The organism is Alkaliphilus peptidifermentans DSM 18978, from assembly GCF_900101495.1.
Classification (GTDB): Bacteria; Bacillota; Clostridia; order Peptostreptococcales; family Natronincolaceae; genus Alkaliphilus_C; species Alkaliphilus_C peptidifermentans.
In genome coordinates, this window is sequence record NZ_FMUS01000026.1 from 1 (window position 1) to 57,671 (window position 57,671).

The 57,671-nt window shown below is 32.5% G+C and carries 65 protein-coding genes (1 of these 65 running past the window's edge); 62 read left to right on the forward strand and 3 right to left on the reverse strand.

Features of this window, described 5'->3' with window-relative positions:
- Positions 1-323: 323 nt before the first annotated feature.
- From BLP68_RS16255 to BLP68_RS16275, 5 genes are all read left to right on the forward strand, one after another.
- Positions 324-578, forward strand: a complete 255-nt coding sequence (locus tag BLP68_RS16255; RefSeq protein ID WP_091545806.1) for an IreB family regulatory phosphoprotein — start codon at positions 324-326, stop codon at positions 576-578.
- Positions 579-592: 14 nt separating this feature from the next.
- Positions 593-2,782: a hypothetical protein gene (locus tag BLP68_RS16260; RefSeq protein WP_091545808.1), complete on the forward strand. Its 2,190-nt coding sequence runs from the start codon at positions 593-595 to the stop codon at positions 2,780-2,782.
- A 58-nt stretch (positions 2,783-2,840) separates the two neighbouring features.
- Positions 2,841-3,788: an aldo/keto reductase gene (locus BLP68_RS16265; protein ID WP_091545809.1), complete on the forward strand. Its 948-nt coding sequence runs from the start codon at positions 2,841-2,843 to the stop codon at positions 3,786-3,788.
- Positions 3,789-3,799: 11 nt separating this feature from the next.
- Positions 3,800-4,216, forward strand: a complete 417-nt coding sequence (gene ruvX / locus BLP68_RS16270; RefSeq protein ID WP_091545811.1) for a Holliday junction resolvase RuvX — start codon at positions 3,800-3,802, stop codon at positions 4,214-4,216.
- Positions 4,217-4,298: 82 nt separating this feature from the next.
- Positions 4,299-4,571, forward strand: coding sequence for a DUF1292 domain-containing protein (locus BLP68_RS16275; RefSeq protein ID WP_091545813.1), 273 nt, complete (start codon positions 4,299-4,301; stop codon positions 4,569-4,571).
- Positions 4,572-4,625: 54 nt separating this feature from the next.
- Here the strand turns inward: BLP68_RS16275 and BLP68_RS16280 are convergent, their stop codons facing one another.
- Positions 4,626-5,078: a hypothetical protein gene (locus tag BLP68_RS16280; RefSeq protein ID WP_091545815.1), complete on the reverse strand. Its 453-nt coding sequence runs from the start codon at positions 5,076-5,078 to the stop codon at positions 4,626-4,628.
- A 71-nt stretch (positions 5,079-5,149) separates the two neighbouring features.
- Between BLP68_RS16280 and sfsA the strand changes: the two genes are divergently transcribed.
- From sfsA to sigK, 11 genes are all read left to right on the forward strand, one after another.
- Positions 5,150-5,848 carry a DNA/RNA nuclease SfsA gene (gene sfsA / locus BLP68_RS16285; protein WP_091545816.1) on the forward strand — a complete coding sequence of 233 codons (699 nt, stop codon included), beginning with the start codon at positions 5,150-5,152 and terminating at the stop codon, positions 5,846-5,848.
- A 255-nt stretch (positions 5,849-6,103) separates the two neighbouring features.
- Positions 6,104-6,538, forward strand: a complete 435-nt coding sequence (locus BLP68_RS16290; protein WP_091545818.1) for a Fur family transcriptional regulator — start codon at positions 6,104-6,106, stop codon at positions 6,536-6,538.
- 380 nt (positions 6,539-6,918) lie between these two features.
- Positions 6,919-8,583 carry a ribonuclease J gene (locus BLP68_RS16295; RefSeq protein ID WP_091545820.1) on the forward strand — a complete coding sequence of 555 codons (1,665 nt, stop codon included), beginning with the start codon at positions 6,919-6,921 and terminating at the stop codon, positions 8,581-8,583.
- 104 nt (positions 8,584-8,687) lie between these two features.
- Positions 8,688-8,987: a LysO family transporter gene (locus tag BLP68_RS16300; protein ID WP_091545822.1), complete on the forward strand. Its 300-nt coding sequence runs from the start codon at positions 8,688-8,690 to the stop codon at positions 8,985-8,987.
- Complete coding sequence (locus BLP68_RS16305; RefSeq protein ID WP_091545824.1) at positions 8,977-9,582, forward strand: LysO family transporter; 606 nt, start codon at positions 8,977-8,979, stop codon at positions 9,580-9,582. Before BLP68_RS16300 ends, BLP68_RS16305 begins: the two co-directional genes overlap by 11 nt.
- A gap of 230 nt (positions 9,583-9,812) precedes the next feature.
- Positions 9,813-10,160: a YlbF/YmcA family competence regulator gene (locus BLP68_RS16310; RefSeq protein WP_091545825.1), complete on the forward strand. Its 348-nt coding sequence runs from the start codon at positions 9,813-9,815 to the stop codon at positions 10,158-10,160.
- A gap of 387 nt (positions 10,161-10,547) precedes the next feature.
- Positions 10,548-11,204, forward strand: coding sequence for an O-methyltransferase (locus BLP68_RS16315; RefSeq protein WP_242877010.1), 657 nt, complete (start codon positions 10,548-10,550; stop codon positions 11,202-11,204).
- Position 11,205: 1 nt separating this feature from the next.
- Positions 11,206-12,435, forward strand: a complete 1,230-nt coding sequence (locus BLP68_RS16320) for a peptidase U32 family protein (RefSeq protein WP_091545827.1) — start codon at positions 11,206-11,208, stop codon at positions 12,433-12,435.
- 28 nt (positions 12,436-12,463) lie between these two features.
- Positions 12,464-13,096, forward strand: coding sequence for a uridine kinase (udk, locus tag BLP68_RS16325; protein ID WP_091545828.1), 633 nt, complete (start codon positions 12,464-12,466; stop codon positions 13,094-13,096).
- Between the two features lie 64 nt (positions 13,097-13,160).
- A complete protein-coding gene (locus BLP68_RS16330) occupies positions 13,161-14,846 on the forward strand; it encodes a peptidoglycan D,D-transpeptidase FtsI family protein (protein WP_091545830.1) in 1,686 nt (561 codons plus the stop codon).
- A 141-nt stretch (positions 14,847-14,987) separates the two neighbouring features.
- On the forward strand, positions 14,988-15,698 hold the full coding sequence (sigK, locus tag BLP68_RS16335; protein ID WP_091545831.1) for an RNA polymerase sporulation sigma factor SigK: 711 nt from the start codon (positions 14,988-14,990) through the stop codon (positions 15,696-15,698).
- 119 nt (positions 15,699-15,817) lie between these two features.
- Here the strand turns inward: sigK and BLP68_RS16340 are convergent, their stop codons facing one another.
- Complete coding sequence (locus tag BLP68_RS16340; protein WP_091545833.1) at positions 15,818-16,537, reverse strand: DUF881 domain-containing protein; 720 nt, start codon at positions 16,535-16,537, stop codon at positions 15,818-15,820.
- A gap of 430 nt (positions 16,538-16,967) precedes the next feature.
- Between BLP68_RS16340 and BLP68_RS16345 the strand changes: the two genes are divergently transcribed.
- The 34 genes from BLP68_RS16345 (at position 16,968) to spo0A (ending at position 46,306) form a co-directional block, all read left to right on the forward strand.
- Positions 16,968-18,275, forward strand: a complete 1,308-nt coding sequence (locus BLP68_RS16345; protein ID WP_091545834.1) for a helix-turn-helix domain-containing protein — start codon at positions 16,968-16,970, stop codon at positions 18,273-18,275.
- A 189-nt stretch (positions 18,276-18,464) separates the two neighbouring features.
- The gene (dcd, locus tag BLP68_RS16350) at positions 18,465-18,983 is read left to right on the forward strand and encodes a dCTP deaminase (RefSeq protein ID WP_091545835.1); all 519 of its coding nucleotides are present in this window, start codon (positions 18,465-18,467) and stop codon (positions 18,981-18,983) included.
- A 210-nt stretch (positions 18,984-19,193) separates the two neighbouring features.
- Entirely contained in the window at positions 19,194-19,622 is a 429-nt protein-coding gene (locus tag BLP68_RS16355; RefSeq protein ID WP_242877011.1) for a hypothetical protein, read from the forward strand.
- A gap of 124 nt (positions 19,623-19,746) precedes the next feature.
- Positions 19,747-20,253 (forward strand): YqeG family HAD IIIA-type phosphatase, encoded by a 507-nt coding sequence (locus tag BLP68_RS16360; protein WP_091545838.1) that lies wholly within the window; start codon positions 19,747-19,749, stop codon positions 20,251-20,253.
- A gap of 238 nt (positions 20,254-20,491) precedes the next feature.
- The gene (locus BLP68_RS16365) at positions 20,492-21,547 is read left to right on the forward strand and encodes a type IV pilus twitching motility protein PilT (protein ID WP_091545840.1); all 1,056 of its coding nucleotides are present in this window, start codon (positions 20,492-20,494) and stop codon (positions 21,545-21,547) included.
- A gap of 157 nt (positions 21,548-21,704) precedes the next feature.
- The gene (locus tag BLP68_RS16370; RefSeq protein ID WP_091545841.1) at positions 21,705-22,463 is read left to right on the forward strand and encodes a prepilin peptidase; all 759 of its coding nucleotides are present in this window, start codon (positions 21,705-21,707) and stop codon (positions 22,461-22,463) included.
- Positions 22,464-22,695: 232 nt separating this feature from the next.
- Entirely contained in the window at positions 22,696-22,959 is a 264-nt protein-coding gene (locus BLP68_RS16375) for a late competence development ComFB family protein (RefSeq protein ID WP_091545843.1), read from the forward strand.
- A gap of 143 nt (positions 22,960-23,102) precedes the next feature.
- Positions 23,103-23,552: a type II 3-dehydroquinate dehydratase gene (aroQ, locus tag BLP68_RS16380; RefSeq protein WP_091545845.1), complete on the forward strand. Its 450-nt coding sequence runs from the start codon at positions 23,103-23,105 to the stop codon at positions 23,550-23,552.
- 2 nt (positions 23,553-23,554) lie between these two features.
- Positions 23,555-24,613 (forward strand): M24 family metallopeptidase, encoded by a 1,059-nt coding sequence (locus BLP68_RS16385; RefSeq protein WP_091545846.1) that lies wholly within the window; start codon positions 23,555-23,557, stop codon positions 24,611-24,613.
- A 122-nt stretch (positions 24,614-24,735) separates the two neighbouring features.
- On the forward strand, positions 24,736-25,293 hold the full coding sequence (efp, locus tag BLP68_RS16390; protein ID WP_091545848.1) for an elongation factor P: 558 nt from the start codon (positions 24,736-24,738) through the stop codon (positions 25,291-25,293).
- A 58-nt stretch (positions 25,294-25,351) separates the two neighbouring features.
- Positions 25,352-25,804: a CD1247 N-terminal domain-containing protein gene (locus BLP68_RS16395; RefSeq protein ID WP_091545849.1), complete on the forward strand. Its 453-nt coding sequence runs from the start codon at positions 25,352-25,354 to the stop codon at positions 25,802-25,804.
- 115 nt (positions 25,805-25,919) lie between these two features.
- Complete coding sequence (gene spoIIIAA / locus BLP68_RS16400) at positions 25,920-26,954, forward strand: stage III sporulation protein AA (protein WP_091545851.1); 1,035 nt, start codon at positions 25,920-25,922, stop codon at positions 26,952-26,954.
- Positions 26,954-27,475 carry a sporulation protein gene (locus BLP68_RS16405; RefSeq protein WP_091545853.1) on the forward strand — a complete coding sequence of 174 codons (522 nt, stop codon included), beginning with the start codon at positions 26,954-26,956 and terminating at the stop codon, positions 27,473-27,475. Before spoIIIAA ends, BLP68_RS16405 begins: the two co-directional genes overlap by 1 nt.
- A gap of 15 nt (positions 27,476-27,490) precedes the next feature.
- Positions 27,491-27,694 carry a stage III sporulation protein AC gene (gene spoIIIAC, locus BLP68_RS16410; protein ID WP_330389203.1) on the forward strand — a complete coding sequence of 68 codons (204 nt, stop codon included), beginning with the start codon at positions 27,491-27,493 and terminating at the stop codon, positions 27,692-27,694.
- Positions 27,695-27,707: 13 nt separating this feature from the next.
- Entirely contained in the window at positions 27,708-28,094 is a 387-nt protein-coding gene (gene spoIIIAD / locus BLP68_RS16415) for a stage III sporulation protein AD (RefSeq protein WP_091545854.1), read from the forward strand.
- A 12-nt stretch (positions 28,095-28,106) separates the two neighbouring features.
- Positions 28,107-29,276: a stage III sporulation protein AE gene (spoIIIAE, locus tag BLP68_RS16420; protein WP_091545857.1), complete on the forward strand. Its 1,170-nt coding sequence runs from the start codon at positions 28,107-28,109 to the stop codon at positions 29,274-29,276.
- Between the two features lie 4 nt (positions 29,277-29,280).
- Positions 29,281-29,901, forward strand: a complete 621-nt coding sequence (spoIIIAF, locus tag BLP68_RS16425; RefSeq protein ID WP_091545858.1) for a stage III sporulation protein AF — start codon at positions 29,281-29,283, stop codon at positions 29,899-29,901.
- Between the two features lie 20 nt (positions 29,902-29,921).
- On the forward strand, positions 29,922-30,506 hold the full coding sequence (gene spoIIIAG / locus BLP68_RS16430; RefSeq protein ID WP_091545861.1) for a stage III sporulation protein AG: 585 nt from the start codon (positions 29,922-29,924) through the stop codon (positions 30,504-30,506).
- 13 nt (positions 30,507-30,519) lie between these two features.
- The gene (locus BLP68_RS16435; protein WP_091545863.1) at positions 30,520-31,227 is read left to right on the forward strand and encodes a SpoIIIAH-like family protein; all 708 of its coding nucleotides are present in this window, start codon (positions 30,520-30,522) and stop codon (positions 31,225-31,227) included.
- A gap of 70 nt (positions 31,228-31,297) precedes the next feature.
- Positions 31,298-31,687, forward strand: a complete 390-nt coding sequence (locus BLP68_RS16440; RefSeq protein WP_091545866.1) for an Asp23/Gls24 family envelope stress response protein — start codon at positions 31,298-31,300, stop codon at positions 31,685-31,687.
- A gap of 352 nt (positions 31,688-32,039) precedes the next feature.
- Positions 32,040-32,456: a transcription antitermination factor NusB gene (gene nusB / locus BLP68_RS16445; RefSeq protein ID WP_091545868.1), complete on the forward strand. Its 417-nt coding sequence runs from the start codon at positions 32,040-32,042 to the stop codon at positions 32,454-32,456.
- Positions 32,446-33,426, forward strand: coding sequence for a tRNA (adenosine(37)-N6)-threonylcarbamoyltransferase complex transferase subunit TsaD (locus tag BLP68_RS16450; protein WP_091545870.1), 981 nt, complete (start codon positions 32,446-32,448; stop codon positions 33,424-33,426). The genes nusB and BLP68_RS16450 overlap by 11 nt, the downstream gene beginning before the upstream one ends.
- Entirely contained in the window at positions 33,416-34,267 is an 852-nt protein-coding gene (gene folD, locus BLP68_RS16455; RefSeq protein ID WP_091545873.1) for a bifunctional methylenetetrahydrofolate dehydrogenase/methenyltetrahydrofolate cyclohydrolase FolD, read from the forward strand. The genes BLP68_RS16450 and folD overlap by 11 nt, the downstream gene beginning before the upstream one ends.
- Positions 34,258-35,490 (forward strand): exodeoxyribonuclease VII large subunit, encoded by a 1,233-nt coding sequence (gene xseA / locus BLP68_RS16460; RefSeq protein WP_091545875.1) that lies wholly within the window; start codon positions 34,258-34,260, stop codon positions 35,488-35,490. The genes folD and xseA overlap by 10 nt, the downstream gene beginning before the upstream one ends.
- Positions 35,471-35,701 (forward strand): exodeoxyribonuclease VII small subunit, encoded by a 231-nt coding sequence (xseB, locus tag BLP68_RS16465; protein WP_091545880.1) that lies wholly within the window; start codon positions 35,471-35,473, stop codon positions 35,699-35,701. The genes xseA and xseB overlap by 20 nt, the downstream gene beginning before the upstream one ends.
- Entirely contained in the window at positions 35,701-36,585 is an 885-nt protein-coding gene (locus BLP68_RS16470; protein WP_091545883.1) for a polyprenyl synthetase family protein, read from the forward strand. The genes xseB and BLP68_RS16470 overlap by 1 nt, the downstream gene beginning before the upstream one ends.
- A gap of 16 nt (positions 36,586-36,601) precedes the next feature.
- Positions 36,602-37,045, forward strand: a complete 444-nt coding sequence (locus BLP68_RS16475) for a divergent PAP2 family protein (protein ID WP_091545887.1) — start codon at positions 36,602-36,604, stop codon at positions 37,043-37,045.
- 1,028 nt (positions 37,046-38,073) lie between these two features.
- Positions 38,074-38,709 (forward strand): hypothetical protein, encoded by a 636-nt coding sequence (locus BLP68_RS16480; RefSeq protein WP_242877012.1) that lies wholly within the window; start codon positions 38,074-38,076, stop codon positions 38,707-38,709.
- A 17-nt stretch (positions 38,710-38,726) separates the two neighbouring features.
- A complete protein-coding gene (gene dxs / locus BLP68_RS16485; RefSeq protein WP_091545892.1) occupies positions 38,727-40,628 on the forward strand; it encodes a 1-deoxy-D-xylulose-5-phosphate synthase in 1,902 nt (633 codons plus the stop codon).
- A gap of 16 nt (positions 40,629-40,644) precedes the next feature.
- Entirely contained in the window at positions 40,645-41,451 is an 807-nt protein-coding gene (locus tag BLP68_RS16490) for a TlyA family RNA methyltransferase (protein ID WP_091545894.1), read from the forward strand.
- A 275-nt stretch (positions 41,452-41,726) separates the two neighbouring features.
- Positions 41,727-42,176 (forward strand): arginine repressor, encoded by a 450-nt coding sequence (locus BLP68_RS16495; protein ID WP_091545898.1) that lies wholly within the window; start codon positions 41,727-41,729, stop codon positions 42,174-42,176.
- Between the two features lie 12 nt (positions 42,177-42,188).
- Positions 42,189-43,895 (forward strand): DNA repair protein RecN, encoded by a 1,707-nt coding sequence (recN, locus tag BLP68_RS16500; protein ID WP_091545901.1) that lies wholly within the window; start codon positions 42,189-42,191, stop codon positions 43,893-43,895.
- A 142-nt stretch (positions 43,896-44,037) separates the two neighbouring features.
- Positions 44,038-45,345, forward strand: coding sequence for a SpoIVB peptidase (gene spoIVB / locus BLP68_RS16505; RefSeq protein ID WP_091545905.1), 1,308 nt, complete (start codon positions 44,038-44,040; stop codon positions 45,343-45,345).
- 160 nt (positions 45,346-45,505) lie between these two features.
- Entirely contained in the window at positions 45,506-46,306 is an 801-nt protein-coding gene (gene spo0A / locus BLP68_RS16510; RefSeq protein ID WP_091545909.1) for a sporulation transcription factor Spo0A, read from the forward strand.
- A 55-nt stretch (positions 46,307-46,361) separates the two neighbouring features.
- On the opposite strand, the gene BLP68_RS16515 is transcribed toward spo0A, so the two are convergent.
- The gene (locus BLP68_RS16515; protein WP_176759079.1) at positions 46,362-47,183 is read right to left on the reverse strand and encodes a RecX family transcriptional regulator; all 822 of its coding nucleotides are present in this window, start codon (positions 47,181-47,183) and stop codon (positions 46,362-46,364) included.
- Between the two features lie 391 nt (positions 47,184-47,574).
- Here BLP68_RS16515 and steA point away from each other — a divergent pair, with 391 nt between their 5' ends.
- The 12 genes from steA to BLP68_RS16575 all read left to right on the forward strand — a co-directional run.
- Entirely contained in the window at positions 47,575-48,696 is a 1,122-nt protein-coding gene (steA, locus tag BLP68_RS16520; protein ID WP_091545915.1) for a putative cytokinetic ring protein SteA, read from the forward strand.
- A 17-nt stretch (positions 48,697-48,713) separates the two neighbouring features.
- Positions 48,714-49,598, forward strand: a complete 885-nt coding sequence (locus BLP68_RS16525; RefSeq protein ID WP_143003113.1) for a copper transporter — start codon at positions 48,714-48,716, stop codon at positions 49,596-49,598.
- 11 nt (positions 49,599-49,609) lie between these two features.
- Positions 49,610-50,299, forward strand: a complete 690-nt coding sequence (locus tag BLP68_RS16530) for a glycosyltransferase family 2 protein (RefSeq protein ID WP_091545920.1) — start codon at positions 49,610-49,612, stop codon at positions 50,297-50,299.
- Positions 50,300-50,302: 3 nt separating this feature from the next.
- Complete coding sequence (locus BLP68_RS16535) at positions 50,303-51,103, forward strand: MraY family glycosyltransferase (protein WP_091545922.1); 801 nt, start codon at positions 50,303-50,305, stop codon at positions 51,101-51,103.
- A 30-nt stretch (positions 51,104-51,133) separates the two neighbouring features.
- Positions 51,134-52,207, forward strand: coding sequence for a DUF3866 family protein (locus BLP68_RS16540; protein WP_091545925.1), 1,074 nt, complete (start codon positions 51,134-51,136; stop codon positions 52,205-52,207).
- Between the two features lie 34 nt (positions 52,208-52,241).
- A complete protein-coding gene (locus BLP68_RS16545; RefSeq protein WP_091545927.1) occupies positions 52,242-52,784 on the forward strand; it encodes an NUDIX hydrolase in 543 nt (180 codons plus the stop codon).
- Between the two features lie 103 nt (positions 52,785-52,887).
- On the forward strand, positions 52,888-53,523 hold the full coding sequence (gene spoIIM / locus BLP68_RS16550) for a stage II sporulation protein M (RefSeq protein WP_091545930.1): 636 nt from the start codon (positions 52,888-52,890) through the stop codon (positions 53,521-53,523).
- 114 nt (positions 53,524-53,637) lie between these two features.
- Positions 53,638-54,522 carry a site-specific tyrosine recombinase XerD gene (gene xerD, locus BLP68_RS16555; RefSeq protein WP_091545933.1) on the forward strand — a complete coding sequence of 295 codons (885 nt, stop codon included), beginning with the start codon at positions 53,638-53,640 and terminating at the stop codon, positions 54,520-54,522.
- A gap of 261 nt (positions 54,523-54,783) precedes the next feature.
- Positions 54,784-55,956, forward strand: a complete 1,173-nt coding sequence (locus BLP68_RS16560) for a phosphopentomutase (RefSeq protein ID WP_091545935.1) — start codon at positions 54,784-54,786, stop codon at positions 55,954-55,956.
- A 13-nt stretch (positions 55,957-55,969) separates the two neighbouring features.
- Positions 55,970-56,788, forward strand: coding sequence for a purine-nucleoside phosphorylase (locus tag BLP68_RS16565; RefSeq protein WP_091545938.1), 819 nt, complete (start codon positions 55,970-55,972; stop codon positions 56,786-56,788).
- Between the two features lie 13 nt (positions 56,789-56,801).
- Positions 56,802-57,629, forward strand: coding sequence for a purine-nucleoside phosphorylase (locus tag BLP68_RS16570; RefSeq protein ID WP_091545940.1), 828 nt, complete (start codon positions 56,802-56,804; stop codon positions 57,627-57,629).
- Positions 57,629-57,671, forward strand: partial view of a pyrimidine-nucleoside phosphorylase gene (locus BLP68_RS16575; RefSeq protein WP_091545942.1) — the 5' end (the start) only. Its footprint extends 1,283 nt past the window's final position; only the first 43 of its 1,326 coding nucleotides appear in the window; it begins with the start codon at positions 57,629-57,631; the stop codon falls past the right edge of the window. The genes BLP68_RS16570 and BLP68_RS16575 overlap by 1 nt, the downstream gene beginning before the upstream one ends.

The following is a 57,671-nucleotide window of genomic DNA, read 5'->3' on the forward strand; positions in this document are numbered from 1 at the left end:
AAGTATAAAATTTGACATAAAAAATTCCTAGTACACATTAGTATTACCAGGATTGGTGTTTTATCATTTAATTATTAGGTGTAAAACTCGGGAATTGAGAATTGAGAATTGAGAATTAAAGAGTTAAGAATAGAGCAAAAATAAGGAGTATGTGAAAACATACTCCTGAGGTTGTTGAAAAAGTCAACAATATCCAGACTGATGAAAACGCCACAGATTCGAGGCGCAAGAAAACCTACTCCTCTAATATTATATTAAAATTGAGACATAGGGGTATAATATGGTAAAATAATAATATCTAAAAAAGAAGGGAGAATAATATAATGACTGAAAAAATGAACTTGACTATGAAATTTAATTTGGATAAAGAAAAAGAAAAAAAGGCAAGAGAGATCATAACAGTAGTGTATAAAGCTCTTGAAGAGAAGGGGTATAACCCTGTTAACCAGTTTATTGGATATATATTATCTGGGGACCCTACATATATTACAAACCATAATGATGCAAGAAGTATCATTAGGAAAATTGAAAGAGATGAGCTGCTAGAGGAATTGTTAAGATCTTATCTAAACCAATAGGAGAGAGATAGCATTTGAAGTATTACAAAATTTCACTAATTTCCTTAGTATTAACTATGTTTATGTGCACTAGCTATAGCGTAAATAATCCAATTATGGAAGTTGACCAAGTTGATCAAATTAATCAAGTGGTCATGATTGTTGTTAATCGTTGTGATTTAAAACAGCTATATACTATGACACAAATACAGCACATAATGGATAATGGATATGTCGGACTAATGAATACCCGGGTATCTGGTAGAAATAGTGAAGCGAAGGCATATGCAACAATAGGGTGGGGTACTCGAGCAGAGGCTTCCTTAGAAACGGCTATTTTTCATAACGTGGATGAAGAAATTGCCTCCATTTATAAAAGAAGAACTGGTAAAGAAGTACCGGGCGTTGGTATTGTAAATACAAATATTCATAAATTAATTGAACTTAATCGTAGAGGTGAATTTAATTCATCACCAGGAGCGTTAGGAGAACAGCTTCGACTGGCTGGTCTTAATACTGCTGTTATTGGAAATAGTGATACAGATGACCGACAGGATAGAGTGGCTGGCTATCTAGCAATGGATAGCAATGGATATATCGACATGGGAGACATAAGTAGTAGGAGTATTTCAGAAGATATTTCTCGTCCCTTTGGGATCAAAACCGATTATGAAGAATTATTGCTCACCTTTGATGAAGTAAATAATAAAGCCAGCTTTATTGTTATAGAAACTGGAGATATGAACAGATTAGAAGCATATAAAGGAAACTTGACCCCATTTGCATATCAAACTCATAAGGAAATGATACTTAGTGAAATAAATAGTTTTATTAAGGTACTTGTATCTAAAATTGATTTCAATAGAACTATGTTAATGCTGGTTGTACCATATCCGTCTGAAGAAGCTTCAGAATATGGTGCTAGGTTAACACCAGTAGTTTTTTATTTTGGAGGATCCGAAGGAGGACTATTAACCTCTGATACAACAAGAAGAGAAGGTGTAATTGGTAATATAGATATAGCACCAACTGTTTTAAATTACTTAAATGTTGCAAATGCAAGGAATATGACGGGTAGAAATATAGCATTAATAGATCGTGATGAAGCTTATGAGTATATTAGCCTTCTCAACAAACAAATTGTCAACACTTCAAGACAGAGGTATAGAGTCCTTTATAGCTTTGCTGTTTTTGAAATGCTGATATCTATATTAGCATTGCTTGCAATTATTTTTAGAAAAAAATTGAATAGATCATTAAGAGATATTATATCTCTTCTTTTGTTGGGGACAATAATACCTCCTTTAGCCTTTCTAGTCATCCCAATATTTGGATATAAAACAGCAACTATAATCTATTTTCTTTTAATAACTATAACTGCTTTAATAGTTATAACTACTTATTATTTGTTAAATAGAAATCCAATTAAAATTATTGTTGTGTCATCGGGTATAATTTTATTGGCTTTGACGCTGGATATTTTGACTGGCCAACATTTGATTAAGCAATCAATAATGGGGTATGACCCAATTATAGGGGCGAGGTATTATGGAATAGGTAACGAATATGCAGGTATATTAATTGGAAGTAGTCTTGTTTTTTCTACAGCCTTAATTGAGTACAATAAAAGATACATTAAACTTATACCTATATTATATATAGCTTTGGTTATGGCCATTGGACTTCCCATTTGGGGGGCAAATGTTGGTGCCACCATTACTGCAACGGTTTCTTTTCTGTTTGCAAGCTTGAGACTATATAGTAAAAAAGTAAAGCTGAAATCATGGGTGTTAATAGCAGCTATTGTTACTTTTATTGTAACAGTAATGGCATTAATAGATCTATTTTTACTGGAAAAACAGTCCCATTTAGCCTCTGCAATACAGCAAATAATTAATGGTGGGCCTATGGTGGTTATTCAGATACTGACAAGAAAGGTTGCAATGAATATAAGGGTAATGGGAGTTACAATTTGGAGTAGGGTTTTATTAATAGCAATTGTTATACTGGGAATTTTATTTTATAAGCCAACGGGGTTATTTAAAAGAATATCTAATACATACCCTAAGCTGGCTGTTGGATGGAGTTCTATATTAATTGCTGGTGGAGTAGGCTTTTTAGTTAATGATTCGGGTGTAGTTACTGCTGCTATGTCAGCCATTTACTTAACTACCACAATTTTATATCTACTAATAAATGATATATACATTGAGGTTAAAGATTAAATACTAGGATTATTTAACTTAATTCAGACTAATGCTTAGCTTGTATTGGAGTGATAAAATGAAAAAGAGAAGGCTTGGTAATACAGGCTTGCAGGTTTCTAAGCTATGCTTTGGAAGCTTAACGATGGGGCCTCTTCAGGCTAATTTGACCCCCGATGAGGGTGGTAAGCTACTTAGGCATAGCTTTGAGAAGGGTATTAATTTTATAGATACAGCTGAGTTATATGAAACATACCCTCATATTTTAAAGGCATTGAATGGATATAAAAGAGATGAAATAATAATTGCATCAAAATCCTATGCATACTCCAAAGCAACTGCAGAAGCAAGCCTTAAAAAGGCATTAAAGGAAATGAAAATTGACTATATTGATATATTCCTTCTACATGAGCAGGAAAATGAAAACACAATACGTGGCCATAATGAGGCATTAGAATATTTTGTTAAGATGAAGGAAAAAGGTTACATAAGAGCATTTGGCATCTCTACTCATCATATAGCAGCTGTAAAGGCTAGTGGGTCAATAAACGAAATTGAAGTAATTCATCCAATTGTAAATATGTCTGGTTTAGGTATACAGGATGGAAATATTGAAGACATGCTATTGGCCATAGATAAGGCCCATAAAGCTGGGAAGGGCATTTATGGAATGAAGCCATTGGGCGGGGGTAATCTACTTAGGAGCTTTAAAGAATGCTTCGATTTTGTTTTGAATATATCCTCACTGGATTCAATAGCAATCGGAATGCAAACAATAGAAGAGATTAATATAAATATTTCCATAGCTAATGATGGTACATGTAGTGAAGCTTTAAAGAATGTAAAATTAGATAATAAAAAGCTTAGTATTTCCGAATGGTGTGAAAAATGTGGAAAATGTGTCCATGCATGCAGTCATAATGCATTAAAAATAAAGCATGATAAATTATTAATTGACCATGATAAATGTGTTTTATGTGGATATTGCTCTAAATATTGTCCTCAGTTTTGCATAAAGGTGGTTTAGGAGGAGTTCAAATGCCAAGAATAATGGGTTTAGATGTAGGAGATAAAACAATAGGAGTAGCTGCCAGCGATCCTTTAGGGTGGACTGCACAGGGAATTGAAACTATTCAACGAATCGGCATTAAAAAGGATTTGCAGCGTTTAGAAGAAATTATTAAAGGGTATGAAATAGAGATGATTGTGGTGGGCTTGCCTAAAAATATGAATGGAAGCCTTGGACCCCAAAGCGAAAAGGTTTTAGAATTTGTTGAAAGACTTAAGAAACGATTTAACCTTGAGGTAGCCTTATGGGATGAAAGACTGTCTACTGTTGCGGCTGAAAGAGATTTAATTAAAGCTGATGTAAGTAGAAAAAAAAGAAAAGAAGTAATTGATAAAATGGCAGCAGTTTACATTTTACAGGGATATCTTGACGGTAGAAGCAAATAATTACAGTAACATGTATTTTTTTAAACATATTTAGTATATAATACATATGTGGCAAAGACCATAATGAAAGGAGATTAGAAAAATGGAAGAAAGAGAAAATATTATATCTTTGGTTGATGAAGAAGGAAATGAAGAGGATTTTGAGGTAGTAATGACTCTAGAGGTAGAGGATAAGGAATATGCAATATTAATGGCACTTGAATCAAATGAAGAGGAAGAGGCATATATATTTAGAATAGTAAATGAAGAAAACGAAGAATACACTTTAGTTGCTATAGAAGATGATGAAGAATATGATAATGTAATTGCTGCTTATGATGCTATTATGAACGAAGACGAGGAAGAAGAAGAGTAAAACAAAACCCACATAAATAAAGATGTGAGTTTTTCAACAGTCTAAGATGGACTTTTACCAAGTCCATCTTTTCTTTTTATTAATAGTTAGGCTAGAAATAAATGCTATTACAAAAGTAATTGTAAGTATAAAGCTAAAAAAGTATGTTGCTATCTGTGTTTCTAGCATAGGAAGTCCAATTCCTGTTTTAAATATTATTGGTGGTAAAAGTATTAATCGATCTAGCCCAATTAGGTATAATAATAAAGAAGCCAGTACAATAGGAATTATTATTACTGAAGCGGTAGAAAAAACAAAGGACAAAAACCTAGCTCCATCATGATATCCTCTAATAAAACCTAAAACAGCACCTAATACTGAAAGTACAGGAAATATATAGGCAGGGTTAAAGAAGGCTTCGATATCAGGGTATAGTTCATTAGCTAGTATTGAAAATGTCAAACCCAAAATAAAACCTAAGAATAAACCATGAATAGTATGAAATAAAAGCTCTTTACTTGTTTTCATTACAACCCCCCTCATCCTTTGTTATATAAAGGATAACTTTTATTTTAGTATAACATAAGTAGGTGAAAATTATGAAAATTTTTGTTGAAGGAGAATTAATAAATGGTTTTTTTGTTAATCGAATTAATAGATTTATAGCAGAGGTGTGTATCGATGGACGAAAAGAAATAAGTCATGTTCCAAATACAGGTAGAATGAAGGAGCTACTTGTCCCTGGTGCAAGGATAATATTAAGAAGAGTAAATGATCCTAAGAGAAAAACAACCTTAGATCTTCTAATGGTCTATAAAGAGGATTTACTTGTTGCAATTGATTCAAAGCTTCCCAATAGCTTGCTTGATAAGGCCTTTAAGAATCGAGAAATAGAAGGCTTTAACCAGTATAATCAAGTTAAAAGAGAAGTATCCTTTGGTAAAAGTAAATTTGATTTTTCTCTAAATAATACTAGTCAAAATGCCTTGATTGAAGCTAAGTGTGTTACCTTGGTTAAGGATAATTATTTGGCCACATTTCCAGATGCACCAACTGAAAGAGGAACGAGGCATGTTTTGGAGCTAATTGAAGCAAAAAATCAAGGAATAAGAGGTGCAGTTTTTTTTATAGTGCAAAGAGAGGATTGTAATAAATTTACACCCAATGTAGAAATGGATAAGTCATTTTATAATGCAGTGGTAATGGGGATGGAAAGAGGTATTGAATTTTATGCGTATAATTGTAAGGTGGCTCCAAATTATATAGAATTGATGAAACAGCTGGAAATAGAGATGTGAGTAAAAGATTAAATAAAAACATTAATGATAAATGTTGAATGTTAAATGGTGAATGGTGATAAAAATAAAAATAAAAATAAAAATAGCAATTGAAAATTGAAAATGGAAAATTGTGAATTAAGAGTTGAGAGTTAAGAATTGAGAATTAAGAGTTCATTATATAATCAAAAATTATAGGAAATCATTGACAAAATATCGTTAAAAGTGTATACTATTACTTGAAAAGTGTTATTACTTGAGAAGCGAGGTAATTTTATGGATAACCTAATGGATGTACTTAAGGAGAGATTGAAGGAAAAGGGATTCAAGCTTACTCCACAAAGAAGAGCTACTTTAGATGTTATTTTTGGAAATCAAGGTAAGCACTTAAATACTGAAGAAATCTATGGGTTAGTTAAGGAAAAATGTCCTGAAATTGGGTTAGCCACTGTATATAGAACTTTACAGCTTCTTGAGGAAATGGAGTTAGTATCAAAACTAAATTTAGATGACGGTTGCAGCAGATATGAATTTAATAATCATGAAGATGACCATCAGCATCATCATCTTATTTGTCAAAGCTGTGGTAATGTAATAGAAGTCGAGATCGATTTATTGGACCAACTGGAGCAAGAAATAGAGAATGTATATCAATTTAAGATAAAAGATCATAAAGTTAAGTTTTTCGGGATTTGTTCAGAGTGTTCCTAAATTACCAGTCTTGTGGTTTCTTGCAAGACTTTTTTAATGTATTTTAAATTGAATATAAACCCAGTGAATTTTATTAAAGAGCAAAAATTCTTTATATGCTTTTAAAAATTTTACTTTGGGACAAAATATAAATAAGAAAAAAAATATAGATTATGATGAAATTATGTTTAATCGTTGAAAATAGATATTATACAACTTAAGCAATATAATAAAAACTGTAAATATGAAAGCAATAAAAATTAATTTACATTTACAAATTTGTTATTATTATATTATTCATAATTATGGTAGAATATCTAGGTGTAAGTTGTTCGGAAGATCATTAGATAATGATTTTTAGATATATTGGGCGGAATTAAATAAATAAGGAGTGAAGTAATTTGGGGAGAAAACCAACAAAATTAAAGATAATACCTCTTGGAGGCTTAAATGAGGTAGGTAAAAATATGACTGCCTTTGAATATAAGGATGAAATATTAGTGCTTGACTGTGGATTAAGCTTTCCTGAGGATGAGATGCTGGGGATAGATATTGTAATACCTGATATTACTTATTTGATTAAAAATAAGGAAAAGATTAAAGGTATTGTTCTTACCCATGGGCATGAAGATCATATAGGCGCATTACCCTATGTGTTAAAGAAGATCAATGTTCCTGTATACGGAAGTAGATTAACATTAGGATTAGTGGAAAATAAGCTAAAGGAACACAAGATGAATAATTTGCATCTGGAAAGGATTAAACCTGGAGACATTATAAAGCTTGGTGTGTTTAGTATTGAATTCATTCATACAAATCATAGTATACCTGATGCGTGTGCTTTAGCTATTCAGACTCCGGTTGGAACAATCCTTCATACAGGTGATTTCAAAATTGACTATACTCCAATTGATGGTGAAATGATAGATCTTCATAAATTTGCTGAAATTGGACAAAAAGGTGTACTTCTAATGATGGCAGATAGCACAAATGCTGAAAGACGTGGTTCAACAATGTCTGAGAAAAGTGTAGGTGTTACCTTTGAGAACATTTTTAGAAATACTAAAAAGAGAATTATAGTTGCTACATTTGCTTCAAACGTTCATAGAATACAACAGGTTATGGAAGCCGCCCACAAATATAACCGTAAAATTGTTGTATCTGGTAGAAGTATGATTAACGTTGTAAATGTTGCCAATGAACTGGGTGCATTAAATGTACCTGATGATATAATAATAGACATAGACCAAATGGATCAATACGAAGATGAAAGAATCGTGATTATTACTACAGGTAGTCAAGGAGAACCAATGGCTGCACTATCAAGAATGGCAAGCTCTGATCATCGAAAGGTTGAAATTCGTCAAGGAGATTTAGTGGTATTTTCTTCAACTCCTATTCCTGGAAATGAAAAGCTTGTTAGCAGAGTAATTAATCAATTATTTGAAAAAGGTGCTGAAGTAATCTATGAAAGCTTAGCTGATGTTCACGTATCAGGACATGCTTGCCAGGAAGAGCTTAAGCTTATGCATCGCCTTGTAAAACCTAAATATTTTATACCGGTTCATGGAGAATTTAAGCACCTAAAAAGACACGCACAATTGGCTGAAGAACTGGGTATGCCAAAAGAAAATATATTTACTATACAAAATGGAACCATAGTTGAACTTACTAAAGATTATGGCAAGGTTAGCGGAAGTGTTCCTTCTGGTAGAATTCTTGTTGATGGTCTTGGTGTAGGTGATGTTGGTAACATAGTTTTAAGGGATAGAAAGCATTTGGCTGAAGATGGATTAATGGTTATAGTTGTAACAATTTCTCGAGAAACAGGGAAAATTATAGCAGGACCTGATATAATTTCACGAGGATTTGTGTATGTAAGAGAATCTGAGGATCTTATGGTTGAGGCAAAGGATGTAGTAAGAAATGCATTGGATAGCTGTGGACAGCAAAATGTTAGAGAATGGTCCGTTTTAAAGAGTTCAATACGTGATGCATTAAAGGATTTCTTATATGAGAAGACTAAAAGACGACCGATGATTTTACCAGTAATAATGGAAGCCTAGTAAAACATGAAAAAGTGAAGAGTTAGTTAAATATAAAAAATGAAGTCATAAAAGGATGACTTCATTTTTTATATTATGTATAATATACCTTGGAGGGGATTAGTTTGAATATACTATTATATTTATTAATACTATTGCTAGGTGCATTTATAGGATCTAAAAACCTTTTGAAGGCAAAAATTATGAATAATGTTGGAACCATACAAACCTTTGCTTTATTATTTTTACTATTTGTCATGGGTGTAAAAATTGGTTTAGATAAAGACATTATATATTCATTGGGTACAATTGGCCTACAAAGTATTTTTTTAGCCGTATTTTCCATAATATTTAGTATTATAGGCGTAAGAATAATATCGAGTAAAGTTCTTAGAGAGAAGGTGAAGACTGAAAATGACATTTAAAATTTTGGCAGCTGTCTTTCTAGGTATATTTACAGGGTTTTTTCTTTTTCCAGAGTATTTAGTATCACATATTGGATTGTTAATAGACTTTGGCTTATGTCTTCTTTTATTTTTTGTAGGAATTGATATTGGTAAACAAAAAGACATATTGATTAAAATTAAAGATATGGGTTTTAAAATACTATTAGTACCTATTATGATTGCCTTTGGTAGCATTATGGGTGCAATGATAGGGGGAGTATTATTAAAAATGCCAATTAATGAGGCAGGAGCCATAGGTGCAGGCTTTGGTTGGTATTCCCTTTCAGCCATTGAGCTTTCTAAGCATAGTGCTCAATTAGGTACCCTTGCTTTTGCTACTAATGTATCGAGGGAGGTAATTGCACTTATTACTATACCTAGTATTGCAAAATATTTTGGAAAGCTGGAATGCATAGCTCCAGCAGGGGCAACGGCTATGGATACAACCTTACCAATTATTTCAAAATCTACAGATGGGGGTATTGCAGTTATTTCCTTTATTACGGGAGTTGTATTATCATCATTAGTACCAATACTAGTGCCCTTAATGATGAAGCTTAATTTTTTATACTAACTTTATCATATAAGATTGAAACTATGAATAAATAGTAGTAGAATCTTACCAGCTCTTTCTGATTGATGTTCTATCAATATTGATATAGAATATAAATATATAAAGTTTTTTATAGATTTATTTATATCAAATTCCAACTAGTTCTGGTAATTTGTGCTGAAGTATGCATGGAATTTCCAGTATATTAGCTGCAGTGAAGCAGCTATGTAATTATAAAAGGGGGAAGTATCATGAACGCATATGACTATGCACACCAATTGGCACATGCCTTAAAAAATAGTGAAGAATACAAAACATATAAACAATTGGAGATGAAATTAAATGGTCATCCTGAAGTAAAGAAGGCAATGGATGATTTTAGAAAACGTCAATTTGAAATTCAAAGCGCACAAATGATGGGTCAAAAAGTTGAGGAGGATAAGATAGAAAAGCTACAGGAACTCCACAACATGTTAATGAAGGATCAAATTATTAGTGATTTTATGCATTCGGAGTTTAGACTAACTCAAATGATGTCAGATATCTATAAAATACTTGGTGAAGCGTTAGATCTTGATTTTAGCTTTGGACAAGATTAGATTATGTTTAATTTTAGTGACAAATCTTGTTGTTTTTAATACCTAAAAATAAAGATTTGTTATATACTTTTATTTTGAAAGCAGCTCTTAGCTGCTTTTTTTATTTGTGAAACCTTGTGTTTTTATAATGATAATAATATAATAATATTCGGAAGAATTTATGAAATTTGTTGAAATACATATATAAATATTTTTTTTGACAATTAGAATAGTTAAAATTTTCCTATGTATTACATTAAAATTGTGGAGAAACTGTAATATAACAGGAAATGAATCGTTTATAATGATACGTGGGATGGATAGTCCACGTTTTATTGATGTATTGGAAGTATTAGCATACAATTACCATACAATTATTGCCTTAGGTTAAGTTAGGAGATGTTTTAATTGGGTAATATTACTGACAAATATGTAGAAAAATATATAAGAGAAGTACTACCAGAGCAAAAAGGAATTTTTAAGGAAATGGAAGAATATGCTGAAGAATTTAAGGTTCCAATTGTTCATAAAGAGGTAGCTGCACTATTGCAGGTTTTAGCAAAATCTATTAATGCAAAAAGAGTATTAGAGGTAGGAACGGCAATTGCATACTCTACATTATTACTATGTGATGCTATGAAATTAAATGGTGGACATATAACAACAATAGAACGTAACGATTCAATGGTGTTAGAAGCAAAAAAAAACATTTTAAAATCAGGTATGGAGGATAGAGTAAGGCTAATACAAGGTGATGCACAGGACGTTCTTAAATTTCTTGACAATGAATATGATCTAATATTTTTGGACGGAGCAAAGGGGCAGTATAATGAATTTTTAAATGACTGTTTACATCTACTGAAGCCCGGTGGACTATTAATCTCAGATAATATTCTATTTAAGGGAATGATAGCAACTGATATGTACGCTATTAGAAGAAAAAGAACAATAACAAATAGAATGAGAGCATATTTAGAAACGATTTGTAATCATTCAGAATTAGATACTAGTATTATCCCAATTGGTGACGGTCTGGCCATTAGCTATAAAAGTAGGAGGATCTAATATGAGAAAAGTTGAACTTTTAGCACCAGCAGGTGATTTAGAACGTCTAAAAATTGCAATTCTTTATGGCGCCGATGCTGTGTATGTAGGTGGTCAAATATTTGGACTTAGGGCTGCGGCAAAAAACTTCACCATAGAGGAACTGGCAGAAGGAGTGGAATTTGCACATAAAAGAGGAGTTCAAATTTTTGTAACGGCCAATATTATACCTCACAATGAGGATCTACATGAACTGCCTGATTATCTTAAACAATTGTACAGTATAGGAGTTGATGCCATCATAGTGTCTGATCCAGGTACATTTTCTATGGTAAGAGAAGCTGTACCAGAGATGGAAATTCATATAAGTACGCAGGCTAATAATGTAAATTATAAAACCTTTCAATTTTGGCATCAGCTAGGTGCTAAACGAGTGGTACTAGCGAGAGAGTTGTCTGTTAATGAGATAAAAGAAATTCGTGATAATATACCTTCAGATCTAGACCTTGAGGGCTTTGTACATGGAGCTATGTGTATTTCTTATTCAGGTAGATGTTTGCTAAGTAATTATATGGCAAATAGAGATGCTAATAAAGGGGAATGCGCACAACCATGTCGATGGAAATATGCATTGGTTGAAGAAAAACGTCCAGGTGAATATATGCCAGTTTATGAAGATGAAAGAGGTACCTACTTCATGAATGCAAAGGATTTATGTATGATCCATCATGTAGATAAGGTTATTCAGGCTGGTGTTTATAGTCTTAAAATAGAAGGTAGAATGAAAACAACCTATTATGTTGCTACTGTAGTAAGAGCCTATAGAAAAGCAATAGATAGCTATCTAAAGAACCCAGAGAATTGGACTTGCCCTCCTGAATTATATGAAGAGCTACAGAAAGCAAGCCACAGAGAATTTACTACAGGCTTTTATTTTGATAAGCCTGGTAAGGACGAGCATCTCTATACGGAACATTCATACGTAAGAAATTATGAGTTTATAGGTATGGTTTTGGAGGGAGACAAGGGTGATGGAATTACTGTTGTTGAGCAAAGAAATCGCTTCTATAAAGGAGACAAAATAGAAATTCTTACACCAAGGGAAGAAATCATACATACAACAATTGAGGACATGTGGGATGAAGACGGCAATTCAATTGAAGTAGCACCCCACCCTAAGCAGATAGTAAAAATGAAAATTAACTGCGAAGTAGAGCCTTATGATTTGCTTAGAAAAGAAAGAGTTGAATAAAAACTATATAAGAGAGGAATGACTTATATTGAAAAGGCCGATTCTAATTGGAATAACTGGGGGGACAGGATCGGGTAAGAGTACTGTCGCAAAAGCAATTTTTGAAAGCTTGTCCCAAAAGAATATATTAATTATTGAACAGGATTCTTATTATAAAGATCAAAGTAACTTAAGCTTTGAAGAAAGAACAAAAACTAATTATGACCATCCATTTGCATTTGATACAGAGCTATTAGTTGAACATATGAAATCTCTATTATCTAACAAACCTATAGAAAAACCTATTTATGATTTTGAAAAGCATAATAGAAAAAAAGAAACAGAGCTAATTCGCCCTAAAGATATTATTATACTTGAGGGTATTATGCTGCTTGATGTTCCAGTTTTGAGAGAAATGATGGATATTAAAATATTCGTAGATACAGATGCAGATGTAAGAATTATTAGAAGAATTGTAAGAGATATAAATTCAAGAGGAAGAACTCTTGATTCTGTAATAAACCAATACCTAACCACTGTAAGACCAGCCCACCTACAGTTTGTAGAACCTAATAAAAAGTATGCAGATATAATTATACCTGAAGGCGGAAATAATCAAGTGGCAATTGATATAATGGTGGCGAAAATTAAATCAATAATTTCTGAAAGAAGTATTGTTTAGAGGGTAACAGATGTTTAAATCCCCTATCATTTGATAATAATATAAAAAAGATAGGGGGATTTTTATGCTTAAAAACCCAGATGAAAAATTAAATAAAAACATAATAACAAAAAGACTTTTATTTTTAGGTGTTATATCTACCATATTTATTATAGCTCTGGGTATAAGATTATTTTATCTTCAGATTGTCAAACATGATCTTTATACAACAGAGGTCAACAAGCAACGAAGTCTAACTATTCCATTAAACAGTGGTAGGGGTTATTTTTTTGACCGTAATTTTATTCCTTTAACAGATAGAACAGAAGACGTTGTAATTATACTATTCCCACAGCTATTCATCCAAAACGAAGAAAATTTAAGCCTTCTAGAGTCAATTACTAATATTCCTTCTTCAAATTTAGAGAAGCGAATTAAGTCAACTCAGGCTCCCCTGGAGTTTGATGTTGAAGTTGATATTAATTGGAAAGCAGAAGAAATAATAAGAACAAGAGGGTTATTTATTGTAAATAGAAGATCTAGATACGACGACAATCCGTTGCTAGCACATATCATAGGATATATCAATAGTACTGATAAAAAAGGAATGTCAGGCTTGGAAAAATCATTTAATAGTATTTTATCAAACTCAGATGAAAAATCATTAGCAGCTGTTGTTGATGGGAGGAAAAGGTTTTTGCCAGGTGAAGGTTATTACTTTAATACCTCCACCAAAGAAAGTACCCATGTACAATTAACTATTGACTTTCATTTTCAAAAACTAGTAGAAGAGATTTTAGACAAGTATAACAGTAATGGTGCAGTTGTAATAAGTGATATCAAAACAGGTGAAGTATTAACCTTGGCCAGCAGGCCAAACTTTGCTCCTAACAATATTAACTACCATTTAAATAGTAGTGGAGATGAGCTCTTCAACAAAGCAATTCAAATGACTTTCCCACCTGGTTCAATTTTTAAATTGATTGTTACGGCAGAGGGATTAGAAAAAGGTTTAATAGATATTGATGAAAGCTTTTTCTGTAGTGGCGTAGAGATTATTGGAAACACACAAATACGATGCAGCTCCCATAATAGAGGAGGACACGGAGATATAACTTTTAGAGATTCCTTTGCTGAATCCTGTAATTCTACTTTTATACAAATTGGACAAAAAATAGGAGCAAAGAATATTATAAAAATGGCAGAAAGATTTGGATTGGGAAAAAAAATAGATATAGGAGTATTAGAGGAAGAATCAGGAAATCTTCCACAAGGTGACAGCTTACTAGGGCCCTCCATAGGTAATATTTCGATAGGACAAGGCGAAATAGAGGTTACACCCCTACAGATAAATCAACTCACACAAATAATAGCCAATAATGGTATTAAGAAAGATCTTAGCTTAATAAAAGCAATAGTTGATGATAATTACGGAACAATAGAGACATTTAAGGAAATTAAAGAGGAGGTAATTATATCAGAAGAAATTGCATATGAGCTTCAAACTCTTATGAATAAAGTAATGATGGATGGAACTGGAAAACTAGTCGGAGGATTGGCTCCCTTAACAGCAGGTAAAACTGGCTCTGCTCAGTCCACCGACAGGGGAGTAGCAACTCTTCATGGATGGTTTACAGGTTATTATCCTTATGATGAACCTAAATATGCAATTACAATATTTATTCAAAATGGTGGCTTTGGAAGTCAGGCTGCAGTACCTATTTTTAGAGATATTATTGAGGAGATCATTAATAAAGGAGAACCATATTAAGGTTCTCCTTTATTAAATTTCAATTAAAAATAGACCAAGGCAGACAAAGGTAATTTATATAAGTACATGCACATATGTAGATTCTTCCACATATTATTAAGAGTGACCTATTATTAGGTTTTTAGGAAGGAGCTGATCTACATGTGGGCAGTTTTATCAGGAATATTTCCTTTGATTGCAAAGCCTTTTATGCTTTCAGTTTCTTACATCTCCAGCAGTACGTCCTTCCCTCAGCCTTTGAGTCCGGAGGAAGAGACAGAGTATTTAGCAAGATTCGAAGAGGGAGATGAAGAGGCGAGGAATATACTAGTTGAAAGAAATTTAAGATTAGTTGCACATATAGTTAAAAAATATAGTAATATAGGCTGTGACAGTGATGATTTAATTTCCATAGGAACTATTGGATTAATAAAGGGTATTACAACGTTTGATAGAAGTAAGGGAACAAGACTAGCAACATATGCAGCAAGATGTATCGAAAATGAAATATTAATGACTATTCGTTCCAATAAAAAGCTAAAAACCGAAGTATCTTTGCAGGAGCCAATAGGCATGGATAAGGAAGGTAATGAGATAAGTCTCCTGGATCTATTGGGAACGGAACCAGACAAGGTACTTGAAGAGGTTGAACTTAAGATGCAGATTAAAAAGCTATACAAAAAAATGTCTTCAGTATTGAAGAAAAGAGAGCGAATAGTTTTAGAGCTACGATATGGCATAAGCTGTGGTGGTAGCATGACTCAAAGGGAAATTGCAAAGATGTTAGGAATATCGAGATCCTATGTTTCAAGAATTGAAAAAAGAGCAGTTAAAAAACTCTTTAAATCTTTTCAGAATAATGATGAAAGCTAAAAGTAGAGTGTTTTTTTAAAATACCGAGGTTATATATTAAAAAACTATATGTAATAATATAAAATCCCAATATAATTGCGCTAATAATGCGTCATTATATTGGGATTTTTGTAATTTTATTAATTACTTGCTTCTACCGGCTTAGCATACTCGAAGCCTTGAACCTTATTATATCTTGGTACTATAATATTTGCTTCTCGCTTAATATTTACCTGAAGATTTGTATTTTTATCAATCTCATGCAAAACTCCATAATCGATATTAAGGGCAGTTTCAAGTGCTTTAGCATCTCCAATTGCAGCAACATGAATTGGTGGTGTCACCGGTACTGAATTAATAATTATGTTTCTGGAAGTAGGAAGTATCTCAGTAGTGGCAAGAACTCTTTGATCATTAATAGTAATTGCATCTGCACCAGCACCGTTTAATATATTAATTATATCAATTAAATATAAATAGCTATCATAGTGTCCATAATAAATAGGTTCGTTTTGAGGATCAGAAATACTAACTACAATTCCAGGACCTTCTAATGAGCGCATTCCTGCTATTGATTGATATTTTTTAAGTTCTTCCTGTAAATTCTTAATTAGGTAACTTTCGCTAGCCTCTGATAACTCATAGGATAAAATTTCATTTTCTAGAATCCTTATCTCCTCTTTAAGGGATTGGCTTTCAGCACGTAAGTATTCTAGCTGTTTCATCATCTGTTGGGCTTTTTGTGTTGATAATAGCCCTTCACCTGTAGTACTTCTTACAGTTTGAAACTGCATCGCAATAATAAGTCCAAGAATTAAGAGTAATGCCCCCATAACTATGTTTTTTTGTTGGATTTTCATTTTAATGCCTCCGATTAATCTATATATTAAACTAGCGTGTACTATATTTTAGATGGATGATAATTATAAAATAAAAGCTAAACTCCACAACATAATAAAAAACAATAATATATGCTTTTTAATTATATCATAATTGAAACCTTAAGTTTTGAAGGAAAATAAAAATTTTTTAAAATTATTTACATTCTTGATGGCTTTTAAAAAGATATGAAACTTCTTATCTTATTATCTTGCGCTCTTTTTTTATTTCACTAGTTTAAAAATCGGGTTTTTATTAACTTTATACTTTGTTACAGTATAAAAATTAACAAAAATTTAGACTTTTAGAATGGAATTTGTTACTATTATGATTAAAGAGGTATACAGGAATACAATTACATAGCTTGATGACTAATATTAACACAAAATTTCCTGTGAAGGAGGGATAAAAATGGAAATACTAAGTCCAGGAAGAAAAATAAAAATGCTAAGAAATAAAATTGGTTTAAGGCAAGATCAACTTACAGATGATAAAATTACCAGAAGTCTTATCAGTATGATTGAAAATGGAAAAAGAAGCTTAAACCAAAAGACTGCCCTCATCATAGCAGAAAAACTAAATTTGTACTATAAAAATATAGGTAAAGAAATAACTCTAGAATACTTACTAGAAAAAGAAGAACAACAGGCAGAAAAAATAATAAATGATCTAATTAAAACATTGCAGCCATTTTTACTGGATAAAAAAGACATAGATGATTTACATGTAACTGATCTCTTCAACAAGGCAATTAGCCTATCAAATGATTGGAAGCTAGATTGCAAGCTAGCAGAGGTTTTGAATGTTAGAGGAGTCTACAACTTAGAGTTTGAGAATTATAACGATGCATTAATGGATTTCTTTAATTCAGTTGAATTTTACCTTAAGGAAAAAAACTATAGTAAAATAGTAGATTTATATATTAAAATAGCTAAATGCTATTTAATGTTAGATATGACTATACAGGCAGTATTTTTTTGTGATAAGGCTTATGCTATGGCAGACACATATAAAACTTCAAAACATGATGAGACACTGGTTATAGCCATTTGCAATAAAATTATTAGTTTCAAAAGAGCTAATAAATATGATCATTCTCTAAAATCCATCAACCAGCTAAAAGGAATTAGAGGCGTAAGGGAAGATATAATGGACTGGGCATTATATATGGAGGCTGCTTCATTACTATGCTTGAAAAATTATGATAAATCAATAAAGCTTTTGGAAAAGCTTTTAAATAAAGAAAATAGACTTAATTCCAAAGTTAGAGCTTTCACTTTTATGAAAGTGGCATGCTACTATATAGAAAAAGGTAATAGGGATTCAGCATTAAGTTTTTTAAATGACTCTAAAGATATAATTAATAATCTTAAGTATGATGAGAAAGCAGAAGCTTTATTAGAGCTTTCAGAGGAATATTTTAAACTTGAAGAAATTAATAAGGCATTAGATGCTTTAGATGAAGGAATCAACCTAAATGGATTTTATTTCAAAAGTGAGATTTTTATTGATATGAATATCCTTTATTCAAGAATATATATGTCTTTACAAAACTATGATTTGGCAATAAACTTTTTAAAGGAAGCTGAAGCTCTAGCATTAAAGAAGTATAATATAATAAGACTTAAGAAAATTTATTGTTATTTTGGAGATATATTTAGTAAATTAAAAGAATATGAAGCTTGTGAAGAGTATTTCAAAAAAATTAGGAATATTTAAGTTTTATTTTTCAGTGTCTTTTTCAAAAACCAGCACCCTTACGTATGTCTTTATATTCGGTTTGCTGGTTTTTTTGTGTCTTTGGTAGGAGTTTATAAATTTTGAAGGATATTTTTAATGATATGTAGTATTATATACTAAATGCATACTGATGGGAGTATATAATATTACTAAAAGGAGGATTATTTAATGATACTTTCAGGTAAAGAAATAGAAAAGAAGATTGGAAAAGAAATTTGTATTGAGCCATTTAATAAAAGTCAATTAAACTCTAATAGCTATAATTTAAAGCTACATAATGAATTATTAGTATATGAAGAGCCGGTGCTAGACATGAAGAAGGAAAACAAAGCAAAGAAAATTGTTATACCGCCTGAGGGTTTATTACTTGAGACAGGTAGATTATATCTTGGTAGAACCCTTGAACATACAACCACAGATGGTTATGTTCCAATGCTGGAGGGAAGATCATCCATAGGCAGGTTAGGATTATTTGTACATGTAACTGCAGGGTTCGGAGATGTTGGTTTTAGCGGCTTCTGGACTTTAGAAATGTTCTGTGTGCATCCAATAATTATTTACCCGGAAACTGAAATATGTCAGATTTTTTACCATAAAATTGAAGGGGAATACGAAAAGTATACTAGCAATAAATATCAAAACAATAAAGGCATTCAGCCTAGCCTTTTATTTAAGGATTTTAAGTAGGCAATAGCTCAAATATGATTATCCTGTAATACATTAGTATAAACTCTATAAATATTAACTAACTATTCAAAAAAATAAATCCAGATGACTATTGTCTGGATTTTATTGATGGTATAAAATAAACAATAATACTATACAAACTAACCTTCGACAAAAAAATAGCAAGTAGACCTAAAAAAATCGCAAAAAAAAAACAAGGGATGGATAATCATGAAAAATTCTATTAAAGGCATTAAAGTAAAGACTTGTAAAAAGTGTAGAACTCCTATTCATGAGAATACGATTTATGATTATTGCTCAAGCTGTTATAGAGTTGTAGAGGAAATCTTTGAATCTATTCGGGAATATTTAAGGGAATACCCAAATTCTACTGCCTTTGAAATTGAACAAAGATTAGGCATACCAATTCATGTGGTTAATAATTTCGTGAAAGATGGAAGATTAATTGAAATAGCAAATGAATTCCTAAATCTAGAATGCTTAAAGTGTGGATGCTTATTATTATCAGCCCATCATAAATACTGTCCCCAATGTGAAATCAAAATGATAAGAGAAATGGAAAGTGCAAAGGATGATCTAATGGGTAATAGAGAAGTGGAACATAAAGGCAAAATGAGATTTAAGACCTATTGGAAATAATTACATCAAATTCTTGCATAGATGAGGTTAAAAGCGATATAATCCTATATATAACTAACTATTACATTATGAAGTTCTCTTTTTGGGGGAATAATAATTGTAAAGTCAAAAACGAGGTGATTAAATGAAGCTTCTAACCCCAGACCTATATGTAGAGTCAGTGTTTCATTTGAATTTGCAAAAGCTTAAGGATCGTGGAATAAAAGGTCTGATAATTGATATTGATAATACACTAGTAGCTTGGGATATTAAATTTGCAAGTGAAGATACTAAGAGTTGGTTGCTAAAACTATTAGATGAAGGATTTAAGGTCTGTCTGGTATCAAATAATACAGAAGATCGTGTAGTTGTTTTTAATGAAGAGCTCAAGCTTCCTGCAATACATAGGGCAACTAAACCAAGAAGAGGCGCCTTTAGAAAAGCTATGGCTAAGCTTGATACAAATTTAAATAATACTGCTGTAATTGGAGATCAAATTTTTACCGATGTTTTAGGTGGTAATCGAATGGGATTATTTACAATACTTGTTATACCTATAGAAAGTAAAGAGTTTTGGTGGACAACATTTGTCAGAAAGATTGAAAAACATGTATTGAAAATTGTGATACCAGGACATAGGGGAGACGTATAATTAGATATTAAATTTTATTATAGTAAACTGTGGAGTAATTGTCCACAGTTTTTTAGATAATAGGAAAGTTCTACTTTCCTATTATCTAAAAAACAGGAGTTGTAGAGATAGTTTCATAAACATACTTTAGAAAACTTGTTATTTAAACAGGAATTTCATATTTTTGATAGAATAAAATAAATTGATGGAGGCCTAAAATGGTTAAGACAACTTACAGCTTGGACTAGGAGGTTAATTAATGGATGTTTTAGAATTACTATCGAAATCAATTGCTGAAAAAGCTTCAGATCTACATATTACAGTGGCCGTTCCACCAACTATGAGGGTGAATGGGAGCCTAATATCAATTGCAGTAAACCCATTAACACCTGAAGAAACTAAAATGTTAGTAAAACAGGTATTAAGTGAAGACCATATGTCTATACTTGACGAAAAGGGCGAAGTAGACTGTTCGTATTCTAGCCCAGGGTTAGGAAGATTTAGAGTCAACGCCTTTAAACAACGGGGGAGCTATGGGATGGCCTTAAGAGTTGTCGCGTTAACTATCCCTACTATGGAAGATTTAGGAGTACCTGAAGCAGTAAAGGAAATGGTTAGAAAGCCTAAAGGGCTAATATTAGTAACAGGCCCTACTGGTAGCGGAAAATCGACTACGCTGGCTTCAATGATTGATCTTATTAATAAGGAAAGAAACTCCCATATATTAACATTAGAGGATCCAATTGAATATCTACACAAGCATAATAAAAGCATTGTTAATCAACGAGAAATAGGGAATGATTCAAAGAGCTTTTCAAATGCCTTAAGATCAGCTCTGCGACAAGATCCAGATGTAATACTGGTAGGAGAAATGAGAGATTTGGAAACAATAGCGATAGCTATTACAGCGGCGGAAACCGGTCATCTTGTCTTGTCTACACTACATACATTAGGGGCAGCCAAAACTATAGATCGTATAATAGATGTTTTCCCTCCCCATCAGCAGCAGCAAATACGAGTACAGCTGGCTTCAGTTATACAGGGTGTAATATCCCAGCAGCTATTGCCGATAAAGGATGGCTCTGGAAGAATTGCAGCCTTTGAAGTAATGTCTGCCACAACAGGCCTTAGAAATTTAATTAGGGAAGGTAAAACCCATCAAATACAAAATTCAATTCAAACTGGCTCGAAATTTGGAATGCAGACCATGGACTCAAGCCTCATTGATCTATATAAAAAAGGCTTTATCTCAAGAGAAATTCTCCAAAACCAAGCCGTAGACTTAGAGCTAATAAAGAGGATGATAGACATTTAGCATACATTTATCTCTACAAATGTGGGAAAATGCCAAACTGTGTATAAAGCAAATACAGTTGATGTAAAAGTTGAAGCAGGAGCTTTTATTAATAGTTTATATATCTAAAATGTCATGTTTGCATAATAATATTATGTAATCTTAGGAGGACAATAATATGCATTTATTGATTTTTATATTTGGCTTGTTAATTGGCTCCTTCTTAAATGTATGTATATGCCGTATTCCAGAAGAGAAATCAATTGCTTATCCAACTTCTCATTGCACCAAATGTCGATTTCATTTAAAGCCTATGGACTTAATCCCAATATTTAGTTTTATTGCCTACAGGGGAAGGTGTAAATATTGTAGTGGAAAAATATCCCCTCAATATCCGCTAGTAGAAATCATGAACGGAATTTTATATTTGCTTTTATTTATTAAGTTTGGCTTTTCTATTGAATTTCTCCAATATGCATTACTATCAAGTCTATTAGTTATAATATTTGGAATTGACTATTCCCATCAGATAATACCTGATGGTTTGAATAAACTTATTTTAGTATTAGGAATTTTATTCCATGCCCTTCCTAACTTTAATTCACCTAACATTCTATTAAATAATGTATTGGGCTTTTTTGTTGCAGGCGTCTTATTTCTTATTATTGCGGTTGTAACAAAAGGGGCAATGGGTGGTGGTGATATTAAACTGATGGCTGTATTAGGCTTTTGGTTTGGCTTAAAGGAAGTAATACTCATTACTTTTTTGTCTTTCCTTTTAGGAGGAGTTTTATCAGTAATAATTCTTTCATTTAAAATAAAAGAAAGAGAGGATTTCATCCCTTTTGGGCCATTTATAGTTATGGCTACAATTATAACAATATTTTACGGAAATATAATTACTAATTGGTACATTTCAACCTTTCATTTATATTAGTTATCAATTATACTATTATTTTTTTACATTAAGGGTGGAGGGATTAACTTCTGCTTTTTTTATCCGTTTTTAGATATTTGGTCCCAATTGAAAAGGTATTTAAAAAAGTATGTAGAATTGATTATGTAACATATAAAATATGGAAATATTAAAAATCATTATGTTAATTTATCACTAGAAGTAAGCTTTCAGTGATAAAAGATTTTATATCTATAAAAGGAGGTATAATAGCATGAAGGTGAAGAATTATATGGAGGATGTAGTAGAACACCTTCTTCCCCAAATTTTACAGCAATTTAAAGATAGTTGCACTTGTGAAAGATGTATAAGCGATATTAAAGCACTTTCATTAAATAACTTAAAGCCCAAATATGTAGCTACTGAAGCTGGCGAGGTATATGCTAAGGTAAGTGAATTATCAAGCCAATTTGAAGCTGATGCTATTAAAGCAATTGTTGATGCAGCAAATACGGTAAAAGAGCATCCTAGACATTAGTCAACAATGTGATTCAGTAATGTAAAAAAAGGTATAAAAAAAGATATATAAGAAAAATTTCTAATTATTATTTGAATCCTATTCAAACCTTTAATTATATGGTATGATATTATAGGATTTTAAGAAGGAAGGGTTTAACAATTGTGGGAAAATATTTAGTGATTCATGGACCAAACTTAAATATGTTAGGAACAAGAGAGCCAGAAATCTATGGTAATATGACATTAGATGAAATCAATAAAAAACTATTGAATGAGGCTGTAAAAAATAGTGTAGAAATGGAAATAATACAAAGTAATAGCGAAGGAGAAATTATTGATATTCTCCAAAAAAATAATGATATTACTGGTATTATTATTAATCCTGCTGCATACACCCATTACAGCTATGCTATTTGCGATGCCATCAGAGGAATAAAGACTCCAGTAGTTGAAGTGCATATTAGTAATATACATGCAAGAGAAGCATATAGAAGTAATTCTGTTACTTCAAGCGCTTGTATAGGGCTTATTAGTGGCTTTGGATATCTTAGCTACCTTCTTGCGTTTTATGCTTTATTAGATACAATAAGCAGTGACAAAATGGGGGAATAATTATGAGTAGAATTGAGAAAATACGAGGTTTATTAAAGGATTTAGACATTGATGGTGTACTGTTGTACAAGCCTGAAAATAGACTTTATGCATCAGGGTTTACAGGTAGTACTGGGTATGTTTTCATAACTGATACTGAAGCTAAATTTTTTACTGATTTTCGTTATTTACAGCAGGCTGCAAGTCAATGTAGTGGATTTGATATTGTTGAAATAAGTAGAGCTAACCCGATAACAAACTTATTAAAGCAATTTTCAATTAATAAAATTGGCTTTGAAGAGGATTTTGTAACCTATGGACAGCATGCTGACCTTTCAGAGAAGCTTGATAAAATAGAGTTGATTCCTCTAAAGGGCGCAGTTTTAAAATTGCGTTCAATAAAATCTCCAGATGAGCTTCAATTTATAGAGAAGGCAGCTAGTATTGCTGATTTAGCCTTTCAGCATATTTTAACCTATATAAAGACAGGCTTAACAGAAAAGGAAGTAGCCTTGGAGCTTGAATACTTTATGAAAAAGAATGGTGCCAGTGGTCTTAGCTTTGAATCAATTGTTGCATCGGGCAAGCGGTCATCATTACCCCATGGTATTGCATCGGACAAAGTAATTGAAGAGGGAGATTTAATAACCCTAGACTTTGGATGTGTATACAGAGGATATTCCTCTGATATGACTAGAAGCTTCATTATTGGAGATGCTACAGAAAAGCAAAAAGAAATTTATGATATAGTATTAGAATCACAGTTAAGGTCATTAAATGGAGTGAAACCTGGAATAAGGGGTGCTGACCTAGACAAAATTGCTCGTGATTATATTACAGAAATGGGTTTTGGTGAATGCTTTGGTCACGGACTAGGTCATGGCGTAGGCTTAGAGGTTCATGAGCTTCCCCATGTTAATCAATTGGGAGATGCTCCTATGGAGCCAGGAATGGTTATAACAATTGAGCCTGGCATATATATTCCCGATTATGGTGGAGTGAGGATCGAAGATCTTGTTGTAGTAACTGAGGATGGCTTCAAAGTGTTATCTAATTCAACTAAAGAACTAATAGTATTATAAAGCATCTGTAAATTATAAAGTGAAGTGGGCAATTAAGATTAAAGTATCACTATAAAGACAAAATGTCTTCAACTATTCACTTTAAAATATAAATTAATAACTATGAACTATGGAGGGATATAATGATTTCAGCAGGAGATTTTAGAAAAGGTAATACTTTTGAAATGAATGGAGAACCATATGTTGTTCTTGATTTTCAACATGTTAAACCGGGAAAAGGGGCAGCCTTTGTTAGAACAAAATACAAAAATTTAAAAACAGGGTCAATTAGAGAGGAAGCCTTTAACCCTAGTGATAAATTCCCAAAGGCACATATTGAGACAAAAGAAATGCAATACTTATATAGTGATGGTGAATTATACTACTTCATGGATAACGAAAGCTATGAACAAATTCCATTAAGACACATTGAAGTAGAAGAAGCCATTAAATTCCTTAAGGAAAATGATAGTGCAACAATTAAATTTTATCAAGGTAAGCCTTTCCAGGTAGATGCACCAAACTTTGTAGAATTAACTGTCACTGAAACAGAACCTGGAATTAAAGGTGATACAGCTTCTAACGTTACAAAATCCGCAACCTTAGAAACAGGAGCAGTAGTTCAAGTGCCTCTTTTCATTAACGAGGGTGATGTAGTTCGTGTTGATACTCGTATTGGAGAATATATGTCAAGAGCATAAAAAAATGGTTACATAGTTATACTAAATAAACATAAGGAATAAGGAGGGAATGAAAAAAATGGAATACTTATATGAAAAAGTAGCATATCTAAAAGGTCTAGCAGATGGGTTGGACATTAAAGAATCTTCAAAGGAAGGTAAAATACTTCTAAGCATCATAGACATTCTAGAGGACTATGCAGATGCTATAGTTGAATTAGGCGAGGAGCAGGATGATTTAACTGAGTATGTTGAAGCTTTAGATGAAGATTTAATGGATGTAGAGGATGAATTATTTGAAGATGATGACTATGAGGACGAAGACGATGATGACGATATCGACTTTGCAGAGGTAGAATGCCCATATTGTAGTGAAGAAATCTATGTTGACGAAGATCTAATTGATGAAGATGAAATTGAAGTAGTATGTCCAAAATGTCATCGAACTATAACTGTTATGGAAGATGATGAAATGGAACATTATCATGATGGCCATTGCGGACATCACCATCACGAGGTTGAAGAAGATTAAATAGTTTGCAATAGGTTGACTCAATGTTTATACATTGAGTCTTCTTTTTTTTTTGATTAAAGAATAATTACGACACTTGTTCAATATTTATTATATAAAGGAGGGACATGTTCTAATGAAAAAAGTTGTTAATGATATCTTTGTTAAAAAAATTGATGAAAGTCAGATACCACTTCAGCAGGTTGAAGAGTCTTTATGTCCTGAAATTAGAGGCGTTATTAAGCATTTACCGGTTAGCTTTAAAAATGGATTGGAAGAAATTAGAATGAGGGTTAATCAACCATTAATGGTATATGGAAATGACTGCGATTATTTTGTTGGCTCAGCGGGACAACTGCTATTGGAGCATGCTAATGGCATCATAATAAACAAGAAAAACATTGATAATACACTTCAATTTATTTCTAACTATTCAATCTATGCAGTAGAGGAAGAACTAAAAAGAGGCTACATAACCATTAAAGGTGGCCATAGAATTGGAATTACAGGGAAAATAATATCTGATTCAAAAGGTATAAAAACAATGAAGGATTTTAGTGGATTAAACATCAGAATTTCGAGGGAGAAAAAGGGTGCTGCCAAGTTAATTATTCCATATATATATGAAGCAGGCGAGTTCTTAAATACATTAATAATCTCACCACCCCAGTGTGGAAAGACAACTCTATTGAGAGACATAATTAGAAATATTAGCAATGGAAATAAACTGCTAGGATTAAAGGGCTTAAAGGTGGGTGTTGTAGATGAAAGGTCAGAATTGGGAGCAAGCTGTCAGGGGATACCTCAACTTGACTTAGGAATTAGAACAGATCTACTGGACACTTGTCCAAAGGCAGAGGGGATGATGATGCTAATTAGAGCTATGTCGCCTCAGGTTATTGCCACTGATGAAATTGGAAAGGACTCCGATAGTGTTGCCATTGAAGAAGCCTTAAAGGCAGGGATTAAACTAATTACAACTGTTCACGGAAAATCAATTGAAGATTTATATGGTAAGAAGGTTATTGGTGATATAGTAAAAAGCAAAATCTTTAAAAGAATAATTATTCTATCAAATCGAAATGAGGTTGGAACAATTGAAGCAATTTATGAAGGTGAAGATTTTAAGAACTTAATTAACTCTCCTATTAGAAATAAGGTGGTGAACTAATGATTATAAAATTTATTTTTTCAATTGTTATAATAGTTTGTTGCTCTATGCTGGGTGGAATATACGCCAATACATATACATCTCGAACAAAGCTATTAAGTCAACTACTAGTATCTTTACAAATGCTGGAAACTGAAATCATATATAGTGCAACACCTTTACCTTTATTGCTGACCAATATAGGACGTAAAAGTAAACCTGAAATAGGTAATATTTTTATAAAGGCTTCTGAAATATTGCTAAAAAAAGAGGGACTGACCTTCAACTTTATGTGGAGCAAAATTGTTGATTCCGAAGGGCAAAAAACGGGTCTCTTCGATGAAGATCTTGAGCTGTTAAAACAATTAGGCAATAACCTAGGTACAACTGATATAGATAATCAAGTTAAGCATATACGACTTATTATGGAGGAAGTACGTAGAAATTACCAAGAAGCTATTATAGCGGAAAATAAGAACGTAAAGCTATATAAGCAACTGGGGTTATTGGCGGGCTTTGCCATTGCAATAATACTATTCTAAATTGGAGGGAGCAATATGATCATTAGTGTAGATATAATATTTAAAATTGCTGCTATTGGAATCATTGTTTCAGTCTTAAATATGGTTTTAAATAAGGCTGGCAGAGATGAACAGGCTATGATGACAACATTAGTAGGAATAATTGTAGTATTAATGATGGTTATTAACTTAATCAGCAATCTTTTTGACACAGTAAAAACAATGTTCCAGCTTTATTAAGGATGTGATAACTATGGAAATATTTCAAATTGTAGCTATTGGAATCATTGCTACTGTGCTGGCAGTCTTAGTTAAAAGTCAAAGGCCTGAAATAGGTATTTATGTAAGCATAGTAACTGGCTTGATAATATTTATTTTTGTCATTACAAAGCTTCAATCTGTTATACAGGTGTTGAACCAATTGGCAAATAGAATCGATATTGACGATATATATCTTTCAACAATTTTAAAAATAGTAGCTATTGCATATGTAGCCGAATTTGGAGCACAGATATGTAAAGATGCTGGTGAAGGAGTAATAGCCTCTAAGATTGAATTTGCAGGAAAAATTTTAATAATGGTAATGGCAGTACCAATTCTGGTTACTTTAATGGACGTTATTATAAATATGGTACCTTAGGGATGTGAAAACATGAAAAAAGCAATTATTAGTTTGATACTAGTAATTATGTCCATAAGCTTTGCTTGGGGCGATACAGGCTCAATAAATCCTGAAAATTTAATTATTAATCAATTTGATGGATTAGAAACCCAAGAAATGCAGCAAATAATGAATAGTATCAATAAAGATCTTGGCGAATATTTACCTAAAATAGAATTTAGACAACTTATCATCAAATTAATAAGAGGGGAGGTAACTTTCTCCTTTAACGATATTATAAAGGGAGCTACTCAATATCTATTTAAGGAAGTTGTAGCAAATTGGAAGCTTATGACTCAAATTATAGTATTATCATCTATTTATGCCATACTGAGTAATTTACACAATGCCTTTGACAATGATGTTGTAAGTAAGCTTGCCTATAATGTCTGCTATTTAGTTATTATAACAATTACCATTAAAAGCTTTTTGATTGCTATTAATCTTGGAAGAGATGCAATTGATATGATGGTCAGTTTTATGCAAGCCTTATTACCAGTATTATTGGCTATATTATTGGCTATGGGAGGTATTACAACCTCAGCCTTTTTCCATCCAATACTTTTAGGCGCAATTGGACTAATAGGTACAATCATAAAAAACATCATTTTACCACTAATTTTCTTTTCAGCTGTACTAGCAATAGTAAATAATCTTACTACAAATATTCAAGTTTCAAAACTGGCTGGATTAATAAAGCAAACTGCCGCTGTTATGCTGGGGTTTATATTAACAGCCTTTGTAGGACTAATCTCGATTCAAGGAATAACCGCCGCTACTGTTGATGGCGTTACAATAAGAACAGCAAAATTTGCAGTAGATAAGTTTATTCCTATAGTAGGTAGCTTTCTTTCAGATGCCATGGACACAGTAATAGGATGCTCTTTGTTATTAAAAAACGCTGTTGGTGCAATTGGGTTGATAACTATATTTTTAATATGTTTATCTCCAATGATTAAAATATTAGCTTTAATAGTTATATATAAGCTATGTGCAGCTGTTATAGAGCCTATTGCTCAAAATCAACTGGTGGACTGCCTAAATCAAATGAGTAATTCATTAATATTACTATTTGCAACAGTATCTTCAGTAGCAATAATGTTCTTTATTACTATAACAATTATAGTAGGTACCGGGAATATAACCTTAATGATGAGGTGATTCAATGAATTTTCTTAGAGAGTGGATTACTACAATACTTTCAGTAATAATATTTGTTACCTTTGTAGAAATTTTATTACCTAATTCCAATAATAGAAAGTATATAAATGTGATAATTGGATTGTTAGTTATGCTGGTGATTTTAAAACCAGTAATGGGAGTTTTAAACCAGGGGTTGACCATTGGAGATGGCATACTGAAGAATACAAATGAGATTGAGCTTATGACGATGCAGAACAGGGTAAGCAACATTCAATATAATCAAAATGAAAGCATCATATTGATTTATAAGAATGATCTTAAAGAGCAAATGAAGGGAAGAATAGAAAAACAATTGGGCTATAGTGTTTATGATATTGAAATTGAAATTGAGGAAGAAACAAATGAAAATTTTGGAGTAATTAAGGGAATAGCAATTATTGTAAAGGAAGAATCAACAGAGGCTCCAAAGGATGGGATTCAAGAGGTGGTTGTAAATGTAGCAATTTCTCAAGAAAATAATAATAAAATTAATAGGAAAAGCATAATGTTAGATAATGGAGGAGAAGAAATTAAAAAGGATTTTAGTCAGTTTTATCAAGTTGCAGAAGAAGATATTATTGTTTCAGTACTTAAGAATAATTAATAATTTAGGGAGGAAGAACAATGGAAAAGTGGAGTGATGCAATAAAAAAAATGCTATCAAAAAAATACGTTGCTAATCTATTAGTACTAATAGCAGCAGCAATTATGGTATTGATTATATCGGGGGATTTGAGGTCTAACCCTTCCCCGTCTAAGAACATAAATAATAATCCGATGGGTGATACCTTAGTGAAGGAAGTCGTCGAATATAAAACAGAAGAGGATATGGTGGAGGCTAGATTAAAAAGAATACTTGAAAGCATCCGTGGCGCTGGCACAGTTGAAGTAATGATTACATTTGAGATGGGCTCAGAAATTGTTCCGGCATTAAATACAACAATTTCAACAGATACATCTGAGGAAATGGACTCAAATGGTGGTACAAGAGTAGTTACTTCTAATAGTACTACTGAAACAATTGCTACAACAAATGATAATAGTGGAAATAAACCTTTGGTGATAAAGGAAATAAAACCACAAATAAATGGTGTTATTGTGGTGGCTGAGGGTGCAGACGATATTGAGGTTAAAGCAAAATTGTACGAGGCTGTAAAAACGGTGCTTCAAATACCTGGACATCGTGTGCAAATTTATCCTATGAATTAAAGGAGGAGTAATTATGAAAATTAATGGGATTAGAAGAAAAAACTTTGTTATCTTTTCACTGGTTTTGATGTTGGGGTTAATAGGATACATAAATTACAACTTAAATAAGCAGTCTTTACTTCAAACCTCCAGTGAACTAGAAAGATATGAACTGATGATGATGCAGGAAAGTGGTATGCTGGAAATTATTCTTGAGGATGATGACTTTGTATATTTGGAGGATGAAGAAAGTAATATGGTAAGCACTACTACGAAGGATGAAGATGATAATATAATAATCGTAGACAGCTTAGGAAATGACCCTATTGATGTAGCTAAGGAGACAAGTGCTCAAATATCAAAAATTATAACTGATAAGCAAATGATGCAAAGTAATGCCTATTTTATTGAAGGTAGATTAGAGCGTGATAAAAAGAGAAGTGAAATGGTGAGTCATCTAGATCAAATTATAAATAATGACTATACTACTGTAGATCACAGAAATCAGGCGCAAAACTTGAAACTTTCTGTTATTACAAATTTAGAAAAGGAAATGCTAATAGAGAATATGATTGTTGCAAAGGGCTTTAATGATGTAATCGTATATTTAAGCGAAAACTCAATTAATATTATTGTTCAAAGTAGTGGTCTGGTTGAAAAGGAAGTTGCGCAAATTGTTGATATAGTAAGAAGAGAAACAGATATTAGTATGGACAATATAATTATTATGGAGAAAAAATAGAACTGTTTGTCAATATTGAAGGAATTTGGTATAATAATTCTAGAATATTTGACATTCAGGGGGTGAAGAATTGGATGCAGTTCAAAAACTAGAAAACGGTGAAATAAAAATTGCTGAAGAGGTTATAGCAACAATAGCAGGATTAGCTGCGACGGATATAAATGGAGTTGCAGGTATGAGTGGTGGTCTAGTAGGCGGTATAGCTGAAATCTTAGGAAAACGAAACCTAGCTAAGGGTGTTAAGCTAGAAATTAATGATAAAGGTGCTTTTATTGATTTATATCTAATTGTTGAATATGGAACAAGAATACCAGATGTAGCATGGGAAATTCAGGATAAGGTTAAAACCTCTATCCAAACCATGACAAGCCTGAATGTAGTAGAAGTTAATATACATATACAGGGAGTTAACTTCCCGAAAGAAAAGGAACATGAGGATAAGCCACAGGATTTGAAGTAGCATGTCTTATAAATATAGACTGTTAAAAGACCCATATTTAAGGTGTGACGAAAATTTGTAGCTATAACGGTATCATTTGCGTTAGGTTATTAATTCGACGCAGCGATGAAGATGGGCATTTTTATCGGTCTGACCCTCTGTCAACAGAGGGTTTATTTAGGTATAAAGCTTATGCTTTTATTCTTCCATGGTAAGTTAGGTTTATATGGTTTAATAAAGGACAAGTCAATTTTCTGGTAATAGGTTAAGGATAACTGAATTAAGTATTTTATCTACTTGGTTTAAAATGTTCTAGGTTATCTAACAATATATATATGGAAAAGTGTTTCATGATAAAAGAGGAGGAAGAAGCATGAGCAGGAAAGAAGCTAGAGAACTATGTATGAAAATTCTTTTTGAAATGAGTATACAAAATAATTACGATAGAAAGCTTGTTGACTATCATTTAGAGGAGTCGGTAACCGATAACCAGAAGGGCTATATTGATAGTCTGATAGGTTCAACAATTGATAATCTTAAAGAAATCGATACCACCATAGATTCCTATTCAAAAAGCTGGAAAATAGATAGAATAGCTAAGGTTGATTTAGCTATTTTGAGGCTAGCTTTAGCAGAGATACTCTATTTAGATGAAATTCCCTATGCAGTTTCTATTAATGAAGCTGTTGAGTTGGCTAAAAAATACAGTTCAAATGAATCGGACTCATATATCAATGGTATATTAGGGAAATATGCTGAAGCTATGGGTTTAAAGAATAATGAAGTGTAAAGATTACATACTGGGAATTGATACTAGCAATTACACCACATCTTTATCTCTTGTAGATTTACAAGGAACTTTAATAAAAGAGGTCCGATTAATGCTGCCGGTTAAGGTGGGAACTGCGGGTTTGCGCCAATCAGATGCATTATTTTATCATATAAAACATCTACCAGATGCATCTAAAAATCTTATGAAGGAAATAGATTATAGAGGTAAACTACTGGCAATAGGTGCTGCAACTAGACCAAGACCCATTGAAGATTCTTATATGCCTGTTTTTATGGCTGCCAAGTCCTATGGAGAAACATTGAGTAATCTGTTAAATATTCCATTTTATGAGTTTAGTCATCAAGAAGGACATATTGAAGCTGGCCTATGGTCAATTAAAAGAGAAATAGAAAAAGCCTTTATGGTTTTACATATTTCAGGAGGTACAACTGAGCTTTTAAAGGTTACTACAATAAATAATAGATATGACATTGAAATTATTGGCGGGACAGGTGACTTGAGCGCAGGACAATTTATTGATCGGATTGGAATTAAGCTTGGACTACCATTTCCTGCAGGCCCTAGCATAGAAAAACTAGCCTTGAATTGGGAGGGTACTACTGCTATAGAAACTCCTATTGCTGTCCAAGGTAATAAAGTTAGTTTCTCAGGACCGGAGACTTTTCTGCAAAGGAAAATTGATAATACTGTCTCTAATGAGGAAATTGCCTTTTCTCTATTGCAGTGTGTTGGTAAATCACTCTATAGTTTATTAAAAAACACAATTAATAATAACCCTGTAGAGGATTTGCTCATTGTTGGGGGTGTTGCTTCCAATAAGCAAATTAGAAATACTCTTAACAATTTATCAAATGAATTTAAAATAAATCTTCATTTTGGAGATATTAAATATTGCTCTGATAATGCTGTAGGTATCAGTGTATTATGTTTAAAAAACTACTTAAGGAGGAAACAACTTGACTGCTAAAGTAATTGATGGAAAAGCAATATCTAAAGAAATTAGAGAAGGTATAAGTAAAGAGGTTAGTGAAATTAAGGAGAAGTTTAATATTACTCCAGGATTAGCTGTTGTTATTGTTGGAAACGATCCAGCATCTCATACATATGTGGGAATGAAGGAGAAGTCATGCACATCAGTAGGTATGTATTCTGAGGTGCATCGCCTACCTGAGGAAACCACTCAGGAAGAGCTATTGCAACTAATTAACCAACTCAATGAAGATAATAAGATTCATGGTATACTTGTACAAGTTCCTTTACCTGGTGGTATCAATGAAAATATCATCAACTCATACATTAAGACAGAAAAGGATGTAGATGGCTTTCATGCAATTAATTCTGGGAATCTTTTTCTGGGTGAAGATTCTATTGTCCCATGCACACCAAAGGGTATTATTGAGCTAATTAAATCGACAGGAGCATCAATTAGTGGAAAAAATGCAGTTGTTGTTGGACGAAGCAACATAGTTGGAAAACCGGCAGCTGTATTACTTCTACAGGAAAATGCCACAGTTACTATTTGTCACTCTAAAACAAAAGATTTAAAAGAGTATCTTCTTAAAGCAGATATCGTTGTTGCTGCAGTAGGTAAACCAGAGTTAGTTAAGGGTGATATGATTAAGGAAGGAGCAATTGTAATTGATGCAGGTACAACTGTTGTAGATGGAAAGCTTGTTGGAGATGTAGAATATTCAAAAGCTTGCGAAGTTGCTTCACATATAACACCAGTTCCTGGGGGAGTTGGCCCAATGACCATAGCTATGCTTCTAGAAAATACATTGGAGGCTGCAAAGAAAAAATGCAAATAAAAGTGTTATCAGTATCAGAAGTCAATTCATATATAAAAAGAATAATTACAGCTGATCCAATTCTCTATAATATAAGGGTAAAGGGTGAAATATCTAATTACAAACTACATAGTAGTGGACATATTTATTTTACTTTAAAGGATGAGTCAAGCCGTATTCGTTGCGTTATGTTTAAGACTAATTCGGAGGCCTTAAAGTTTAATATTGAAGAAGGAATGAAGGTTAACATCAAAGGGTATGTATCTATCTATGAAAGAGATGGACAATATCAGCTATATGTTAATGAAATCGAACCCTCTGGTATAGGATCATTATATAAAGCATTTCAGCAATTGAAGGAAAGGCTTAGTAAAGAAGGATTGTTTGATCAGGAAAGAAAAAAACCTATACCCTTTCTCCCTAAAAAAATTGGTATTGTAACCTCTCCTACAGGTTCAGTAATTAGAGATATATTATCAGTAATTGATAGACGATTTCCAAAGGTGGAAATTCTTCTATATCCAGTACCTGTTCAAGGAGAAAATGCAGCTAAAAAAATAGCTTATAGCCTAAAGCTTGCCAATGAAAATACAGGTATCGACCTTCTAATTGTTTGTAGAGGTGGTGGATCTATTGAAGAGCTATGGCCATTTAATGAGGAAGTTGTAGCTAGAGCAATTTCAGAAAGCAAAATTCCAGTAATTTCAGCTGTCGGACATGAGACTGATTTTACTATAGCAGATTTTGCTGCGGATCTAAGGGCTCCTACACCATCTGCCGCTGCCGAATTATCTGTTCCAGATTATAAGGAGTTAGTTGAATGTTTATCTTCTCGTCAGGAAAGATTAGTATCTTTAATGAATTCAAAAATTTTTAACTTAAAAGATAAATTAAATCATTTTAAGAATAGCTACCCTATGAAATATCCATATCAGCCTATTCATAATTATAGACAGCAGTTGGATAGAAATATTGAAGATATAATAAGAGCAATTGAAAATAAAAAAAGAAATAATAAGGAATATCTACTTCATATGGGAGAACGCTTGAATAGCTTGAGTCCTTTATCTGTATTAGGGAGAGGGTATTCTCTTGCTACAACAGAAGATGGAGAAATACTAAACAGTATAGATATGGTAAAGCCAGAGGATTCAATTAATGTGACTGTAAAGGATGGTAAAATATACTGCAGAGTTTCTGAGGTATTAAAGGAGGATAAAGGAATTGAGAAGGAAGAAGTTTGAAGATGCCCTCAAAGAGCTGGAATTAATTATTAATAATCTTGAAAACAGAGAGCTTGGACTAGACGATTCTCTAAAGCTTTTTAGAGATGGTGTGGAATTATATCAGTATTGTCATAATGAACTAGATGAAGCAGAAAAAAAGATTTCCATGATAATTGATGAAAATGGAGAAATAAAGCAAATCCCCTTTGAAGAAAGGGAGGATTACTAATGGATCTTCAACATCAGTTTAAGGAATATATTCAATGGGTAAATAATAAACTAGAAGTTTATTTAACAAACAATGGTACAAAAAATAAGCAATTATTCGATGCAATGAGCTATAGCATTTTTGCAGGTGGGAAAAGGTTAAGGCCGGTTCTGGCACTTGGAGCTTATCATATGTTTAAGGATGATACACAAGAGGTAATGCCATACGCCTGTGGATTAGAAATGATACATACCTATTCATTAATACATGATGATTTACCCGCTATGGACGATGACGACTTTAGAAGGAACAAGCCCACAAACCACAAGGTGTTTGGTGAAGGTGTTGCAATACTAGCCGGTGATGGACTATTAAATTATGCATTTGAGATTATGTTGGCTGACGCCCTCATTAATAAAAATGTAAAATATTATAATGCTATATATGAAATTTCAAGAGCAGCTGGAGTTCATGGAATGATTGGTGGACAACTTGTAGATTTAGAAAGCGAAGGAAAAACCATCGATATAGAAACCCTAGATTATATTCATTTTAATAAAACTGCTTCCATGATTATAGCTTCTCTTAAGGTGGGAACAATAATTGGAGATGGAAATCAGAATGATATTAATAACATGGAGATAATAGGTAAAAACTTAGGTTTAGCCTTCCAAATAAGAGATGATATTCTTGATATTATTGGAAATCAAGAAATGCTAGGTAAAGATATCGGTAGCGATCAGCAGAATGAAAAATCCACCTATCCATCAATTTATGGATTAGAATACTCTAAGAATAAGGTGATGGAATTAACACAAGAGGTTGATGATATATTGAGTAAGTATGGAGAAAAAGCACTTTTCCTAAGGGAATTAAGTTTATTCTTAATGGAGCGGGAGTACTGATTAAGGAGGAAATTCTTTGATTCAATCAATTGGAAGCAACAGGGTATTAATAATATCATTAATAGCATGGTTTATAGCCCAAACCTTAAAGGTTATACATACCTTAATTGTAGATAAGCGCTTTAATGCATGGCGATTTGTAGGTTCTGGAGGCATGCCTAGCTCTCACTCAGCATTTGTTATGAGTTTATCTACTTCCATTGGATTAATTCATGGTTGGGATTCCAGTATCTTTGCCCTAGCTATATGTTTGTCGTTAATTGTAATGTATGATGCTGCCGGTGTAAGGAGCGCAGTTGGTAAACAAGCGATTATTATTAATAAGATGATAGAGGATATTCATAATAAGAAGCAGAAAAAGGTAACTGAACAAAGATTAAAGGAGTTAATTGGCCATACACCAGTGGAAGTGGTGGCAGGGGCAATATTAGGCGTTATTATTGCGTATTTGATGATTTGATACAATAACTTTATTATGCTATAATCTTTCTTATAATATTGTTAATATCATTGTAGTGGTACAGTATTCTAGTCAATCAAGCTAGCTTGGAAGGCGGGGCTAAAAATCCGTTGAAGGGCGTATCGATGAAGTTCTTTGTTTCGGCTGCCGACGCCCAGTTGGGGGTCGATTCAGGGAGTAAGGAGATGGGGGCGATCCACAATGGCATGTGGGCGTTGACCCTCACTTCGTGGAGACCAGCTTTATTCTTGTAAATAAAGTGGGGGAAACCTATAGCTTTGTGTGCAAATGCGAACTATAGTGTAGCCTGCCTTGAGTGGACTAGGTGGATAAGTAGATCAGGTTTTGGATAAAAGGGCCCTTTGGAAGAAATCATTGCTACTTGAAACCTACTCTGCAAAAGAGGCTAATAGCTAGGTTGGTTGTTGAGGAAATCTCCTAGACTGTTCTTTTTAGAAGTATATAAAGGATTACAGTGCGGACTAAGTGGTAATCCAGTCCTACTTTTGGTGACAGGGTAGATGTCAGTTTAAAGGGAAACCGCTGCTATGGCGACAGGCAGTATTGACTTGGGAAATCCAACTGGACCTAAGCCGTAAAATTTACTTTATATATTGCCACTATAAATTCTAGCTGATAGTATTACTATCAGCTTTATTATTTTATATGATTAAATGTTCTGATGCATCATAAATACAGGATTGTGGATAAATAAATCCAATATATATTTAAGTTTTATTTTATTTTTTTGTTTTTTTTTGGTATGATGTTTAATGATGGAAAATTTAAGTATAAGTATTAAGAGTTGGAAGTTAAGGTTAAAAATAAAATTGAGAATTGAGAATTGAGAATTGAGAATTGAAAAAAATTAAGAATTAAATGAAAGAGTTGAGAGTTAAGAGTTAAGAGTTAAGAATGAAAAAACAAACACTAAATTATATAAAAAATATAAAATAAAAAATTATGAGAAAGCAACTTTATAATGAATATTATAATAATGGTATTAAGAGATACTTGGAGGGATATTTTTGTCGGCTGACAGTAAAAATATAAGAATGATAAAAAAAGGTAATAAAGGAACTAATGAAATGAATGGAATATGGAAAAAATATAATTTAAAATGGGTGTTATTAATATCTATATGGACATTTTTACTTACAATGATTTTTAGTGTTTTGTCGGAGGTTATATTAACTAATACACCAATAATTTTTGCATTTATTATTTTATTATTAATAGTACTTATTGGAGTCTTAAGCGATATGATAGGTATAGCAGTAGCAGCTGCTGATGTTAAACCTTTTCATGCAATGGCAGCAGATAAGGTAAATGGATCTAAAGCAGCAATAAAATTAATAAAAAATGCAAGTGCAGTATCGAGCTTTTGTAATGATGTTATTGGTGATATTTGCGGTATAGTGAGTGGTGTTGCAGGAGCTAGTATTGTATTACAGCTTCCCAATGACGATACCGTTACCAGAGCTATTTTTACTATTATACTAACTGGTTTTGTTGCATCATTAACTGTTGGGGGTAAAGGGATAGGTAAAACCATTGCTTTAGAACAGTATCAAAAAATAGTTTTTAGAGTAGCTAGAATTTTATTCTTTATAAACGACAGGTTTGGGATTGATCTAATACCTGATGTTAATGGCAAAAAATAAGAAAGAGAGATGATATGATGTACACGTATCTATCTAAGATAAATGGTCCTGAGGATTTAAAGGATCTAAAGGATGAAGAGATAGAAATATTAGCACAAGAAATTCGAGATTTTTTAATTGAGTCTGTTTCTAAAACCGGGGGACATCTCGCTTCAAATTTAGGAGTTGTGGAATTAACCTTAGCCCTTCACATGATGTTTGATAGTCCAAAGGATAAAATTATTTGGGATGTTGGTCACCAAAGTTATATTCATAAAATATTATCTGGTAGAAGAGATTTTTTCAACACCTTAAGACAGTATAAAGGGTTAAGTGGTTTTCCAAAAAGGAATGAAAGTCCCCACGACCATTTTGATACTGGCCATAGTAGTACATCAATTTCAGCAGCCTTAGGAATGGCCTTCGCTAGAGATCTTAAGAAGGAAACTCATTCAATAGTTGCTGTTATTGGGGATGGTGCTTTAACTGGAGGTATGGCCTTCGAGGCTTTAAATCATGCAGGTCAAAGCAAGAAAAATATACTTGTAGTACTTAACGATAATGAGATGTCTATATCTCAAAATGTGGGAGGGTTGTCTGACTATTTGAGTAGAATTAGAACAACTCCTATTTATTCAAAGGTTAAAGGAGATATGGAAAATTTAATTAGTCATATACCAGCCATCGGAAAGAGTGTTGTAAAAACTGCTGAGAAGGCAAAGGACTGTATTAAATATTTCTTTGTTCCTGGAGTTTTATTTGAAGAACTTGGATTTACTTATATTGGACCTATAGATGGACATAATTTTGGAGCCATGTGTAAGGCCCTTAAGCAAAGTAAAAATATTAGTGGGCCAGTATTATTACATGTATTAACTAAAAAAGGTAAAGGCTACAAGCACGCTGAAGCATTTCCCGATGAATATCACGGAGTAAGTCCCTTTAAGGTTGATTCAGGAAAACCATTATCTACAAGCTCCAGTGTTGGCTTTTCTGACATAGCAGGTCAAACCTTAGTTGAAGCTGGAGAAAAGGATAATCGTATTGTAGCTATTACTGCCGCAATGCCTTTAGGGACGGGATTAGCCACCTTTGCTGAAAGATTTCCTGACAGATTTTTTGATGTGGGAATAGCTGAGCAGCATGCAGTAACATTGGCAGCAGGATTTGCTTCTGAAGGGTACAAACCATTTTTTCCAGTATATTCAACATTTTTACAACGTGGCTACGATCAAGTTATTCATGATGTATGTATTCAGAACCTACCAGTAACTCTACTTTTGGATAGAGCTGGAATAGTTGGTAATGATGGAGAAACCCATCATGGAATATTTGATATTTCATTCTTATCATGTGTACCTAATTTAACCTTTATGGCTCCAAGGGATGGTAAGGAGCTAAAGCATATGATTAACTATGCTATCAAGCAAAATGGACCTGTTGCTATACGATATCCAAGGGGTAACACCGAAGTTATTGAGACAGACGATTTTAATGAAATTGTTACCGGTAGAGGGGAAATCGTATATGAAAGTGGTAAGGACGCTTTAATAATTGCCCTTGGACCCATGTATAAAAAAGCCTTAGATGCATGCAAGAGGCTTGAAAAAAGAGGTATTTACTCCACTGTATTAAATCCTAGGTTTATAAAACCAATGGATGAATTCTTAATACTACAATATGCTAATAAATGCAAACGAATCTATACTATAGAAGATCATATAAAGCATGGTGGATTTGGAAGTCAGGTGGTTTCATTATTGAATGAGCATAATATTATGAAGGAAGTTAAAATATTAGCTTATCCAGATGTATTTATTGAACATGGAGATATCAATACACTGATGGAGTATTATAATCTAAGCAGTAGCAAGCTATACGATGAAATAGAGAAGGATTTAAAAAGCAAGAAATTTAATAGAATTGCCATGACAAGATAAATCGAGGAGTTATTATATGAGTGAAAAGGTACGTTTAGATCAACTTTTATTCCAAAAGGGTTTTTTTGATAGTAGAGAAAAGGCTAGAAGATCAATCATGGCAGGAGTTGTATTTATCGATAATCAAAGAGTGGACAAACCCGGCACAAAAATATCAGAAAATGCAGTAATTAATATAAAAGAAAATGTGCTTCCTTATGTTAGTAGAGGCGGGCTAAAGCTGGAGAAGGCTATCGCAGAGTTTAATATAAAATTAGATAATAATATTTGTCTTGATATTGGAGCCTCTACAGGTGGCTTCACTGATTGTATGCTTCAAAATGGAGCACAGAAGGTTTTTTCGATAGATGTTGGGTATGGGCAGCTTGACTGGAAGCTTCGACAAGATCCGAGGGTTATTTGTATGGAAAGGACAAATATTAGATACGTAGAGCTTGAAAATATCGGTGGAATAGAAGTTGATTTTGCTTCTATTGATGTTTCATTCATATCCTTAAAGCTTGTTTTACCAGTTGTTAAAAAGCTGATTAAGGTCGGTGGAGAAGTAGTAGCATTAATTAAACCACAATTTGAGGCAGGTAGAGACAAGGTAGGAAAAAAAGGTGTTGTTAGAGATATTCTTGTACATAAAGATGTTGTAGTGGAAATTGTTAGGTATGTAAGAAACTTGGGCTTTACTATTAAAGGATTTTCATTTTCTCCAATCAAGGGACCCGAAGGCAATATTGAATATTTATTACACTTGAAAAATAGTTGTGATGAAGATAACTATTCCATAGAGGAAATTAAAACTATTATTGAAAAATCCCATATTGAGCTATAATAAAAAATTAGTCAGTAATTAAATGCTGGCTTTTTATATATTAAAAAAACTTATAATTTTATCAGACTGTATACAAACCCTTGATATTTTCAAAAAGAGGTACTATCTCATATAAAAAAATATTTATATGTAGAAATTTATTAGAATATGATTGTAAATTTTGAAGGATATTGTTAATTAATGAAGAATAATAAAAATACATAGTTATGCATATGATGAATAATAATTTTAGTGTTAAAGATTTAAAATTAATATAATTGCCAAGGAGGGATACTATGAAGTATACAAGACATGCAAAGATTTTAGAAATAATAGATAATAAGGAGATAGAAACTCAAGAAGAATTATCTGAGCAATTAAGAAAAATGGGGTTAAATGTAACTCAAGCTACAGTTTCTAGAGACATAAAGGAATTGCGGCTAATTAAGGTTTTATCCAAGACAGGAAAATACAAATATGCTACTTTAAAGAGTCAAGACTCTATTTTGTCTGATCGGTTAATTAGATTATTTAAGGACTCAATACTTTCAATAGATCATTCTGGTAATCTACTGGTTATGAAAACGATTCCAGCAGCAGCCCAAGCGGCAGCCTCTGCTATCGATGCTGCCGGCTTCGATGGAGTTGTTGGGACAGTAGCAGGTGATGATACAATTTTTGTACTTATTCGCGAAGGAACGGTTATGGAAGATGCAAAAGATCATTTTAGAAAGCTTATGAAGTAGAGGGGGTAGTGTATGCTTTTAGAGCTGGAGGTTAAGAACTTTGCACTAATTGATAAATTACATCTTCAGTTTGAAAAAGGGTTAAACATCCTAACAGGAGAGACTGGTGCAGGAAAGTCAATTATTATTGATGCAGTAAACATGGCAATTGGAGAAAGGGCTGACAGAGAATTTGTACGTAGTGGACAAAACAAGTGTACTGTACAGGCAATATTTTTATGTAAAGATCCCTATGAATTAGAAGAAATACTATCTTCCAATGGAATCGACTGGGAAGCTGATGGAAATATTATTGTAACTAGAGAAATTTATACCAACGGAAGAAGTATAGCCCGTGTTAATGGTACCATTGTAACTCAAACCCTATTGAAAAAAATCACTGAAAAGCTTATTGATATTCATGGGCAACATCAGCATCAATCATTATTAAATTCTCTTTATCATATCGACATGTTAGATGCCTTCGGTGGCGATGAAATTCATGAACTTAATTTACTTATTGATAAGAAATACAAGCAGCTATCGATATTAAAGAACCAATTAAAAGAAATATGCGGAAATGAAATGGAAAGAGAGCGAAAAATAGATTTGCTTAAATTTCAAATCGAAGAAATCAATGCTGCAAAGCTAAATATCGATGAAGAAGAAATCCTCCTTCAACAAAGAAATCTATTGGCAAACAGCGAAAAAATTTATACGGTTGTAGCAGATGCCTATGAAGGACTTTATGAAGGTAGTAACTTTCCAGCTGTAGCTACTACTATATCAAAAACTGTAATGCAGCTACATAATATCATTAACTATGACGATAAACTGAGTTATTTTTATCAGGCCCTTGAAGAGGTCCAGTATAAGTTGGATGATTTATCGAGAGATATTAGAGAATATAGGGATTTAATAGAGTTTAATCCTGAGTCTATTGATGAAATAGAAAGAAGACTGGATTTAATTAATAGCCTCAAGAGGAAATATGGTAAATCAATAAAGCTGATTCTTGAGTATAGAGATAAAATTCAAAAAGATCTCGATATTCTTCTTAACAGTGAAGAGGAAATAATTAGACTCCAAAAAGAAATTGATAAAACAAAGGATGAGCTGAATATAGTATCGATTTCTTTAAGTGAATTACGAAAAAAAGCAGCATTACTTCTTGAAAGAGATTTAACAGCGGTATTAATGGATCTTAACATGAAAAGTGTTACCTTTAAAGTAGATATTAAGCAATCTATTGATGCCAATAATAATTTTAAATTTACCAGTAAAGGTATCGATCAGGTGGAATTTATATTATCTGCTAATCTAGGTGAACAAATGAAACCTTTGGCAAAAATTGCTTCAGGTGGTGAAATGTCTAGGATTATGCTGGCATTAAAAACTATACTGGCAGATGTAGATTCAATAAATACTTTAATTTTTGATGAAATTGATACTGGAATAAGCGGACAAACAGCCCATATCGTTTCTGAAAAGCTTTACGAAATATCAAAAATTCATCAGGTTATTTGCATAACCCACCTGCCGCAAATTGCTTCAATGGCTGAAGCCCACTATTTAATCAGTAAAAATGAAGAACAGGGTTCAACCAAGACATCTGTAGTAAGACTTGATTATAATAATCGAATAAAGGAAGTCGGACGATTACTTGGAGGACAACTAACTGACATAACCATAAAGCATGCTAAGGAAATGATCGACCAGTCAAGCTTGAAAAGAAGTTAAATCTTTTCAAGCTTTTTTAATTATTCCTAAAAAGGATAAAGATGTCATCTTTATAAGTATTTATATATAATAATCACTCTCCCAAAAGGCCAAATTAAAGGTAGCTAATAATTTTACTCCACATGAAGGAGAGTGATATAAATTGAACAATAATAATAGCTATAAGTTAAGTAAGCGAATCTTTACTTGTTTTTTTCTTATTATCCTTCTATGTATTATTGTTTTCCAAAAAAACGGAAGCCTACCTTCTGAATATAATATTCAAATTGGTGAATCTCACACTATAAATACAAAATTTCCTCTTTCTTTATCCTTTGATGAAACGGTAGAAGATATTCTAGAAATAAGTAAGATTAATGATAGGAATAATATCTTCTCAAGGGTAAACAATCAAATACATTTAAAATCTATTGAGAAGGGTAGTAAAGAATTAAAATATAATATTTTGGGATTTATTCCTTATAAAACAGTGAGAGTCAATGTTGTACCAAAACTATATTTATACCCTGGAGGACAATCTATAGGTGTAAGATTAAATACTGAGGGAGTCCTAATAGTTGGAATTGCAGAAATATTAGATGATGAAGGAGTAAAACATAATATTGCAGAAGCCAGTGGGATTAGAATAGGTGATTCATTAATGGCGATTAATAATCAAAAAGTAGAAAATAAGTATCATGTTATAGAAATGCTTCAAAATAGTAATGGTGAGAAAATTACACTTACAATAAAGAGGAATGACAAATATTTTCAAACCGACATAACTCCAATAAAATCAAGTGAAGATAAAAAATTCAAGTTAGGGTTTTGGGTGAGAGATAAGACAGCAGGTGTTGGAACCTTAACTTTTTTTCATGAAGAAAGCAGTAAATTTGGCGCTTTAGGTCATGCAATTACAGATGTAGAGACCGGAAACATTCTTTCAGTAAAGGATGGAGAAATTATTAAGTCAAAGGTAGTCTCTATACAAGAAGGAAAAAAAGGTAGACCTGGAGAAATAAGAGGGCTATTTTATGAATTAGATAAGCCTTTAGGTAGATTATTAAAGAATACTATTCATGGAATATATGGTGAATTAATTAATGATATTAATGACTCTAAATATAATAAGCCAATTGAAATGGCATATCAACATGAAATAGAGGTTGGGCCAGCCTATATTTTAACTACCCTTGATGATAATAAAGTGGATAGATACGATATTGAGATTATTAGAATTAATACTCAAGTTAAAGCAGATAGTAAAAGCATGATTATACGTGTTACTGACGATAGACTTCTTAATAAAACAGGAGGAATAGTTCAAGGAATGAGTGGAAGTCCAATAATACAAAATAATAAGGTGGTTGGTGCAGTCACCCATGTATTAGTGAATGATCCAACGAAAGGTTATGGTATATTTATCGAGTGGATGGTAGAAGAATCGGGAATATTCGATAAGAAAATGTAAAAAAATACACTGAATGTGTAAGATTTCATGGAATTAGTAAAAAAAATGGTGAGCGAAAATAATGTATTAATTTTTAAATTGGGAAGGAATAATATCTCATTTGTCGAATTTGTTATTAAAATTAATAAAGCTTAATAAATGTGGTACAGGGGGGTTACTTGTGAAAAATGATAGAATTAAAGTATTAATTGCTGATGACAATGAAGATTTTTGTGATATCTTGAGTGAATATTTAGAAAGACAACCGGATATCGAAGTAGTTGGCATTGCTAAAGATGGTATTGAGGCAGTGGATTTAATACCAAAAACATCACCAGACATAGTAGTATTAGATATTATTATGCCACATCTTGATGGACTTGGTGTATTGGAGAAGTTAAATGAGAGTAAATTAGAGATTTTTCCCAAAATTATCATATTGTCTGCGGTTGGTCAAGATAAAATTACTCAAAGAGCAATTGGGCTTGGAGCAGACTATTATGTAATAAAACCATTTGATTTCGAAGTATTTATCGAAAGAATTAGGCAAATGGTAAAAGGCTCTGGATCTTCTGCAGATAGAAAACGACCACAGAATACACAACACAAATCTCTTGTAAATAATAATAGAAGCCTTGAAGCAGATATAACTAATATTATACATGAAATTGGTGTGCCTGCTCATATCAAAGGTTATTTATATTTAAGAGAAGCAATAACAATGGTTGTTGGTAATATTGAATTATTAAGTGCAGTAACTAAAGAATTGTATCCATCTATTGCAAAAAAATATAATACAACAGCCAGTAGGGTAGAAAGAGCTATTCGGCATGCAATAGAAGTAGCTTGGAGTAGAGGTAAGGTTGATACAATTAATAACTTGTTTGGTTATACCATAAACACAGATAAAGGTAAACCAACAAATTCGGAATTTATAGCTATGGTGGCAGATAAGCTTAGATTAGAAAAACAAGTGGGGTAGTAGGGGGAAATAAGCAAGGGTGGTTTACATAAATCAATTATGTAAACCACCCTTGCTATTTAAGACTATCAATTATTTTATTTATTAAATTTGAGTCATAACCTTTTCTATATAGGGCTGCTATGACTTTATTTTTTAATATATAAGGATTAGCTTCCTTCTTTTTATATTGAGTATAATACTTTTCTACTAATTTTTTTGCTTCCTCTTCATATACATTTTCATTTTGGGAAATTTCATATGTAATATCATCATCATTCTCAATTTCGTTTATGGCGTTTCCTATAATATCCCAGGAGTATCCTTTTGATAATAATTTTGCCGAAAGCTTCTCCTTAAGTTTATTGGTAGGGGTTTTTATATTTTGCAAATAAAACTTCTTACCAATTATAACAGCATTCTTAAGCTGATCCTCCTCATTATATATTGACGAATTTTTTTTAATTAAACTATCCTCAATACCCTTCTCCTTAAGATTATATTGTATTTTTTTTAACCCATGAAGCTTATTATTGGAATGATCCTTAATAAAGCTTTCTGTATACTTCTCATCATCAATGAACTTATAATACTCAAGCTTTTCTAATGTGGTAGATATTATACTATCATCAAATCCTTTTTCTTTTAGGAGTTTAATAGTTTCGCCCTTTGTTCTTTGTTTTCTTGTTAAATAAGACAATGCCTTGTTAAAAGAATCCTTCAGAATGTTTGCCGTTACAATTTCCTTTAATTCATCTTCATTAACCTTTAAACCTACCTTTAGCTTGTGAAGTGCTATAATTTCTACATTACATGAAAAGCTATAATTTCCATCTATAAATATATTATAGTATTCCTTATTTTTTAATTGCTGTTGGATATTTGTTATTACCTTCATATTATCACACCTTTTATGTTTATTCTTAAGTATCATTTTATAGAAATTAGCGAAATAATAAAAGGATTTTTCCTCAAACTCTAGATAATATATGAATTAAAGAATGTTTATTGTTATTATACAAATACTATAGTGAATAGAAAACACGTTTAATGAGTAATGAGTAATAATCAAAACATAAAAAAATAAATGTTAAATGCTGAATGCTGAATGTTGAATGTTGAATGTTGAATGCAGAATGTTGAATGAAAATTGCAATGAGAATAGAACGAAGATAGATAACAAAAGCTAAAAATAGAAGAGTTATATACTATTTAATTAAAATTATAGCCAAAAGGATAAATAAGAGTAAAGAAAATTATAAACATATTTACAAACTGGAGGTTAAAGGATGTTCAAGCGGGCACCCTTAAGAATAGATAAAAAAACAAAGAATCTCGTTACTAGGCTTAATCCTGGTGAGGTAGCAGTTATACATCATAAAGATTTAGATGAAATAGCCGCATTATCCTTGGTGGAGAAGAAGGTTTTGGCGGTGATTAATTGTGATAATTTTATAAGCGGAAAGTATCCTAATTCTGGGCCATCAATTTTACTTAAAAATCAAATACCCATGTACGAAGCTGAAAACAGCATTCTGTTTGAACATCTCGTTGATGGCGATATTATTGAAATCAATAATAACTCTTTGTATTTAGATGGAAAGCTAATTTCTCAGCTTAAAGAAATAACAACAGAATTCATAGCTACTGCTTTAATTGAAGCCGAAGCAAATTTAGAAATAGAGCTTGAAAAATTTATTGATAACACACTGCATTATGCATCTAAAGAGAAGAATTTGTTATTAAGGGATCTAAGTATTCCTATTCCAAAATTAAATATCAAAGGTAGACATGTACTTGTTGTAGTCAGAGGAAAGAATTATAGGGAAGACTTAGAAACTATTTTACCATATATTAAACAGGAAAAACCGGTAATTATAGGAGTTGATGGTGGTGGTGATGCACTCCTTGAGTTTGGAATTATACCAGATATCTTAATAGGTGATATGGACAGTGTAAGTGATATTTGTTTAAAGAGAAGTAAGCAGGTTTATGTTCATGCATATCTAGACGGATACTCTCCAGGAATGGAAAGGATCAAAAAATTAGGTATTGATGTTACAACATTTCCAGCCCCAGGCACCAGTGAAGATATTGCAATGCTATTAGCATATGAGAATGGAGCAGATTTAATTGTTGCAGTAGGAACACATTCTAATATGGTGGATTTTTTAGAAAAGGGTAGATCTGGTATGGCAAGCACCCTTCTTGTAAGAATGAAAATTGGAACTAAACTGGTAGATGCAAAGGGAGTAAATCAACTATATCAAAGTACTATTGAAACAAGACATATTATTTGGCTTGGATTAGCATCAATAATTCCAATTGTTATTATAGCTGGTGTTTCAAAACCAATACACCATCTTTTTAGAATCATCCATATGAGGTTAAGACTTTTTTTAGGAATATGAAGGGGTGATAGTTGCCAATGGTTAGTATGAAATATTATATTGTTACAATCGCAGCACTTTTTGTTGCATTAGGAACAGGAATTTTAATAGGTGTTAACCTTAATGAGTCTGATTTTTATTTAAGACAGCAGCAGCTACTGCTGGAAGGCATAGAAACTAAATTTAATGAACTTCAGGTGGAAAGAGAAAGCTACATGACAGAAATTGATGGCTTAATAAGAGAAAAGGAAAAGAATAGTGCGTTTATTGATAACTTATACAAGGAAATAATTAAGCAAAGGCTGGTAGGATATAATATTGCAATAATTAAAACAACTGATATTTTCTATTATGATGATGTACCTATATTACTTGAGGAAGCAGGAGCGAATATTGCTATTGAAATTACTTATAAAGATAGAATTTTCAATTATAGCGAAGAAGAAAAGTTAGAGCTGTACGAAATCTTTAATATATATGACTATAACGAGCTTATAGCTGCAATTAATGATCAAGTGGTAAACTTCTTAACCTTTGGCAAAGAAAGTGAATTTCTTACGTATTTAATAGAAAACCAATGGATTGGTTATACAGGAAATAAAGCTATATTAGAAGATAGTCCAATACATTATGTAGTAATTGCAGGTGGAAGCCTTAGTAAAGAAGCTAAAACAGTGGAAGAAATTGATTTAGATATAATTAATAAATGCAAGAAAAATGTAATTCCTGTTGTAGGAATAGAGCGAATAGATGCTGGGTATTCATATATTCCATATTACAAAAAAGAGAAAATATCTACAGTAGATAATATAAATACAATTATGGGAAAAGTATCACTTGTATATATTATAACAGGGATAAATGGACACTTTGGAGAAGGTGAGTACTCAGAAAATTTAATTCCTAGCTTAATCGAATATTAGGAGGAATCTTTTTGAAACCAATTATAGCAGCTATTATTCCAGCCTATAATGAAGAGGCATTTATAGAGAAAACTTTAATTTCCCTTCAGAAGGTAGATGAAATTACAGACATACTTGTTGTAGACGACGGCTCGAAGGATGATACATGTAAAATAGTAGAAGCCTACAAAAACATAAAGCTAATAAAACAACCATATAACATGGGCAAGGGGGCTGCATTAAAAAAAGGAGTTGATGTAGCACTGGAAATGGCAGATATAGTAGTATTTTTAGATGCTGATCTGGAAAATAGTAGTAGGGAAGTGAAAAAGCTCCTTAAGCCAATAATAGAAGGAAGTGCCGACGTTACAATAGCAAAATTTCCTCCACCTAAAATAACGGGTGGTTTTGGTCTAGTAAAATCATTGGCAGAAACAGGAGTATATTTTCATACTGGTAAAACTTTAACCTCCACCTTATCTGGTCAAAGAGCTATACGAAAAGAGGTATTAAATAATATTAATATAGGTCATCATGGCTTTGGAATTGAACTTGCTATGACAATAGACATACTAAGTAAGGGATACTCCATAGTTGAAGTAGATGTTGATATGAGTCATAGAGAGACTGAAAGAAATATATCAGGATTTATGCATCGTGGTAAGCAATTTGTAGATATATTTAAAGTGATTTACTTGAAAAAGCTGCAGAGGATGAATTGAAAAGTGATATTATTTTTAGCAAGTGCTATAACAACATATTTTACTCTGCCCTTTATCTATAGTCTTTTAAAAGGGGCCAATATACTTAGAAAAAATTATAAAGGAGACTCTATTCCAGTTGGTATGGGAATAGCTCTTATTCCAGTTTTGATTTTGAATAGCACCATAATTCTTTCTTACAAAGATAGGAGTAGCGAAATCGTGCTTGTTTTCCTATTAGGGAATCTGACCATGGCATTTATAGGAATTATTGATGATTTAATAGGCAATCGTGACACTCTTGGAATAAAGGGCCATATGGGAGCCCTTGCGAGGGGAAGATTAACAACAGGTGGATTAAAAGCAGTAATGGGCATAATGATTGCTCTTTTTATCAGCATACTCTTATCAACTAATGTTGTAGATTTACTAGTTAATCTATTGATTATAGCTCTAATGACCAATTTGATTAATTTGCTAGATCTAAGGCCAGGAAGAGGAATAAAGGCTTTTTTTACTATTTCTATAATATTTTTAATTATAGGCTTAACTAAAGAGTCAGAGGAATTACTTTTTATAATGCTTGGATACTTAATAATATACTTCCCTAAGGATTTAAAGGGTAAGTATATGATGGGTGATGTGGGGTCTAATACACTTGGAGTTAATCTTGGGATAATTGCAGCAATCAGCTTTTCTACTTTTACAAAAGTAATAATAGTGTCTATTCTAATTTTTATCCATCTGTTTGCTGAAAGATACTCTATTACTGATGTTATAAAAAAAATAAAAATATTAAACTTTATTGATGAATTAGGAAGATAACGAACCATTAATTTATTTGAGGTGTATAATATGATAAGTCTAAGAAGAGGATATGTTAAAAAAATTATACATCAGACCATTGATAAATCAGAAGTCATTGTGGAAATAAACGGAGCCCTGGAAAAAGCTATTAACTATAATCACTTAAGTGGAGAGATAGCTGTAGGGGATTTGGTCATAATGAATATAACAGCCGTCGAACTTGGATTAGGGACAGGAGGTTATCATTTCATAATTGCAAATTTAAGACATGAAAGCATCAAATCCGGTGGAAAAGGGCATATAATGAAGCTGCGATATACTCCTATTCAAATCAAAGTATTAGCTGCTGAGGAGCAAAATAGTCCATATCATGAGCTTTTTCTCAATTTCGAATCACTCAATGGGTTACCAGTGCTAATAGGATCCCTTCATAGTATGCTTTTACCAATGGCCGCCACAATAAAATATTATAGACCTAAAGCTAAAATTGCATACATTATGACGGATGGCGCAGCTCTGCCAATATATTTAAGTAAGACGGTAGATTTATTAAAGGAAAAAAAGCTCATTGATGCTACAATAACCATAGGGAATGCTTTTGGTGGAGATTTTGAATGCATAAATGTGTATAATGGATTAATAGCTGCGAAGGAAATTATTAAATGTGATTTTGCTATTATAACGATGGGACCTGGTATTGTAGGCTCTGGAACACCATTTGGGTTTTCAGGAATAGAGCAGGGAATAAATATAGATGCAGTTAATAGCTTAGGGGGAAAGGCAATTACAATACCAAGGATTAGCTTTGCAGATGAACGTGAAAGACATAAAGGAATCAGCCATCATACCCTAACTGTGCTGAATAAAATTGCCAAAACCAAAAGCTATCTTCCATTACCTTTACTTGGAAAAACCAAGATGGATTATTTACATAATCAAATAAATAACTTGAAAATAGATAAAAAACATTATATTGTAGAAGTGAATGCAAGTATTTTACCGACAATACTAGATAAATATAGCATTAGAGTAAATTCAATGGGGAGAGAGTTTAATGATGATCCAGCTTTTTTTCTAGCCTGTTGCAGTGGAGCAAGGTATAGTTTAGAAGCACTGAAGTGAAAAAGGGGAAATAAGTGTATAGGGAGGGATTAATATGACCCAAGAGGAAAAAACTATGAAAAGTGAGCGAATATACGAGGGTAAAGTTATTAATTTAAGGGTAGATACTGTTGAACTACCAGAAAGAAAGTATTCGAAGCGAGAAATAGTTGAGCATAGTGGGGCTGTTGGAATCATTGCAATAACAGAAAACCAAGAAATGATATTTGTTAAGCAATACAGAAAATCTGTGGAAGCGGTATTATTGGAAATTCCAGCTGGCAGAATAGAACAGGATGAGACTCCAATCACTACTGCACTACGTGAGCTTGAAGAAGAGACTGGATATATTGCCAATAAGATGACTAAAATTATTGAGTATTATACTAGCCCAGGATTTTCTAACGAGGTTTTACATATATTTTTTGCAGAAGGGTTAGTTGAAGGAGTTGCACATCCAGATGAAGATGAATACATTGAGGTCACATACTTATCAATAGATGAAGCAATGAAAAGAATTAAACAGGGAGAGATTAAGGATAGTAAAACAATAATGGCAGTTTTACTATATAAAACGATGATAAATACTGAAGTTTAGTCTTTTCAGGTTGTCTAAAAAACTAGAAAGGACAAGGCATAAAATAACCCTTTTAGGCATAATGTTTTTAGTAGTAACAAAAGCCAAATAAGGGGGACTTGAGGTGCCAAAATCAATTATTGAGTTTTTTAAAAAGCATATTAAAGATAATTTTTTCTTATATTCGATTATACTGTTTTGTTTTTTAATAGGGGTTTCAGTAGGGGCTTTTACAGTTAAAGTAGTTAATATTCATCAAAAACAAGAGCTTGTTGCATATTTAAGGGGCTTTTTCCGTTTGCTTGATGAATCTGGTCTTACAGGGCTAGATATATTTAAAGAATCATTTAGTAATAATTTTCAGCTGCTATTGTTAAATTGGTTTATGGGTTTAATATTGGTGGGAATTCCATTTGTTTTCATGATTATTATTTTCAAAGGGTTTGTAATTGGGTTTACAGTAGGTCTAATTATTGAAGAATTTAAGCTCTATGGAATCTTACTATTTGTTTTTGCAATATTCCCCCAAAATATTATACTAGTACCAGCATATATTATTGCCGCAGTTACCTCAATATCCTTTGCATTTATAATAATAAAAGCGAAAATTAATAAAGTGAAGAACTTCAATTATAGTAGACATTTTTTAATCTATACTACTATTTATTTGGCAGTATTTGCAACCATTTTAATTGCTTCATTCATAGAATCCTTTATAGTACCATTTTTTATCAAGGTAATTGTTAGGTATATACAATAAGTAATATAAATGATTGTAAGAAACAATAAACAAAAATTATTTTTTTTTGCAGGAATTATCAACATTTCGTTGAATTTAATTTAATAGCAACGATATAGAGGGAGTTTTTATACTATGGAAGAACATATTAATGGATTTATATCATATTTAGGTACAGAAAGACAACTATCTAGTAATACATTAGAATCTTATAAAAGAGATATTACTCAATTTAGTGACTATCTTAAAACGGTTAATATTACTCCAATAGTAAGGACTAATAAAACCACAGTTATTACATATTTATTACATATGCAAAATACTGGAAAAGCAATTTCTACTGTATCTAGAAACCTTGCATCGATTCGATGCTTTTTTCAATATCTATTAATGAACAAGATAATAGAACAAGACCCAACTTTAAATTTAGAATCACCTAAGACAGAGAAAAAGCTACCCAATATACTGACTTTAAAAGAGATAGATATATTATTAAGTCAACCACAGGGGAGCACTGCAAAGGGCATTAGAGACAAAGCAATGCTTGAGCTCTTATATGCTACAGGGATTAGAGTTAGTGAGATTATATCACTAAATGTCGACGATGCAAATTTAGAAATGGGTTATATTAAATGTTCTTGCAGCAGTAAGGAACGGGTAATCCCAATTGGTTCATTGGCACTAAAAGTATTGAATATTTACCTTGAAGATTATAGGATTCTATTAGAAAAACCAACATCAGATAATGCGTTGTTTCTTAACTGTCATGGACAGCGGCTTACAAGGCAAGGGTTTTGGAAAATAATTAAATCATATACTAAGCAAGCCAATATTGATAAAAAAATCACTCCCCATACACTTAGACATTCTTTTGCAACTCATTTAATTCAAAATGGAGCAGATTTAAAGTCAGTACAGGAAATGCTAGGGCATTCAGATATCTCTACAACACAGATATATATGCAGGTTACTAGGAATAAGATAAAAGAAGTTTATAATAAAGCACATCCAAGGGCCTAATATGGGTCCTGTTTTTTTCTAATAATAAATGAAGTATAAGTGTTTAATGAATAGTAAATACAATAGATGTAGAGGTAGCTTTCATGCATATATAGGTGAGGGCAGATAAGGTAATATGTAAAAAGTTTATAATACCATCGATTACCTATAGTGAATAAGTAATAGTGAATATGTAGCAAATAATATGTTATAAGTAAGAGTGAGAAGAATATATAAAAGGGTATATTGTAAATAACTATATAAATAAATGGAGGTAGCAAAATGATTAATAGAGTTGTACTATTCATTATGGATAGTGTTGGGATAGGTGCTCTGCCCGACTCAGAAAACTTTGGTGATGTAGGTGTAAATACCTTAGGAAATATTGCTACTGCTACAGGCGGTTTAAATCTTCCTAATTTACAAAAAATTGGTTTAGGAAATATCGATGGAATTATGGGAATAGATCCTATAGCTAATCCCTTAGGTGCCTTTGGAAAGGCTATGGAGATATCTAATGGGAAGGATACAACAATTGGTCATTGGGAGCTGGTGGGCTTACATGTTAAAAAGCCTCTACGAACGTATCCAGATGGATTTCCTAAAGACATAATGGATGCTTTTGAGGCTAAAATCGGTAGAAAAACCCTTGGTAATAAAGCAGCATCTGGAACAGTAATACTTGATGAATTAGGAAAAGAGCATATGGAAACAGGTTTTCCTATTGTATACACCTCTGCTGATAGTGTTTTTCAAATTGCAGCCCATGAAGAAATAATTCCGTTGGATGAACTATATAAAATGTGTCAAATAGCTCGAGACTTAATGATGGGGGATCATGCAGTTGCCAGGATAATAGCTAGACCATTTGTAGGACAGCCAGATAGCTTCTCAAGAACCTCCAATCGTAGAGATTACTCATTGGATCCATTTGGGGAGACACTTTTGGATATAGCAAAAAATAAAGGCCTAGATGTTGTTGGTATTGGTAAGATTGAAGATATATTCAACGGTAAAGGAATCACAGAGGCAGTCCATACTAAGGATAATATGGATGGAATAGATCAGACCATCAACTTTTTAAATAGTGATAATAAGGGAATTATATTCACTAATTTAGTAGATTTTGATGCTAAATATGGACATAGAAGAGATCCACAGGGATATAGAATGGCCCTGGAAGAAATGGACAGTAGAATACCTGAAATTTTAAATTGTATGAAATCTGGAGATATTATTATTTTCACTGCAGATCACGGAAATGACCCAACATATAAGGGATCAGATCATACAAGAGAATATATACCGATTGTTATATATGGAAGTTCAATTAAGTCAAACACCAATTTAGGCATTAGAAAATCCTTTGCTGATATTGCAAAAACAATATCTGATTTATTAGAGATACCTGACACAGGAAATGGTGATAGCTTTAAAAACTTAATCATAAAATAAAGGGGTTGTGGATATGGATTTGTATGAAAAAATAAATCAAGCGTCGGAATATCTTAGTTCAAACTTGAGGGGAAGGCCAACTGTTGGTTTAATCCTTGGTTCTGGATTAGGGGTACTGGCGAATGATATCGAAGAACCTCAGGTGATACCCTATAGTGAAATCCCTTATTTTCCAGTTTCTACAGTCGAAGGACATGCAGGTGAACTTGTTTTTGGTAATTTAAATGGTAAACAAGTATTGGCTATGAAGGGAAGATTCCACTATTATGAAGGCTATTCAATGGAGGAGGTTACTTTCCCGGTTAGAGTGATGAAGGCCTTGGGGATAGACACAATTATAGTAACAAACGCAGCAGGGGGTGTTAATAGGGAATTTAATCCTGGAGATTTAATGATAATTGAAGATCATATAAACTTTGCCTTTGATAATCCATTAATGGGTAAAAATGATGAACGATTGGGTGTTCGTTTTACGGATATGTCAAGTGCTTATGACAAAGCCCTAATAAAAATAGCTGAAGATGTGGCTAAATCAATAGATATGAAAGTTCAAAAAGGCGTTTATACCTTCTTATCTGGTCCAACCTATGAAACACCTTCAGAGGTTAAGATGGTGGAGATTTTAGGTGGTGATGCAGTAGGAATGTCAACAGTGCCGGAAGTTATGGTGGCAATACATGGTGGTATGAGGGCATTGGGTATTTCATGTATAAGTAATATGGCATCTGGTATTTTGCCTCAACCACTAAATCATGAAGAGGTAATCGAAACAACCCAAAGAGTTAAGGCGCAATTTACAGCATATATTAAAGAAATACTTTTAAACTTGTAAGGGAGTTGAAATAATGGATAATCTATTAAATAAAATAAAAGAGGCACAAGAATTTTTAATGAGTCGTATTGAATCAAAGCCTGAGATAGGATTAATTTTAGGATCTGGACTAGGAGATCTAGCTGATGAAATTCAAGAACCAATAATCATTGATTATAAGGAAATACCAAATTTTCCTGAATCAACAGTTGAAGGTCATGCAGGTCAGCTTGTTATAGGTAAGCTTGAAGGAAAAACAGTAGTGGCTATGAAGGGAAGATTTCATTACTATGAAGGTTATAGCATGAAGGAGGTTACCTTTCCTGTAAGAGTAATGCAGTCAATTGGAGTTAAACTTCTTCTGGTTACAAATGCTTGTGGAGGATTAAACCCGAAGCTTAGTGCTGGTAGCTTGATGATTATAAATGATCATATTAACTTTATGGGCACCAATCCACTCATAGGTAAAAATGAAGCTGAATTAGGCCCTAGATTTCCAGATATGTCAACTGCATATGATAAGGACTTGGTTAGTCTAGCCCATAGAGTAGGGGATAAGCTGGGAATAGAAACCCATGAGGGAGTATATCTAGCTATCAGTGGTCCAAACTACTTTTCAAAGGCAGAATTAAGAATGATTATAAGATTAGGGGCAGATACAATTGGTATGTCTACAGTTCCAGAGGTAATTGTTGCAAGACATGGAGGATTAAAGGTGTTAGGTATATCCTGTATTACAGATATGGCTATTCCAGACAGCTTGGAATCCATTAGCCATGAACAGGTTATGGAAATGGCTAAGAAAACCAAACCCAAATTTATTAATCTTGTAAAGGGAATTTTAAATGAGGTGGAAGCATAATGGGAATGGTAGACATAATTAAAAAGAAAAAGAATGGTGAAG

Coding starts and splice junctions, on each gene's coding strand:
- BLP68_RS16255 (WP_091545806.1), top strand. CDS start 324: ATGACTGAAAAAATGAACTTGACTATGAAATTTAATTTGGATAAAGAA.
- BLP68_RS16265 (WP_091545809.1), top strand. CDS start 2,841: ATGAAAAAGAGAAGGCTTGGTAATACAGGCTTGCAGGTTTCTAAGCTA.
- ruvX (WP_091545811.1), top strand. CDS start 3,800: ATGCCAAGAATAATGGGTTTAGATGTAGGAGATAAAACAATAGGAGTA.
- BLP68_RS16275 (WP_091545813.1), top strand. CDS start 4,299: ATGGAAGAAAGAGAAAATATTATATCTTTGGTTGATGAAGAAGGAAAT.
- BLP68_RS16280 (WP_091545815.1), bottom strand. CDS start 5,078: ATGAAAACAAGTAAAGAGCTTTTATTTCATACTATTCATGGTTTATTC.
- sfsA (WP_091545816.1), top strand. CDS start 5,150: ATGAAAATTTTTGTTGAAGGAGAATTAATAAATGGTTTTTTTGTTAAT.
- BLP68_RS16290 (WP_091545818.1), top strand. CDS start 6,104: ATGGATAACCTAATGGATGTACTTAAGGAGAGATTGAAGGAAAAGGGA.
- BLP68_RS16305 (WP_091545824.1), top strand. CDS start 8,977: ATGACATTTAAAATTTTGGCAGCTGTCTTTCTAGGTATATTTACAGGG.
- BLP68_RS16310 (WP_091545825.1), top strand. CDS start 9,813: ATGAACGCATATGACTATGCACACCAATTGGCACATGCCTTAAAAAAT.
- BLP68_RS16320 (WP_091545827.1), top strand. CDS start 11,206: ATGAGAAAAGTTGAACTTTTAGCACCAGCAGGTGATTTAGAACGTCTA.
- BLP68_RS16330 (WP_091545830.1), top strand. CDS start 13,161: ATGCTTAAAAACCCAGATGAAAAATTAAATAAAAACATAATAACAAAA.
- sigK (WP_091545831.1), top strand. CDS start 14,988: ATGTGGGCAGTTTTATCAGGAATATTTCCTTTGATTGCAAAGCCTTTT.
- BLP68_RS16340 (WP_091545833.1), bottom strand. CDS start 16,537: ATGAAAATCCAACAAAAAAACATAGTTATGGGGGCATTACTCTTAATT.
- BLP68_RS16345 (WP_091545834.1), top strand. CDS start 16,968: ATGGAAATACTAAGTCCAGGAAGAAAAATAAAAATGCTAAGAAATAAA.
- dcd (WP_091545835.1), top strand. CDS start 18,465: ATGATACTTTCAGGTAAAGAAATAGAAAAGAAGATTGGAAAAGAAATT.
- BLP68_RS16355 (WP_242877011.1), top strand. CDS start 19,194: ATGAAAAATTCTATTAAAGGCATTAAAGTAAAGACTTGTAAAAAGTGT.
- BLP68_RS16360 (WP_091545838.1), top strand. CDS start 19,747: ATGAAGCTTCTAACCCCAGACCTATATGTAGAGTCAGTGTTTCATTTG.
- BLP68_RS16365 (WP_091545840.1), top strand. CDS start 20,492: ATGGATGTTTTAGAATTACTATCGAAATCAATTGCTGAAAAAGCTTCA.
- BLP68_RS16370 (WP_091545841.1), top strand. CDS start 21,705: ATGCATTTATTGATTTTTATATTTGGCTTGTTAATTGGCTCCTTCTTA.
- BLP68_RS16375 (WP_091545843.1), top strand. CDS start 22,696: ATGAAGGTGAAGAATTATATGGAGGATGTAGTAGAACACCTTCTTCCC.
- BLP68_RS16385 (WP_091545846.1), top strand. CDS start 23,555: ATGAGTAGAATTGAGAAAATACGAGGTTTATTAAAGGATTTAGACATT.
- efp (WP_091545848.1), top strand. CDS start 24,736: ATGATTTCAGCAGGAGATTTTAGAAAAGGTAATACTTTTGAAATGAAT.
- BLP68_RS16395 (WP_091545849.1), top strand. CDS start 25,352: ATGGAATACTTATATGAAAAAGTAGCATATCTAAAAGGTCTAGCAGAT.
- spoIIIAA (WP_091545851.1), top strand. CDS start 25,920: ATGAAAAAAGTTGTTAATGATATCTTTGTTAAAAAAATTGATGAAAGT.
- BLP68_RS16405 (WP_091545853.1), top strand. CDS start 26,954: ATGATTATAAAATTTATTTTTTCAATTGTTATAATAGTTTGTTGCTCT.
- spoIIIAC (WP_330389203.1), top strand. CDS start 27,491: ATGATCATTAGTGTAGATATAATATTTAAAATTGCTGCTATTGGAATC.
- spoIIIAD (WP_091545854.1), top strand. CDS start 27,708: ATGGAAATATTTCAAATTGTAGCTATTGGAATCATTGCTACTGTGCTG.
- spoIIIAE (WP_091545857.1), top strand. CDS start 28,107: ATGAAAAAAGCAATTATTAGTTTGATACTAGTAATTATGTCCATAAGC.
- spoIIIAF (WP_091545858.1), top strand. CDS start 29,281: ATGAATTTTCTTAGAGAGTGGATTACTACAATACTTTCAGTAATAATA.
- spoIIIAG (WP_091545861.1), top strand. CDS start 29,922: ATGGAAAAGTGGAGTGATGCAATAAAAAAAATGCTATCAAAAAAATAC.
- BLP68_RS16435 (WP_091545863.1), top strand. CDS start 30,520: ATGAAAATTAATGGGATTAGAAGAAAAAACTTTGTTATCTTTTCACTG.
- nusB (WP_091545868.1), top strand. CDS start 32,040: ATGAGCAGGAAAGAAGCTAGAGAACTATGTATGAAAATTCTTTTTGAA.
- BLP68_RS16450 (WP_091545870.1), top strand. CDS start 32,446: ATGAAGTGTAAAGATTACATACTGGGAATTGATACTAGCAATTACACC.
- xseA (WP_091545875.1), top strand. CDS start 34,258: ATGCAAATAAAAGTGTTATCAGTATCAGAAGTCAATTCATATATAAAA.
- BLP68_RS16470 (WP_091545883.1), top strand. CDS start 35,701: ATGGATCTTCAACATCAGTTTAAGGAATATATTCAATGGGTAAATAAT.
- dxs (WP_091545892.1), top strand. CDS start 38,727: ATGTACACGTATCTATCTAAGATAAATGGTCCTGAGGATTTAAAGGAT.
- BLP68_RS16490 (WP_091545894.1), top strand. CDS start 40,645: ATGAGTGAAAAGGTACGTTTAGATCAACTTTTATTCCAAAAGGGTTTT.
- BLP68_RS16495 (WP_091545898.1), top strand. CDS start 41,727: ATGAAGTATACAAGACATGCAAAGATTTTAGAAATAATAGATAATAAG.
- recN (WP_091545901.1), top strand. CDS start 42,189: ATGCTTTTAGAGCTGGAGGTTAAGAACTTTGCACTAATTGATAAATTA.
- BLP68_RS16515 (WP_176759079.1), bottom strand. CDS start 47,183: ATGAAGGTAATAACAAATATCCAACAGCAATTAAAAAATAAGGAATAC.
- steA (WP_091545915.1), top strand. CDS start 47,575: ATGTTCAAGCGGGCACCCTTAAGAATAGATAAAAAAACAAAGAATCTC.
- BLP68_RS16525 (WP_143003113.1), top strand. CDS start 48,714: ATGGTTAGTATGAAATATTATATTGTTACAATCGCAGCACTTTTTGTT.
- BLP68_RS16540 (WP_091545925.1), top strand. CDS start 51,134: ATGATAAGTCTAAGAAGAGGATATGTTAAAAAAATTATACATCAGACC.
- BLP68_RS16545 (WP_091545927.1), top strand. CDS start 52,242: ATGACCCAAGAGGAAAAAACTATGAAAAGTGAGCGAATATACGAGGGT.
- xerD (WP_091545933.1), top strand. CDS start 53,638: ATGGAAGAACATATTAATGGATTTATATCATATTTAGGTACAGAAAGA.
- BLP68_RS16560 (WP_091545935.1), top strand. CDS start 54,784: ATGATTAATAGAGTTGTACTATTCATTATGGATAGTGTTGGGATAGGT.
- BLP68_RS16565 (WP_091545938.1), top strand. CDS start 55,970: ATGGATTTGTATGAAAAAATAAATCAAGCGTCGGAATATCTTAGTTCA.
- BLP68_RS16570 (WP_091545940.1), top strand. CDS start 56,802: ATGGATAATCTATTAAATAAAATAAAAGAGGCACAAGAATTTTTAATG.